Source organism: Pseudomonas sp. JAI111, from assembly GCF_024809425.1.
Classification (GTDB): domain Bacteria; phylum Pseudomonadota; class Gammaproteobacteria; order Pseudomonadales; family Pseudomonadaceae; genus Aquipseudomonas.
This window is the reverse complement of the sequence record NZ_JANUCB010000001.1, coordinates 230,202-286,989: the sequence shown is the minus strand read 5'-3', so window position 1 is coordinate 286,989 and position 56,788 is coordinate 230,202. Positions and strand designations below refer to the sequence as shown.

The following is a 56,788-nucleotide window of genomic DNA, read 5'->3' as shown; positions in this document are numbered from 1 at the left end:
CGTCACGAGCGATACCCTCGAGGCACAGTTGCGCAGTAAGCGCCGGATCTTGTCCGTGGCTGGCAATGGCACTTTGTACCCGCTCAGCAACCTCTGCCGGCAGTTGCGCCGCGCCACCATATTGTTCCTGGCGGTTGGCGCGGCTGTTCCAGATCTGGGTATTGACCAGTCCAGGGCAAAAGATCGATACGCCTACGCCAGTCTCCTTCAGATCGCGCCGCAGCCCATCGGCCATGCCCAGCAAGGCATGCTTGGTGGCGGTATAGGCGGTCATCTCAGCAGTATCGGGCAGGCCTACCGAGTTCTCCGAACCGGTGAATACAAACCGGGCCAGATCTTGCCTGGCCGCCTGCTCAAGCAATGCCGGTGTAAAGGCGGTGATCGTGTTGAAAGAACCACGCACGTTGACATCGAACAGCCATTGAAAATCGCTGGCAGTGATCTGTGTGAGCTTGCCACCGACGGCAACCCCTGCGTTCACGAACACCTGATTGATGACGCCAAAATCATTCTGTATCTGTGTGGCCAACGCTTGCATTTTGGCCAGATCTGACACGTCACAACTATAAGATCGGGCGCTATCGCCAATGGTCTGGGCGACGGCCTGGGCTCTTTCCAGAGAAATATCCACTAGCGCGACACGACTGCCGCGCGCGGCGAGCGCCAGGGCAAGCGCTTCGCCAATTCCACCTGCAGCGCCGGTGACGACGCTGACCTTTCCCTTCAGTAACTCCATGGGCACTCCCTCCTGAAAATGGCGGCCAGGATTGATGTTGAGCTCGGAAGGGCCGATTGCATATTAGCCACCGGCGAACTGCTGGTGGCCAGGGCCCAACCGAACTTTGTATTAAGCGGCGGCCGCCCGAAGCACGTCGTCGAATACGATCACTGTGCGCGCTTCTTCGCCCGCAATCAGCGCCTTGTAGCCAAGGTTGATGTCCTGGAGCGATATGCGCCGGGAGATCAGTTCATCGAGCTGAAGGCGCCCGGCGAGATACTCATTCGCCAGTTTTGGAATGGCTAGCGAAAAAGGCACAGAGCCCATTAGGGAGCCTGTGACTCGTACCTCTTTCTGCATGAATGGCAAGGCAGGGAAATCGAGGCTGGCGTCAAAGCGTGGCACGCCGATTAGCGTAAGTTGCCCGCCTTTTCTCAGCATCAGGAATCCTTGGCGGATGGTGCCAGGAAGCCCGATCACCTCAAAGACGTGATCCACGCCACCTTTGGTCAGCTCAATGATCGTTGCGACAACATCATCATTGCTGTGGATCGCATCTGTTGCGCCAAAACGGCGTGCCAGGTCGAGCTTGGTAGCGGCAATGTCGACGGCAATAATCCTTGCTGCGCCTGCTGCGCGGGCCCCTTGAATTACATTCAAACCTACGCCGCCACAACCAATGACGACTACTGTTTCTCCCGGCCGCACCTGGGCCTTGTAAACGGCAGCGCCATAGCCCGTCAAAACGGCGCAGCCGAGGGTAGCTGCCCGATCCAGCGGCATTTCCCTAGGTACCCGGGTAACGGCATTGACGTTCACTACCATTTCCTCGGCGAAACCGCCGAGTTGACCGAATGGATAGACAGGCTGGTTTCCCAGTCGCAAGGCTGACCGCTCGGGCATCCCGCTGCGGGCGGGCTTGCTGTCGCAGCGATAGTTGTGACCGCCCATGCACTGCGGACAACCTCCGCAGAAGGCACTCATGCAACTGACTACATGGTCGCCAGGCTTCAGGGTGCACACGGCGGAACCGACAGCCTCAACGATCCCGGCAGCTTCATGGCCTAGGACCACAGGCAATGGGTGGGGCAGGTCACCTGACATGAAGTGATAGTCGCTGTGGCAAAGACCACTGGCTGCAACCCTTATTCGCACTTCATCGGGGCCTGGATCACCCAGTGAGAGGTCCTCGATTACAAGTGGCGTTCCGGTCTGATACAAAACTGCTGCTTTCATGGTTTCGTGTCCAGTCTGGAGTGGTGATTTCAGCCAAGGACCACATAGACGTTCTTGGTTCTCAGGTATTCCTCGATACCGGCCTTGCCACCTTCGCGACCGTAGCCGCTTTGCTTGAAACCGCCAAAGGGGGCATTGGTTGGCATGGGCGGGAAGCCATTGATGCCGATATAGCCTGCATCTAAACCAGCAGCCACCCGATGTGCACGCCCGATGTCCCGAGTGTGTACATAGCCGGCCAGTCCGTAGACCGTATCGTTGGCCAGGGCTACGGCTTCCTCTTCGGTGTTGAAACGGATGATGGAGAGCACTGGGCCAAAGATTTCCTGCTGGGCGAGTGTGCTCTTGTTGTCCACTTCGCCGAAGACCGTTGGGCTAATGAAGTACCCTCCTGCTAATTCACCACCTAGTCGCGAGCCCCCACATAACAGCTCGCCATGTTGTTCCTGGCGTGCATTCTCGATTGTTGAGAGGATGCGCTCGCAGGAGCGTTCGTTGATGACCGGGCCCATCTGTACACCAGGCTCGAACGGTAGGCCGACTTTGATTTTCGCTACATAGGCTAGAACTTTCTCGACCACTCGTTCGTACACGCTGTCCTGAACGAGCAGTCGGGTAGGGAACAGGCAGCCCTGGCCTGCGTTCTGCACGCAGCCCATGTGCGCAGCCATTGTGGTGGCCCGATCCAGGTCAGCATCTTCGAAGATGATGTTGGCGGACTTGCCACCCAGTTCCATGACCACCGGTGTCATGTTTTCCGCGGCGGAACGGCAGATCTGTCGGCCGACCTGAATGCTGCCGGTGAACGATATCTTGCCGACGCGTGTGTCGGCCACGAGCGCCTCGCCTAAGGCTGGGCCGCCGGTGACGATATTGAGCACGCCGGGTGGGAGCCCGGCTTCACTCAATATACGACCGAGCAGCAACGGCCCAAACGGGCCGAACTCCGGGGCTTTGAGCACCACGCAGTTGCCTGCAGCAAGTGCTGGGGCAACCTTCATTACTGCACTGGTGGTAGGTCCGTTCCATGAACTGATAGCCAGTACGACTCCATAAGGTTCGTGGTGGGTATAGTTCAGCGCGTCACCAGGCACTGGGATCGTTGATCCTTCCAGCTTTTCGGTCCAGCCGGCGTAATACCGGAAATAATCCACGAATCGCTGGACGTTTGCGGGGTTGTAGGGGTGTCCACTCTCGGTCGCGGCGATTGCGGCGAACTCGTTTGCCGAGGAGCTAAGTAGGTCGGCTGCCTTGAGCAGGATGTCTCGACGCTGGCTGGCGCCGAGCTTGCGCCATGCCGGAAAGGCTGCGCAGGCGGCATCGATAGCGGCCTTGGCCTCGGCTGGGCCGCCCAGCGCGATAGAGCCGCAGGGCAGGCCGGTTGAGGGGTCAAGGTGAGTGTGGCGTTCAAGTGAGTCGTGGCGGACCCATTCTCCGCCAATCAACATGGCTGGCTCGGCAAATACCGAGGATATGGGGCTATTGTTGGGCATAAAACACTACTCTTCTATTAACTTATCGTTAGGGCAGGCGGGTGGCCCGCGTTATCGCAGGCTGGCGCGTTTCAAGCCTTCTGGGCCCCATTCAGGTGCCGGCGATTTCGTCATTGCCTTGAAGTTGGAGTTCTGTTCGCCCATGTGAATCGAGACGAGGTAGACGTTTGAAGAGAAGTCATGGGCCCAGAAAGGCATGGTGTATGGGGCTTTTTGATCCTTGGTGGATATCTGTTCGGTGATTGCGAAAACGCTACGGTAGAGCTTGCCGCTATGGTCAAAGTTGTCCGAGATGCCGCCGCCGAAAGTGTCTTCATCGAAATAGAAGACGCGCTTGGCATAGGAGTGGCGTTGTCCGGCCTTCAGCGTGCCTTCTACCACGAACACTCGATGCAGCTCCCAGCGGGTAACGTCCGGGTTGACGTGAGCCGCTTGCAATAGATCCTTGGCAGGAGTGTTGTGCCACATCTTGTAAGTATTGTAAGGGATCAACATCTCTTTCTTGCCGACGAGCTTGAAGTCGAAGCGCGAGGGGGTTCCGTAGAAAAGCCCCACATCGTCGTAGAAGATCGCGCCACCCTGAGAGGCCGCTGGCGTATCGAAGTCGGCATCGGGGGTAGCGCGAACGCGTCGCTGGCCGGGGATGTAGGCCCACGCACGCCGGCTTGAGCCGCCGGATGCATCTGCTGTGTCATACCACGCAATACCCTGGCCGGCTTGACGGATAGGCTCCTTAATGAACATGAAGCCTTTGGTCAGTACGTTGTCCATGGGGGCGTTGGGGTCCTGCCAGGGGAAGTAGTACATAAGGTCGCCACCGGAAGCCAGGACCGGCTTGCCGCCTGACACATACCAGGTATTTACATTCGCCCTCCAGCCAATCGGCACGGGCTGCGCGAGGTGGTTCCACATCACCTCCAGGCCGGTTTTGGGGATAGGGAATGGTACGCCACCCTTGGCATTGACGATTTTCATGCCATCGGCTTCAAGTTTCGCTTCACGCGCATTCTTAAGGCATGCATCCTGGTTGTATTGCGAAAGGGCTACGGTGCGACGAGTCTGGTAGACATCCATTCTCCAGCTCGGATTGCGCTTGAACAGTTCCTTGGAGCCTTCCGAGAGCTTATCGGCGTAATCCATGTAGTTCTGAGCCGTAATGGAATACAGCGGCTTGTCGTTCGGAAATGGGTCTGGCACCTTGCCGACCGTTTCGTCGTAGCCCGGCAGGGAGGTCAAGCCGCCAGTATAGGCAGGGATCGTACCGTCCTTATTTCCAGCGATTTCGGCGCCACAGGGCGTCAGCGTCTTACCCAGCGCACTCGCTTCCTCAGTGCTCACTGCAGCCAGAAGCGACCCTGAACACAGGGTTGCAACCATTGCTGTCATTACCATCGGCATTCTCATTCTTGTTTTCTCCAAGGTGTGGTTCGCGTTGGTGAAGCGTCGCGCAGCGCAGCCATAGATTTATCCTGTGCGCAGATCTACGTCAACTAAGATAACTATTTTATCTATTTTCTTTCCGTGCTAGCGGGTCACCCCTTCTCGTTGGTAGGGAGGGTGAGATGAATGGGTTAACTTAGTGATATACGTTTGACACGTTATTTACGTGGTGCAATGATGTGATCGTCGCGCTGGCAATGCCGCTCCGATGCCTCGCGCATCGAGTGGCACAACACTTCAGAAAAAAGTGATTAAAAACAATAAGAAGGTACGACAGGAGACTGCTGCAATGACTCAGAAGTGCAAAGACGTGGCCCCCCGGGTTTCCCGGCTAGCCATAGCGGTGGCAGCATTGGGAGCGGGGTCGCTGGCAGGGCATGTGGCGGCGTTTCAGGTGGAGACCGGAAGCCAGGATTGGTCAGTGCGATTCGATAACACGCTCCGGGCGACCGCGGGTGTTCGAATGGGCGATCGGAAGGCTAATATCTCCGAAAACTCGTCCTTCGATGAAAGCGATTACAAATTCGATAGGGGCGATTTCGTTACCAAGCGTGTTGATCTCCTCACCGAGCTGGATGTTACGTTCCAGGATCGGTATGGCTTCCGGGTGAGTGCAGCGTCCTGGTATGACGACGCGTACAGTGACACTGATGTGGAGAAAAGCCCTAATTCGGCGGGCACCAGCTACCAGAACAACAAATATTCCGGTTACACGAAGCGTTACTACCGTGGTCCGTCTGGCGAGATTCTGGATGCGTTCGTATTCGGGCGTTTCGATCTAGGGGGGCATTACACTTCGGTGAAAGTAGGTAGCCTGACAGAAATTTGGGGTGAGTCACTGTTCACTGCTACCCAGGGTATCTCTTATGGCCAGTCACCGACCGACGGGCTAAAAGCAGCCACCAACCCGGGTATTGAAGCTAAGGAAACTTTCCTGCCTCTGACCCAGATTGCAAGCTCGATGCAATTGACTGACGACCTTTCCGTTGGGTTGCAGTACTTCCTTGAGTGGAAACCGGGCCGGCTTCCGGAGGGCGGGACTTATCTCGGAGCTTCCGACATCATCCAGTTCGGTCCCAATGTCGGGCGTCAGGATTACCTGGGGCCAGATGACCGTATTGGTAAAAACGATAATAACTATGGGCTGGCGCTGCGCTGGGCGCCCGAGTGGCTGGACGGCACACTCGGGCTGTATGCAAGGCGATTTGACGACAAGAACTCCTGGCAAATGCTGGCTTCGCCTACCTCCACACGGCCAGTCTACGCTGAGGACGTGAAGCTCTATGGCATCAGCCTAAGTAAGAACATCGGTGGTGCCAGTGTGGGGGTTGATCTTTCTTATCGTAAGGACACGCCGCTCAACAGCAACGCCAATGGCAATCCGTTCACGGGGCCGGTCCTTTCTCCGGATGGGGAGGGCGCCCGGGGTGACACCTTGCATGTGGTCACCAATGCGCAGTATGTGTTGTCCCAAACTAAATTCTTCGACTCGATGTCGCTCGCGGGCGAGCTTGTCTACTCGCATCTGGATAAGGTCACCCACAACCCGAGTTTCTACAAGGCTAAGGGGTACTCCGCCAACTGTCCGGGAACAGACGAGATTCTCTCGGGATGCGCGACCACTGACTACTACTCAATTCAGTTTAGTGCATCGCCAGCCTTCAATCAGGTCTTCCCGGGTTGGAACTTGAGCACACCGGTGTCTGTGGGTTATGGCCTCAAAGGTAACCCTCAGACGCTTGCCGGCGGTAACCCCGAAGGAGCGGGCAACTATCGCGTGGGTCTGAACTTCACCATCAATGAGCAACATCAGCTCGAATTGGCCTGGACAGACTACCTCGTAAAAAGTCGTCGCTCCACGGGCGCTGCTGGTACTTCGACCTATTCGCTCGTCAACGGCGCGGCGTATGAGGATCGTGGTTGGCTCAGCCTCATGTTCAAGACGGCTTTCTGATGCATATCGACGGATTCGTCCGCCCGTTGTGATGAAGCACCTCGCACTACATTGCATTAGATAGCGCGGCCGCTTGCAGATGGCTCGGCAAGTGGCTGCGCGAGCTTTGAGATCAGGGCTCAACTTGGAGTTGGAGTGATATGTATAAATTCGTAGCAATGGCGCTGGTTGGACTCTGTATGGTTGGTAGCGTCGCGGCCGGGCAGGCTTTTCAGGATCCGATGCGCACCCCTTCTACACCGAGTCGGCTAGCTGCCTCTCAGCCATTGCAAGTTGTGCTCAAGGCAGGAGCTCGTTTGATCGCTGCCGGAGAACGTGGGCAGGTAGTAGTGTCGGATGACGGCGGAACGAGCTGGCGTCAGATTCAGATGCCCGTCAGTTCTGATTTGCTGGCAGGTACTTTTGTCACGCCCAGAACCGGTTGGCTGGTCGGGCATGATGGTGTGGTTTTGAAGACCACCGATGGTGGGGAGAGTTGGGCCCTCCAGCTTGATGGCCGCCAGGCGGCCGAACAAGCCCTGACTTACTACCAGAAGATGGCCGCAACCAATCCAGACGCGCAGGCGATGCTTGGCGATATGGAGCGTTTCGTGGCAGAGGGTCCGGATAAGCCATTCCTCAGTGTCTGGTTCCAGGATGAAAACTCCGGGTATCTCGTCGGTGCTTTTAACCTGATCTTTCACACGGATGACGGCGGCAAGTCCTGGGTGCCGTGGATGGATCGTGTCGACAATCCCGAAGGTTTGCATCTGCGGGCGATCGATGGTGTAGGGGATCACGTTTATATAGCGGGCGAGCGTGGCTTGCTACTCAAGCTGGATCCCGAAAGACAGCGTTTTGTAGAAATGAAAAGCCCTTACGCAGGCACCTTTTTTTCATTACTGGCCAGAAACGAAAAACTGCTTGTGGGCGGACTGCGTGGCAATCTGTTCCGCAGTCAGGATGCCGGTGTGACCTGGCAGAAAGTTGAAACGGGCTCAACCGCTTCAGTTATGTGGATGGCTGAGCTGAATGCCGGTGACGCGGTGGTCGTTAATCTTGCCGGCGATGTTTGGCACTTGCATGCAGACGGGAACCTGGAACCTGCCAAGGTCGACCGGGCTTTTTCGTTCTATGGCGCCACAGCAGCCGGTAATGGGCATGTTGCCTTTGTCGGGTCGCAAGGTGTTCAAGTCCAATCGGTGCGTTGAGATCGGGAGTTAGCGTAATGGCAGTTTCTGCGGAAAGAGAGCGCCAAATGCCTGTTGTCCGAAAGCTGGAAGATTTCGACTTTCAGTCCGGCAATCGGCTTGAGGGTATCATCTTCAATCATCGACGTTGGGTTGTTCTGCTCTGTGTCTTTACATCGCTGATGTTGGGTTGGTTTGCCAGCAAACTGGAGATCAACGCGAGCTTCGAGAGGATGATCCCGCAGTCTCACCCGTATATTCGTAATTATTTCGACAATAAGGATGATCTTCGCGGGCTGGGTAACATGCTTAGGGTCGTGGTCGAGAACAAGAACGGCACGATCTATGACCCGGAGTTCGTTGAAGCTCTGAAAAAGGTCAACGATACCTTATACCTGATTCCCGGTGTGGATCGGGCGTGGATGAAGTCGGTTGTGATGCCTGTTGTACGATGGACTGAGGTCACCGAAGAAGGCTATGCGAACGGGCCTGTACTTCCCTCTGACTACGATGGCTCCGCGCGCGCGCTGAACGACTTCAAGCGCAACGTCGAGCGCGCGCATGTGCGCGGGAGTTTGGTATCGAATGATAACCGCTCGACAATGATTCTTGTCCCGTTACTTCAGGAGGATCCGCAAACGCGAGCGCCCCTGGACTACAATCAGTTATCGAAGATTTTGGATAAGGACATTCGCGGTCAGTTCGGTGGAGAAGCGAGCAACGTACGTATCCACATCACCGGATTCGCCAAGTTGGTTGGCGATCTGATGCAAGGCATGCTGCAAGTCTTCGTCTATTTTGGTCTTGCCGCTTTGGTAACTACAGTAATCTTGCTGGTGTATACGCGAGACTGGCGTAGTACATCGCTAGTAATCCTGTCCTCCGTACTTGCTGTTGTATGGCAACTGGGTTTGATTCAGATCCTTGGTTATCAGCTGGACCCATACTCAATTCTGGTTCCGTTCTTAGTGTTTGCCATAGGCGTGAGCCATGGTACACAGAAAATGAACGGGATTATGCAGGACGTTGCTCGTGGGACTCACAAGTATGTCGCCGCCCGCTATACGTTCCGCCGCTTGTTCCTTGCCGGTCTCACGGCTCTGGTCACCAATGTAATCGGGTTTGCCGTATTGATGGTCATCGATATTCCGGTCATCAAGAATCTGGCCCTGACGGCCAGCCTTGGGGTGGGCACACTGGTGTTCACTAAGCTTATTCTAGTTCCGGTATTGCTATCGTACGTAGGGGTGAGCGAAGAGGCGGCCAGACGCAGTCTGCAAGGAGAGTCCAACGACCAAGCGGGCCGAGGTTTTGCCGGACATTTCAGCCGCTTTGTAGTCAGTTTTACCCAGCCACGCCGAGCCACAGCGGCAGTTTTGGTCGCGGCCGTATTGGGAGGGGGGGGCTTCATCGTGAGCCTTGGGGTAAGCGTCGGCGACCTGGATCCTGGTGCGCCGGAGTTACGCGAAAACTCGATCTACAACCAAGACGTTGCATTCATTAACAAAAGCTTTGGTGTGTCTAGCGATCAATTTGCAGTGATCGTGAAAACCAAAAATGGATTCTGCGATCGTTACGAATCGCTGATCGAGGGTGAGCGCCTCACTGCACGCCTTCGACAGATACCCGGTGTGCAGTTGACCAGCTCGCTGGCTGAGACCGTACGTTCGGCAATCGGAGCCGGCTATGAGGGCGACCCAAAATGGCAGACTATCAGCCGAAATCAGGGCCTCATCGACATGGCAGTGGTGCGAGCGGTCGCTTCAAGCCCGGAGCTTGCGAATATCGAATGTACGGTAACACCGATCATCGCTTACCTCTCCGATCACAAAGCTCAGACGCTCGCAGAGGTTGTTTCGGTGGTAGAAGCGTTTGCCCGCGAGCATGACACAGAAGACCGTAAATTCTTGCTGGCGGCAGGTTCGGCCGGTATTGATGCAGTCACCAACATTGTGGTTCACGATGCCAATCGGACAGTGCTGTGGCTGGTATATGCCTCGGTCGTATTGTGTTGCTTCCTAACGTTCCGGGATTGGCGTGCAGTTGTGGTCGCATTGATCCCGCTGGTTATCACCTCGTTTCTTTGCGAAGCAATCATGGTGTTCCTCGGAATAGGCATCAAGGTAGCCACCTTACCGGTGATCGCCCTGGGAGTGGGTGTGGGGGTCGACTACGCCCTTTATTTGCTGAGCGTTCAATTGAAGCTGCAAAGTCGGGGCCATTCGCTGGCAGAAGCCTACACGGTGGCCGTGAACTTTACCGGAAGGGTCGTCTGCCTTATTGGGTTCACCATGGCGGCCGGAGTCATTACCTGGGTGTGGTCGCCCATTAAGTTCCAGGCCGACATGGGGCTGCTGCTCGCGTTCATGTTCCTCTGGAACATGATCGGCGCGTTGCTGCTCATCCCTGCACTGTCTTATTTCCTTTTGCGAAACAAACATCCCATAACCGATGAAGCCCTTGATGAAACCAGGGTTCACTCCAATCTGGATCCTGAACCAGCAGTCGATAGCGCCCCATCGAAGTTTGCCACGGCGATGCACACTTGAACGCGTGCCCTATCGATAGCGCAAAGCTATTTCCATAGACTGGAGAGCCAGTACCATGAATTTTGCACCTCAGGCAGACGATACCGAGTTTCGGGACCGCATGCGTGCCATCGCTGAAGACTATGACTGGTCCGCGATGCGCAGGATGCGTGAAGAAATGCAGGTTCGAGGCATCGAGAAGTACTCGATCGAGTTTTATCAGCGCATTGCCCAGGAAGGCCTTGTTGGCTTGAGCTGGCCACAGCCCTACGGTAAGGGCGCTCCGTTCATTCGTGCGTTTCTGTTTGCCGAAGAGTTGGAAACCCAAGGTTTTGGTGGTTACGGCCTGACCACTAACCAGCGCGGTGGCGGGATGTTGATCCGGAGTGGTACCCCAGAACAGATCGCCGAGCATGTGCCACGAATTGTTCATGGTGAGTGGCGCTTCTGTCAGGGGCTTTCCGAGCCGGGGGCGGGCAGCGATCTTTTGGCATTGAAAACCCGAGCCGTGCGAGACGGAGATGAGTACATCATCAACGGAGCTAAATTGTGGACCTCTAACGCCCACGTTTCCGATTGGACTGGTTTGTTGGTGCGTACCAATCCCGATGAGACCCGGCACCGTGGCCTATCGATGTTCCTGGTCGACCTTAAGTCGCCCGGTGTGGAGATCCAGCCTATCTGGGTGATGGGGGGGTGGCGTGTAAATGCCGTATTTTATGACAACGTTCGTGTGCCGGCCAGTAACATGATCGGAGACGAAGGCACTGGCTGGGAGGTCGTCACCGGTAATCTGGACGAAGAGCGCGCGATGAGCTTCGGTGGTACCGAGACCCGTCTGCTCGCCGCCCGCTTGATCCACCGCCTTGAAGGCAAAGCTGAAGAACTGTCGGATTCCGACCTGGAGCAGCTAGGTCGTTTCATCATGGAGCTTGAAGTTGACCGGCTCCTTTACCTGCGCGTCGGTCTTGCCGCTGGCAGGGGAGATGACACCAGTGGCGTTGGTCCGATGAGCAAGGTATTTGGTTCCGAACTGGCCCAGCGCTTCGTTCAATGGGCGGCCGACGTATTGGGTGATGAAGTGCTCTTCGCCGAGGCTGGCGAGGAAGGAGACGTTCTTGCAGGTGATATCGAAGAGCAGCTGCGCTCCGCCACCGTCCTGACGAATATTGGCGGTACCAGCGAAGTACAACGCAACACCATTAGCAACCGCTTCCTCAAACTGCCGAGGGCCTACTGAGATGCTGGACGAACGTTGGAGCAGCGATGCGGAGGACATCGGCCTCGCCTTGCGCAAGATGCTGGCTACTGAAAGCTCGATTGAGCGTGTGCGTCAGGCCGAAGCACGTGCAGATGGGCGTGACTTACAGTTGGAGTCCAGCCTGGCAGAGTTCGGTATCACCGAGATGCAGGTGGAAGCCGATGTCACGGCGCGAATCGCCTACGAGCTCGGGCGCGCATTGGCGTCAGTCGCTTTGGTCGAAAGCTTGCCGGCACTAGCGGTACTAAATCTTGGCAATGTCGCGTTCGGTTTCGAGGGCCCAGTGCCGGCGACGCTGCCAGAAGTGGCAGTGCGCCGTGACGATGGTTTGTACATCGAGACATTGCACGGGGTTGCCCGCCGATCGGCGGCAGGTGATTTCCTGGTCGAGCATCAACCAGGTTTAAGTGGCAGGCGAGTTGCAGACATGGCGACCGCAGATCGCATGGAGCGTCTGATGGACCTGGTAGATGCGGCTCGGATGGTTGGTGCGGGTCAGGCGCTGTTGCAGTACGGTATCGAGTACGCCAACGAGCGCGAGCAGTTCGGCCGCAAGATTGGCGGCTTTCAGGCAGTGGCACACAAGCTGGTCGATGCCAGTATTGCGCTGGAAGGGGCAGAGCTGTTGGTGCGCAAAGCCGCCTTCACCGCGCTGGAAAGTGCCGGGGGAGATGGTGCACCGTCGCCGATTTTTGCCCGTATGGTATTCGCTAAGGCGGTTGAAGCTTCTCGGCTGGTCGCCACCAGCGTTCATCAGGTATTTGGTGGCAATGGCTTTGCGATGGAATACAACGTGCAATTGTTCAGTCGACGGCTACGCAGCTGGACGATGCGACGCCATCGGCCCGGAACCAAACTCGCCGACTTGGCACGTTCGATGTTGCGAAGCGAAACCCGGGACACCGTGCGTCATCTGTGGAACAACGACGTCGGATTGCCACTTCCGCGCTGGGCACGTGAAGTGGACAGTAAGGCCCGCTCATAGCGGGCAGGACTATTAGATGACTTGCCACCTTCTCTCACATCGCTGACCTGGAATCTATCGTGTCAAATCCGGAAGTTACGAAAATTGCGGTATTGGGCGCAGGAGTCATGGGCGCTCAGATTGCCGCGTTTTGCGCCAACGCGAACATTCCGGTGGTTCTGTTAGATATGGCGGTGCTGAATATCCCGGTCAGATCGTCGATAACGCCCTCGAACGATTGCACAAACTCAACCCGGCGGCGCCTGCGACAAGCGTCTCGATCAAGTCGAAGATGCATGCGTTAGGCATCGCGGCCATTGAAGGACTACGCAAGGCAGTCTAGCTGGCTGAAACGGATGGGTGGCCTAGTCATCTGGAGCGATGCGCCGTTTGCAGTGGGCGCCCAGTCTGCAGGAGGTTTCACGGTTTATCGAGGGTGAAGATTTCGAGGGCCTTCATCAGTTTGTGAAGAACCTCCAGTGCATGACCAATGCAGTCATATATTCACGTGTGCCAATGGTCGCTGCCGTCTCCGGCATGGCACTCGGCGCGTTGTAGCTTTCGAATCACGACTTGGTCTGGTAGAACCCAGCATGGGTTTGATTCCTGCAGGGGGCGGCGTTTTTCAAGGTAGTTGTCGCATCACCGCCTAACTATGCTGCTCTTTTCTCGCCCTGCTGCTCCCGATCCGGATTCAGCAGCACGGTGCCTATTGGCGCCCAGTTCCGTCGGCGTCCAGACTGGCGAAGCCATCCACCGGCCATTGCGGGCAGTACTCTAACGTTCTGAACAGTGATTCCAAGTACGGATTGTCATTGCTCACCCGCGGTCGGCCACGTGACGGCGTGATGCCCAGATCCTGCATCTTGCTCAACAACGTCAGTGATTTCATCGGCGCCCTATTGTCCGTGTGCAGCACCAGCGGCTCGCGCCAACACTGTTCGCCGATCACGCTGCATTGCAGCAGCGCAGCCGCCTTTTCGCCGTTTTCCTGTTCATAAACCTCCCAGCCCACGGCCTTGCGGCTGTAAATGTCCTCGATCAGGTACAGGTAGTAATACTTGCCACGCACTGGCGAGGGCAAATACGTGATGTCCCACGACCACACCTGGTTCGACCCTTTGGTCGTGTGAGTTGTCGGTGCCGCGTGTCGTCTGGGACGCTGGCTGCGGCCTTGATGCTGTTGTTGGCCTGCTGCACGCAGCACCCGATAAAACGTGGCCTCCGAGGCCAGGTAGCGCTGTTGATCGGCCAGTCTCGGCACGATCTGGCTCGGCGGCAGGTCGGCGTACTCCGGGCTATTGCACAGTGTCAGGATCGCCTGGCGTTCGATCTCGCTCAACGCATTGCGTGGTGTAGGCCGCACCATGGTCGTTCGGGCGTCAGCCTGAACAGCCTCGGTTTCAGTCCAACGCTGCAAGGTTCTGAGTGAGAGGCCGACCTCCTGGCAGGCCCTGATTTTCCGGGCTCCGGCCACTTGGGCTTCATTCAACCAGGTCACGAGTAACTGCCGCTCTGGCAAGGCGGTCAGTTGTCCTCGATCCCCCAGTAGTCGTTGAGCTTTTTTCGAAGCACCAACAACGCGGCGGTTTCAGCCGGCGCCTTGTCTTTGCGGCGCAGCTCGCGATCATCTTTGCTCTGAGCTTTTTCCGTCTTTTGACCGCTGATGAAAGCCTGGCGCCACGCCTTGATTTGCTCGGGGTACAAGCCCTTGCGACGGCAGTACTCGCCTAATTTAATCTCGGACAAGTTGGCGGCTTCAAGGACGACGGCAAACTTGGTTTCGGCTGTCTAGTTCTGGGCCGATGGGGTGTTTTCGGGCACTGCGTTTCCTTCAGAACCGACCTGCTTGCGCCCGTTCGACAAAGACATTTCGCTGACCCCTTCGCGCCGGGAAACCTCGGCCATCGAAGGTTGAGCGGGGGAAGCAACATCTTGAGCAATGCGGCTTTGCGTTCAGGTGAATAGTACGGCCCGAACAGTCTCTTTTCGCCCCGGATCTATTTTTTTCGGAAAAAATCGGAGAGGCGACAACTATCCTGGCACCGGGGGGCAAGGAGTTCGCATTGCGAGCTGCAGTGCTCGCTCGAGAGGCTGCTGATAGAAACACTCTTGCCGGGTATCCAGTCGGCTTTTGCCATGCTGGCCAGTGCTCAGGCAGTGGCCAATGCGGGTCAAGGTAGCGCACTGGGGTTCTTGTGCGGGGCTGGTGTCACGCTAATCAACGAGCGGGAACGCCTTTATGTTGCGCTGTGCTGTGCTCGCGAACTCGCCAATGCCGGATATAACACCCCCGAGCCGTCAACAACGGTTCGAGTTGTCGGCACGGAGGGTATTGCCGTCCTGGAAGCAAAGTTATCCGAACAGATGGAGGCTGGTATGATCTCCACGTATGACTTTGCCGTGGGGCGAGCGCTGGCAGTCGCGCTGTGTGGAGGTAGAAGCTGGCAGCACGGTCGATAAGCTACAGTTGTTCAACCTCGAACGTGAGTTGTTTGTAGAGCTAGCAAAGACAAAGCAGACTCGGGAGAGGATTGCCTACATGCTGGAGTTCGGGCGGCCGCTGGAAAACTGAGTAGCCCCGGGGTGGCGCCTCAGTGTCTTGTGACGCTGAGGCGCAGTATTCATTGGGGCATGCCGTTCTTAATTTACATCTACGCTCAACTTGTTCGGGTTTTCCAAAAGCGCTTTGAATGCAGCAAAGACCTTTGCTGCAACGGCGCCATCAATTGAACGGTGGTCGACTGAAACGGTCACTGTCATCAGGTTGGCGATCTCCATCTGGCCATTGTTGGCAATGACGCGTTCCTCACCTGCGCCGATCGCAAAGATCATGGACTGTGGCGGGTTGATAATTGCGCTGAATTCTTCCACACCAAACATGCCAAGGTTGGATACTGTCACAGTGCCGCCCTGGTACTCGTGAGGTTTGAGCTTGCCGCCGCGAGCGCGTTCTGCCAGTGCTTGAATTTCGGTGGCGATATCTTGCGGCAGTTTTTGCTCCGCGTTTCGCACGATAGGGGTGATCAAACCTCGCGAAGTCATGACCGCCACGGCGACATCCACCTGCCGATGCTGTTCCATGGCCTTCTCACCCCAGGAAATATTAGCCTCTGGAACTTGCTGCAGGGCCAAGGCTACTGCGCGGACGATCAGATCGTTGAGCGAAGTTCGTACCTTTGCACCCGCGTTCAAGCGTTGGCGCCAGGCCAGTAATGCATCGATTCGGCAAGTTCCCTTAACATAGAAGTGCGGAACCTGTTGCTTGGATTCGGTCAGCCGGCGGGCGATGGTAAGGCGGGTCATGCTATGCGGGATGCTGACCGGTTCAGATGCTGGCAAGACTGAGGAGCTGATGTTTTCCTGGTTCATTGTGTGATCCCTGTAAGGGTTGAAGAAGGCCAATGGCCATACGCTGCGGGGATGAAGGCATCCTTTCCCGTGAAAGTCGCCGCTTACCGAGCAAGAAGTTTCTCGGCCTGTGCTGCGAAGGCCGGGTCGGTAATGAAACCAATCTGGTATTCCAAGGCTGCCGCCAGGTGCTCGTCAATGTCCTCGATAACTGCGAGCCGGGTAATAGCTTTCAGAGCTCTGCGTGGCAGAGTCGCTAGTGTTTCAGCCATGTCCAGTGCTGCGGTGCGTGCGCTGTCGCAAGCAATACCAAGGCCTAACCGATTGGCGGTCGCGGCATCGATCCGGTCTGCGCACAAGAGCTGCCACAACGCGTGCTGACCGGCCCTGTGGGTCACATAGAGGGTGCCGCCGGTGGCCGGAATGAGTCCAGCCTTGGTCCAGCCTTGAGCCAACCATCCATTGCTCCCGATGAACGTAACGTTGCAAGCCAGGGCCAGATCGCAACCAAACCCTATCGCTGCTCCATCCACTGCAGCGATTACTGGTACCGGACACTCACGGATGGCGCGAAAGACACCCTGGAACTCGCCATAAATAGTGGTTTTGACCGCCTCGGCACCCTGTTGAGCCAGGCGTACGATCTCCGGCAGGTTGCCGCCTGCGCAGAACGCTTTGCCGTTCGCAGTAAGTACCACCGCCGCGCATTTCTCATCGGTCGCAACAGCTTCAAGGACCTTGCGCAGCTTCCGCCCTTCGGCCGGACCCAGTGCGTTGCGCACTTCGGGCCAGTCCAGCGTGATCTCCATCACGTCTCCGTGTTTGTGAACCTGTACGGGCATGCTTCACCTCGGTGTCTTATGTGCTGTTAGCCGGGCGTCTCCATAGCTGGTCTGGACTGCTAGGCCAGAAGACTGGAAATACCCAACATAGTTTACTAAGTTATAATTTATTGCGCGGGAGACGTAGGTGCAACAGAAATTTACAGCGGAGTGTCAGATCACCAAAATGAATGGCTAAGTTAGCTATTAGGCGGAATGATCCGCTCATGGTTTTCAGAAGGGTTTACGGCAAAAAAGACACGCAGCACGGGTACCGAGAATGCGCTGGTGCATCGCTCGGACAGGACCTTCGCCTTCCAAAACTTTCCCACATGGTGGCGGGCAGGCTGCGTGAACAGATCGCTTCAGACAATCTCAAGGGGGCTCGCTGTTGCAGCCGGAGAACAAATTGCTCGAGCTGTTCAGTGTCTCGCGACCAGCGCTGCGCATTCTCGAGGCCGAGGGGCTTATCAGTATCGGTCGTGGAATGCGGTCGGGTGCGACGATTCTGGGACCAAGTGCGCAGAAGGTCGCGCAGTACGCGAATTTCATGCTGGCCGCTGATGGAGTCACTACGCGTGACCTTCACCAAGCCCGGATGTTTTTCGAACCGGCAATCATCAGTTCGCTGATTGAGCACAGTCAGGAGTTGAAAGACACCACCGATGACCTACGTCAATGCGTGGTCAACCTACAGCAGTCGCTCGATGCGCAGCAGTATGTCGAAGTACTTAAGGGCACCAACCGGTTCCACAACTACTAACCCAAGCATCAGGCAACAAGACGATCGTTATGCTGCTGAGCCTGCTGCAGACCATATCTCACGGTATTTACTCTATCGAGCTGCTTGAGTCTCGGAACTCAAGCGACCAGTTGCACAAGAACATGACCAAGACCATGTCCGGTTATGACGCACTGTGCAATCTGCTTGAAAAAGGGTAAGGAGGACCAGGCAACTGCTTTCTGGAAGCGCTACATGGAGCGCTCGCTCGACTTCCTCGATCGCACGAAGCTCTGAGAACGCAAGTTGGTGTCTAGCTCGGTGACTTCTGGTCCAGTATGAGTTGGCAGGCGGCAGCCTGAGCGGGCTGCCGCAATAGGCGTGGCTCAAATAGCGCCTACTTGGATTAACGTTTCAATGTCCTTTTCGTTGTAGCCCAGTATCTGGTCAAGTACCTCTCGGGTGTGCTGGCCAATTGTCGGTGGCGCCCTGTAGACGTCGACTGGCGTTTTGGACAGACGCATCGGGCTTGCCACTAGCGGTACTTTACCTGTGGTAGGGTGGGGGACTTCAAAAAACAGCTCTCGATGTTGAACTTGAGGGTCTTGTACCACTTCGTTGGCGCGATAGATCGGCGCTACCACGACCCCTCTGGCGACAAGGTCGTTGAACAGGTCTTGGGTTGAGCGTTGGCTAATTTTCTCTTCAAGCAGAGAAACCAGCAGGTTCTGGTTATCCACCCGGTTCTGGCGAGTGACGAATCGTGGGTCTTCTTTCAAGTCTTGCAGGTCAAGTGCGTCGCACAATTTTCGATAGTGGATTTCCGATCCGGCCTGGATATTCAAGTAGCCATCAGCACATTCGAACACTTGGGCTGGGGCTGAGCCGGGCGATTTGGTTCCCAGTCGTTCGGGGATCTTTCCTTCCAGCGTCCACTCTACGGTACGCGGCGCCATCGCTGCGACGCCTACGTCCAACAGAGCCAGATCGATGTACTGCCCGCCGCCACCGGCATCGCGATGGCGCAGGGCTGCCATGATCGCTACGCTTGCGTAGAGCCCTGTCATCTCATCAATGATGAATACTCCTACGCGTTGCGGACCACCGTCTGGATCTCCCGTCACAGCCATCATACCGCTCATACCCTGAAATGCTGCATCGTAGCCGGGTCGTTTGGCGTAAGGACCGCTCTGACCGAACCCTGTGATCGAGCAATACACAAGATGTGGGTTGATGGAAGACAGGCTGTCATAGTCAAGGCCGTAACGCACCAAGTCGCCCACCTTGTAATTCTCGATCAACACATCCGCATCCGCGACGAGTTTGCGGATGATTTCCTGGCCCTCGGGTTTGGTGATATCAACCGTAATGGAGCGTTTATTGCGATTGGAGCACAGGTAGTGACCGGACTCCGGAGTACGCTTGCCATCTGCGTCCACAGCAAAGGAGGGGCCGTAGGTTCGAATATCGTCTCCGCTGCCGGGTCTCTCGATTTTGATAACGTCGGCGCCAAGGTCGCCCAGTGTCTGGCCGCACCATGGCGCGGACACGATGCGCCCCAATTCAAGTACACGTAGACCGGCAAGCGACTTCGACATCGATTCGATTCCTGGAAATTTGAGTTATGGGCAGAGAATTCACTGCTTGTCATTAATGGTTAACTTGTATACCTATCTTTGTCAATGTGCTTGGATGGCGGTTTTCCGTCATGCGAGTCAATCTATTGCCAATGATATGTGAGCAATGTCATCAATCCGGTCCCAGCCGCCGTTTGGTGTCAGTCTGCGCAAGACGGTCGCATCTTTGCCTTTCAGCGCGCGGTGGTCGTGCTCACCTAGGCCCAGGTAGGTACCAGGTGTCCCCATGCTGCTTGGAAGCATGCGCACCCGTTCCAAGCCTTTGCGTACGCCTTGCCTGGTCATGATTGGCGCCAGCGCCAAGCCTTCGAACAGAACGCGGAATGCATCATGGCAGGACAACTGGAAATCCGTGCGGATTAGCGGGCCATGACGTTGCTCGTATTCATCCAGATAGCGCTGGCCAATAATGTTCCGCTCGTCATATACCGAGGTTCCGACCCAGCCATCCATCGCGCCTTGTGTTCTGGGGTCGCGTCCCGCACCCAAGCTGTTATTGCACACTACTGGAATCTGCCAGCCGGTCCGGCGGAGTGCGTGGCCGACCATGGCGGTTGTAATGGTCGTTGCAACTGCCAGGCTGTCAGGCTGGGAAGAGCGCAAGTTAGCGATCGCTTCGCACGTTCTGCCCAATGCGTCATGCCGAGGTCCGTCCTTGCGTAGCGGCATTGCAATTCGTTCTTCGGCAGTTATCCGAAGGCCCGCTTGCCTGCCCGCAATGCGCAGAAACTCGACGAATTCACCAGAGTGCCACATATCATCCCGCACGATGGCCATGCTGGATGCGCCCTGAGAGCGTAGCCAGTCAACCATGCGGTAGGCATCTTCGGGGCTGCTGCCCCAAGAAACACTGAAGCACCATTCGTTGGGGAAATAGGAGGTTGCAGTGGTGCTGAGCGTTGCAATGCCTTGGGTGTCGGCAAGCTCCCGAATCGCCATGGCGTTATCTGCAGCGGCAGGGCCAACGATGGCAACCACGCCCTCTCTTTCAAGGCGCTTCCAGGCGTCTATTACTGCTTGGGTTGAGCCGAAGGGCAGGCCGTCGGCTTCAACCTCAACAAACTCGATGTCGTGATCGAGCAGTTCGCAGCGCTGCGCCTGTTCCAGCGCGATTTGTCCACTGTTGCGCCAAACTTCAGGTGACAGCTGGGGTTCTGCTATGAGAATGCCGATCTTGAGCGTCATCAGTTGAGCCTCACGTAATTTGGTGTTGACAGCAATAGGCGACCGCGACCGCCTATTGCTGCAGGTGTAGCGACAGAAGGCCAGTGCGGGGCTAAGACAAGTCTTAGAAAGTGAATTGACCGCCGATTTCTGCAATGCTAAGTTAGTTATCTAGGTTATACAACACAACTGATTGTGCTACTTGGAGATGAGGCAATGACAAAGCATTCGGCTGCAAAGCGCACGGGGTCGCGTCTCGATATCCGCCATACCGCCGGCTTCCTCGGCGCAGAGGTTCGTGGGATTCAGCTTCGTGATGGGTTGGACAACGAGACGCTTGCTCACCTGAAAAGTCTGCTGTCTGAGCGCCTGGTCCTCTTCTTCCCTGAGCAACATTTGTCTATTCCTGAGCTCAAGGCCTTTGGCGGGCAGTGGGGAACGCTTGAGGTCGACGACTCCGCCGCCCATGTGCGTAGCGCCGAAGATCCAGAGGTTGTGGAGTTGAAGGCGTCTGTCGGTTACGTCGCGGATGTTTGGCACACCGATCTCACTCCAATGGCAAACCCGCCCTTTGGCTCGATTCTGAGTATGAAAGTACTTCCGGAGGCGGGCGGCGATACGATGTGGTCCAGCCAGTACGCGGCGTACGAGACCCTTTCGGCGCCCATTCGTGACCTTATCGATAACCTGACCGCCATTCACGAACACCCGCGGATGAGCGAAAGAAGTGAGCACCCGGTGGTGCTGGTTCACCCAGATACCGGTCGCCGTTGCCTGTTCGTCAATGCTCAGTACACCAAGCGGATTCCACAGCTTTCGCAAGCCGAAAGTGATGCGCTGTTGCGGGTGCTGTTCGAGCATTCCGTGCAACCGCCTTTCACCACTCGCCGGCGCTGGTCGGTCGGTGATATAGCCATTTGGGACAATCTCGCTTCGCAGCACTATGTGGTAAGCGATTTTACCGGTGAGCGAGTCATCCAGCGGGTCACGGTTAAGGGTGAGCGAGTCGCGCCATTGGCCAGTCGATACGCTGACTACAAACCCCAATGGAGTACGCTTTCCTCACGTAAGGACGCAGAAGCGATCGGGAAGAAGTAATTCACTTTTGTGTTGACTGAATGACTGCTCGCATCGTCAGTGCCTCTCAGGCTTTTGAGAGTGCGATTGTGCGGTGTCTTTGAATCTGGAATAAAGAGGTTTCCCCCGCATGACGCTCAAGATCGGCATCCTGGTATCCGAACCCCAACTTCCCTCTGAGGTATGGCGCAATTGCGCGATGATCGCTCTGGAGGATGCGCAACGGCGCGAAATACTCGATTACGACATCGAGTTCGTGGAGGCCGAGGCGGAAGGGCTGCCAACCGGCGACACCCAGTCGGTAACCGATGCATGGAAGCGCCTTGCCGATCAGGGCGTAGTGGCTATCGTCGGCCCTGCCGCGGCAGACAATGCCATGGCTGTGAAAGAAATGGCGGACGAATATAAAGTTCCGACCATCAGCATCACGGCTACCTCCTATGTCACCAGTGAATGGTGTTTTAGCGTGTCCTGGGGCAGTGGGCCGGAAGACGCGTTCCGCATGGTCGACTGGCTCAAGTCGCAGGGCGTGACCAGCATGGGAATTATCTGGGACACCATGTGGCACTCAGGAGAATTCGTCGAGTTTCTGCGTATCGCCGGTAAGCGCGCGGGCATTCGCATCACCTGCGAAGAACGTATCTCCATGCGCATTCGAGAAATGGGTACGCCGAGCGACTTGCAGATGCGTCAGGCGCGTGAAGCGATCTCCAACATCAGGGCAAGTGGTCCGCAAGCGTTGGCGGTGGCGACTGCCCTTGCAACTTCTGCGGTGGGGCGGGTGCTTAACGAAACCGACTGGGATGTACCTGTAGTCTGCAACACTAGCCTCGGCATCGGGCGCGGTCCGAAGGCGCAAGGGTCAATGGACGGATGGGTCGGTACCTCCGTCTATGACGAGCGCAATGTTGTGGGCGAGCGCTTCCTTAAAGAGTATGAGAAGCGCCATGGGGCGGTTTACCACACTGACTTCCAGTTGTCGTGCCACGATGCATTCCGTGTGCTGTTCGAGGGGCTGTCGCTGGCGCCCATCATGACCAGGCGCGGACTATGCGAAGGACTCGAAAAAATCCGAATGCTGCCCAGTGGCATGGGTGGGCCAGGTACCTACCTCGGCTTCGGCACATATGATCACCGAGCATTGAAAGGGAAGGATGCGATAGTGCTGCGCAAAATAATCCCAGGCGGGAAGTGGGAGCGTGTCGAAGGTATTGCACATGCCTCGCTTGCTACCGACTGACAATGCAATTAATTGGCAGTGTAGAAAGCAGTGGCGTCCCTGAGGTGCCACTGCTGTTTTGGTGACAAGTCGAATGAGCGAATAGCTAGTGGGGTGAAACGGTCTGGAACAATGCGATGAACGTTTCGAGTCGGGCAATCACCGCGCGAGCAGAATCCGCATATGTTTTACCTTCCAGCATTGCAGTTTTGTTGATGAACTGCATGAGGGAGAAGATGTAGTGGCTCCATATAGGAATCATATGTTTATCGATTTCTGGAAAACATTCGGCCAGGGTCGTCGAGATAGTGTTTTGCCAGATTACACCACGCAGCAACATTGCTGAACTCAGGCTTTCCGACTGCATCAACAGTTTATAAAGCAGTGGGCCGAGTTCTGAATACTCTTCCGCCCAGCGAGTGATGATGAACTCGGTCGCCGGCCTAATCCCATTGCCTTGCGGGGCTAATCTAACGAACTCAAGCAGGCGTGCATTCATTCCGTCGTAGATATCCGTGACGACTATTTCTTTGCTCGGAAAATGTCGAAAGAAAGTGCGAGAGGTCACGCCGATGGTTTCGACAATATCATTGACCGTGACGGCATCGTAACCACGCTCGATAAATAGCGAAATAGCCGCTTCACGCAACTGATCGGCAGCATTCTTCCGCGTGCGCAATTGTGCGCCCCGGCGAGCTTCTTCGATGGTTAGGCTGAGCCGGTTAGCTGATTTTGTCGGGGTCAAGTGGTGTGTCCGTAATAAACTGCGGTGTTCCGCTGGGTGGCACAGCCCGCAAGGCGGGCGTGATCGTAGGAGAACGGGCAGCATACAAGCATTTTTCTGGCAATACACAGATGCCTGAAGCTGTTCATGGGCTGACTTTAGCATGAAGGCTTGACTGATGTCAGCGTGTGACATATAAAGTCATTGCATGACATTTTCTGTGAGGCGATTCCAGCCTGAGGTCGTTCTTTGTTCCCGAAGGTGTTTGGATTGGTCGTGCAATAGCGACATTACAGATATAAGCAAGACATGTTCATCTAACAATAAGTATAAAGAGTAAGGTCGTCATGAACGCAAAGCGGCAGATCGATTTCAACCATCGAAGTCCTGGTTACGCGAAGAACTGGCGTGAAATGGCGCTAGATTTTCACGGTCAGCATGCACCGATTGCCTGGACCGATGCCTATGAGGGTTTCTGGGTTGTGGGTTCGCACAGCGCCTGCATTGAAATCCTTTCCGATTGGGAAACATTCACTTCTTTCAATGACCTGGAAGGCACCGGCAACGGCGGCCGTGGTCAAATTATTCCGCAGATGCCTTACCGCTTGGAGCTGGGCGAATCTGACCCTCCGCTGCATTCCCAGCGAAGAAACCTTGAAGCGCCATTCTTCACTCCAAAGCTGATTAGGCGTTGGGCTGCATTAGCTCAGCAGCATGTCGATGAGCAGATAGACAATGTCCTGGAAGCGGGACGCGCAGATATTGTTCGGGACGTGATTATGCCGACGGCGGCACGCACGACCCTGAAAATTGTCGGTTACGAAGGCAGCTGGGAGGAGGCCGGTGATGCGGCTCACAAAATGTCCTTCATCCCGCCGAATCATCCGGATTATCCCGCGGAAGCGCTCAAGCGGATGCGTGCCAACTTCCGCGAACAGTTTGTTGCCCGACGTAGTGAGCCTAGGGAAGACGTTATTTCGGCACTGGGTAAGGGGGCGGTTGACGGGCGAGGGCTGACCGAGGCCGAAGGTGAGAGCATGTTGAACGCGCTCGTGCTCGGTGGCTTCGACACGACCACCTCGATTGTTGCCAATGCGCTCACTTGGCTGCTTGAACATCCGGATGATCTGGCGCGTTTCCGTGATGACCCGACCATTCGCCGCAATGCCATCGAAGAGCTGTTGCGCTATTTCCCGCCGACTTCCGGTATGACCCGAACCGCAACACGCGACACCGTCGTGCTGGGTCAGCCCATTGCCAAGGGCGAGCGCCTGTATTGCTGGTTTGCTGCGGCAAATAACGACCCAGCTGTTTTCGAAAACAGCCAGGTTGTTGATTTTGAGCGAAAGAATGCGAGCCAGCACATTTCATTCAGCAGTGGTTCTCATCGCTGTCTTGGCGCTCCGCTGGCAAAGGCGGAGGCCGAAATTATGCTCGAAACGATCATCCGGCGCCTGATAGGTTTGCAAATCGTTGATAAGGAAGTGGTGCGCTATGCATCGGTAGGTTCGATCCTTGGCTTCGCCGATTTTCCCGTGACATTCGAAGCGCGCCATCCCAGCAGTGAGAACAGTGGTGCCGATTCGGTCCAAAGTGAGGTATGAAATGGTGAAGGTTGAATTTACTTCGTTTGACGGAAATACCGTGGTGGCGGAGGGGCGGCCCGGCCAGTCCGTTCTACAGGTCGCCATTCAGAACGGCGTGATGGGTATTTCGGGCGAATGCGGTGGCGTTCTTTCCTGCGCAACCTGTCACGTTTTTGTCAGCGACGACGACCTGAGCAAGGTCGAGCCGATGAGTGATGCCGAGGATGCCATGCTCGATGGAACAGCGATCGACAGGACTGCGAACTCTCGGTTGGCGTGCCAATTAAAGTTCATTAATGGACTGGATAGTCTTCGGGTCTCTACTCCTGAGTATCAAGAGTAGAGGTGCTCGTGGAGTACGGAATGAAGTGGACTATCAAGGACCGGTTTATTGCATACGTGGCCCGGTGTGCCGACGGTCGCTGCTCTGTTACCGATGGTGCACAGCGTCTAGATAGCGGCGAATTCCATTTCGCCTCATCCGCTAATGCCCCTGCTACAGGCTTGCCCGACGCATTGGAATTGCATTTTCAGGGCGATGTCCGCTTTGCCGCACACGGCGGAATGATGTTCGTGCGTGTTGCCGATCCCCACGTCTCAACCAACAAGTGTCGCGGCGTACTGTCCATCATTGCTGATCCACGCGCTGATGATACCCGGGTTGAGATAGCGAAATTCGATGTATCGGTCAGTCGTGTGGCCGGCGCGGCGGGTGTGACGGTTTTGGGTAGAAATGTGCGGTTGACCGCCAAGGGTGCACTAATCTTTGGCGGCGTTTACACGGAGGGTGAGCCCTTGAATGACTTCGCCGCACACGTCTGTCTTTCATCTTGAGTATGAGGAGCGAAGTTTTGTCTATACAGGAACCTGCTGTGTCGGAATCAATGCAAAGGCTTGCGGCGCTCGAAGAGGCTCGTCAGAGGGCCATAGGTTGGTTCAGTGCCCATGTTTCGGAGGATGGCATGCCGGCCGGCGCGGACAAGGGCAATGCCTGGTGGCGTGCACCCTGGGCGTTGTGTGTTGCGGGTGCTCCTCAACTGGCGTCTTCCATGCTTGGGTGGATTGAGCGTAACGCCCTGACCCCTGAGGGTGATCTGCGTGATGGGTGTTTTGGAGGCGGTGGTGCCGACTCTCCCGTATACCTTCTGTCGCCAATCGCAATCGCCGCTCAGTTATTGGCGCGATACGATATTGCCGACAAAGTGATGCGCAGAACTAAAGATTTCTGGGATCCTCAGACAGGTGGCGTTTTCGAGTTCAGGGACCCAGGCGCCGATCCTATTCAGGATATGCTCAAGACTTGCCAGTTGGGTGTATCAGCTTTGGCAGTGGGTGACGTATCCGTGCTGGAAGGAATCTACAATTGGCTGCGCACCCATCTGGATGCACAAGCCGAGTTACCCGAACGGCTTTATACCACCAGCCGCAATGGCCATCCGGTGTCCGAACTAAACGACAGGGAACGCTTCGCCCGCTGCGTCGAATTTAACAAGCCCCGGCAAGCCTATTTCTATCCTGGAATCGCGGCTGCATTCCTGGCTGGTTACTACCAGAAAACCGGTAATCATGAAGCGCTGAAACTGGCTGATCGTTATCTCGCGCTGAATGAAAACGGTACCTTCGAGCAGTTCACAGACACTGGTTCAGTGCAGATTTGCAAGTTCGGTTGGGGCGTAGCGGCGATGTACAGTGCTCAGCCTACCGAGTATCGCCTTCGCTGGTTGAATGAAATGGCTGATTGGTTCATCTCGCGACAGGAACCGGACGGCTCGTGGGCACCATCTTCTTTCATGACTCCAGCCCCAGGCTTGAATGATTATTTTTGGAAAACGGCTGAGCACCTGATGGAACTTTCCTATATCGAGTGTGCTCTGCGGCAATCCAGAGTTCAGGGTTGAATGTAAGTAATCACTGAATATGATCAAAAAAAGTCCCCACGGGACTTTTTTTTTTGACGCGCGTTAAGAAGGTCAGTGCTTCTCTCAAGACTACTGCTTATAAAAATAAAAGGTCATAGTGATGAAGGTTCTTATAGTTCCTGCGGTTGAGGTGATGGGGCGGCTGAGCTTCCCTATGAAGTTTCTACTCATGGTGGCGCTTTTTCTCGGACCCATGACACTGGCCGGTGGGTATCTAATAATGGGCTCTTATGAGCATTATCAGGCTAATCTGATTGAGCTCAACAGCTTGGATACACTTCGAAACGCACTGACATTGCGACAGAACATGGAGCGCTACGACAGCCTGCTGTCGATTCTTGAAAAAACCGGGCTCTCGCAACAGGATCCTGAACTGAACCGACAATGCGAGGAAGCAGGCAAAGCCCTTATTGCAATGCTGGGTCAATGGCACAGCCCTGGCTTTAATGCAAAGCAGGATGCGGAGCTGAACGGGCTACGCGAACAAATACTTACCGAATTGCAAAGCGCGCAGAGCGAATCTGTACCTGGCAAGCGTCTGGCGGCGGTGAAGCGGCAGTTGGTCAATTCGCAACTCCTGATCAATGGGCTGGTGTCAGCCTCTGGACTGGAAATTGATTCCGACCGCGATACTCGAAAACTTGTTGACCTGTTGGCGCAGTTTACCGGAAATGTCACGAGCACCCTGAATCAGGGAAGGGTGATAGGGGGATACACTTTCGCTCGATCAAGCTTCAGCTCGTCGGACGCAGCTGGGCTTCAGGGACTAATGCAAGAGCTGGATAAGTCTTATACTGCTTATGGTTTGAAAATCGAAGATGCTATCAGTGATGCTGCAGTCCAGAGTGAAGTGCGTCAACAAGCTCTGGCTAGCCGCGATGCGGTGAAGGAGTCTGCTGAGTTGTTGGAGGAGAAGTTACTGTTCTCCACTGACTACAGCGCGCCGTGGCGCATCTTCTATCTAGAATTTTCGGAAAAGATAGACAAGACTTATGAGTTTTCTGACACAGCTATCAATTTTCTGGGAAAACAGTTGAGTGGCGACTTGCAGGCGGCCAAGTCCAATATGATTGCGCTCGTGAGCGCGCTGCTGATTGAATTGCTGCTGGTTGTTTACCTGTATATCGGATTCTACGCGTCGATAAAAAAAGCAATCACCGATCTCAATTCTGCCATGGCCAAAGTGTCTACGGGCAATATGACGGTGGTCGTGGATAAGGCAGGTCGGGACGAACTGAGTGAATTGGCAGGTCGCTTCAATGAGATGGTTGGTCGAGTGCGTACACTCATCCAGCATGTGGACCAGACCATTACGGATGTCGCCACCCAGGCTGTCCAGGTTGAGTCTATCTCGGGGCAAAGCAGCCAGGCCGTTTCGGCGCAGCGAAGTCAGATCGAGCAGGTATCTACCGCCATGACCCAGATGTCAGCCACAGTGCGAGAGGTCGCACTTAGCGCACGAACAGCAGTGGGAAGTGCTAATGACGTTAACCGGGAGACATTATCGGGGCAGGCACTTATCGAAGCTCAGGTGCAGAGCATCAATGGTTTGGCTGAAGAAATTGCGCAGTCCGCTCATGCTATCGACAGGCTGGCGAGCGACAGTGCGGCCATCGGGACGGTGCTGGACGAAATCAAGAGTATTGCCGAGCAAACCAACCTCTTGGCGCTTAACGCGGCTATCGAAGCGGCGCGCGCCGGAGAGCAAGGGCGCGGCTTCGCGGTGGTAGCTGACGAGGTCCGGCACCTTGCTCGAAGGACGCAACAGTCAACTGAAGAAATTGAGAAAATGATTGAGCGGGTGCAGCCTGCTGTCGAGGAAGCGGTCAAGACAATGAGCACTAGTCGCCAAATGGTCGATAGGACGGTGAGCCATAGCGCTCAGGTCAAATGCTCGTTGCAGAGCATTCTTGGGGCGGTGGGCATTATTGTCGACCAGAATCAGCAAATCGCGGCAGCGTCTGGACAGCAGGCGGTGGTGGCACAGAGTATCGATCAAAACATCGTGGAGATTCGTTTGGCGAGTGACCGCACATTTGGTGGTGCAAGTCGCGCCGAAGAGTCCAGTCGCGAGCTTTCTACTCTGGTTACTCAACTCCGGAAGCTGGTGGCTGCCTTTAAGGTATGAAGCTTTGCTGTCTCATGGAGTACCTGGAAGTAATTCAACGCGTGCAGGCTTTTGTGGAGGTAACCGTAGCCGTTTCAGCGGGCGAGTACTTCGTCGATGAATCGTGTCATGTAGGCGATCACCTTGGCGCAGGCAGGTGATCGCCCAATGAGCTGCGCAAAACCGTGCGTTTCTACAGGGAATGCTTGAAGGTAACGTCAATCCCAGCCTCTACCAGGCGTGCGGCATACGCCTGACCTTGATCGCGCTGGGTGTCAAAGCCGGCGGTGGCGATGAAGGTGGCAGGGAGATTTGCAAAAGTTTCTGCCCTCAATGGCGAGACATCCGGGTGGGACCGAAGCGAATCTTGGGGCAGGTATTGGTTCCAATACCTTTTCATCGGATCGTGTTACGCAGGCTGGTCGATTCTCCTATTTCTCTTGGAAATCAGCGTAGGTCAGCGGATACAAAAGAATTTGCGTTGCGCCGGAGGCGGTGTTGCTGTCGCGTCGGCGTCGTGCTACGACGGCCGCAGTGTTTGCACCTGTACCATCTCCTGCAAGCAGGATAGGCCAATTCGACTCGCTCACCTTGAAACCTGAAACTCTTCCACCCTGTTCGGCGGCCCAAGCGAGAGCTGCTTCGACGTCGTCGATTGGAGCAGGGAAGAGGTGATGGGGGGCCTGCCGGTAATTGATCATCAGCACTGCGCATTCGACATAATCAGCTATCGCCCATCTGCTAGGTAAATGCTTCTGTCGGTATATGTTGCACGATCAGACAAAGCGCAAGGACTGAGATAGACGATTCGCTTGGCACGGAGTCAGGGTGAGTCCTCGAACTCTTATCGCACCTGCACCCGAATCCAATCGGGCTACTTTAGCGTCTCCTCGGTGGGCAGGATCTTCACCGGGATACGTGCGGGATTTTCGGCTCTGCGCAGCTTTACCTCGGTGATTTAGTTAGCCGGCCTACCGGCAACTGAGTTGTCTATCTGCATGCTCGATGCCCTCGCTTCGACTTGGCCTTTGGGCTTTAACGGCCCGTGAATGAAGGTTTCTGTCTACTCAGAAAGGCGCGGATTCCAGTGCTGAAGTCCTGGGACTGAGTGCAAGCACAGAAACTTTCCCGTTCGGCATCCAACTGCTGTTTGAGCGTTGCCTGCGACGACTCCCGTACCAGGCGTTTGGTCTGCCCCAGAGCAAATGTTGGGGCAACGGCGAGCTTCTGTGCCATGGCTTCACAGGCATCTTGGAGTTGCTCGGCAGGATGCACGCGGTTGATTACGCGCAGCTGAAGCGCCTCGGCTGCATCGAACGGCTCGCTAAGCAATAGCAGTTCTAGGCTCTTGTTTATGCCCACCAGGCGCGGCAGATGCCAGGATGCCGAAGCGTCGGGACTGGTGCCGATACCGGTGTAGGCCAGGTTGAAACGGGTGCCTTCGGCGGCTAGGATAAAGTCACTGGCAAGTGCCAGGCTGACCCCGGCTCCGGCGACCATGCCATGTACGCCAGCCACTACCGGCAACGGCAATTGCGTCATCAGTTCGATGGCTTCATGCAACGGATCAATCAGTGCGCGGGCCTTGTCGGCAGTAGCGCCATCCAGATAGCTCAGATCACCACCGGCGCAGAAAGCACGGCCAAGCCCGTTGATCAGCACCACCCGAATATCGGTATTGATGGCGATTTCCTGCATTGCTTGCAAAAAACCTTGTGCCAGATCGACGGTCAAGGCGTTAAGTGCCTCAGGCCGGTTCAAACTGACGCGGGCAATAGCGCCGTCGATAGCCAGTAGCACGCTGCGATTTTCTGCGGTCATGGAGGTGTCCTGTTCTTGGGATGTGATACGTGGCTAGTGCCCTTGGGATGGAAAAGGGCGGTTGTATGAAGTATCAAGATGGGGAAAGACCTTGGATTGCAGGGCGCCGTATAGGACCCCCGTCGCCATGTCGATTAGCAACGTGCTGCGGGGGAGAGCGGTTGAGCCACTCTGTTCCAGCCAGGCTGGCAGATTGTTCAGCAACGCGACCAGGACCGTAGGAATGGTGGTTTGTAGCGCGGCGTTCTCGGTGTCGAGCAATTGGCCCAGCAGCGTGGAAAGGTGTTCCTCGTATTGCCGTCGCAGCAGCAGGATTTCTTCCCGATGCTGTTTGCTCAAACAGTTGAATTCGTGCTCGGCGAGCCGGAAGTGCAGGCGTTTGTCTTCATGCAGTTGAAGATGGGCCTGCATGATCCGCAGCATCGCCCTTTCCGGTCGGTCGCTGTCGACTCGAAACTCCACCACTAGGTCGAGCAGATCTAGATAGACCGACTCGATCAGCTCGAAGAGCAGCAGCTCCTTGCTTTCGATATGGTTGTAGATAGAGCCCGGGCTGATGCCAAGGTCGTTGGCCAGGTCGCGCATGCTGACATGGCTGAAGCCTTGGCTGGCAAACAACTCGAGGGCGATACGGCGAGTCTGATCGTAGCGTGAGTCGCGCCGCTGAGGCGGCAGAGCAGAACAGATCTCTGTGTTCGATGAGGTCAGTGCATTAGGCATGCTGTCTCCTGACACGCGAAGGTGTCGTACAGGCTGCTGAAGTGAACCGCCGAAATGGATCAGGCTCGCGCCTCAGCGATGAGGGTCTTGAAGGGCACTTTTTCGTTCGTCAGAGCTTGCGGGTTCAACCGAGCCCTTTCGGCCACCAGCTTCTTGGAAAGGATAAATTCCTGGGGTTTGTTGACGGCGTCGACGGAGAGCAAATGCCCATCTTTGAAGTAGAAAACGGCAAAAGAGCGGGTGTTTGGGTCGCTCAGATCGCCGCGTACCACGAACTCATCAAACCCTTCCGAGAGCCCGACCATCTGTAGTTTCAAGTCGTACTGGTCCGACCAGAACCAGGGCACCGAGTGGTAAGGCACCTTGTTGCCCAGCAAGGTGTTTGCCGCAACCTTTCCCTGCTCCATCGCATTGGGAACAGACTCAAGGCGCACCCGTCTGCCCAGATATTGACTCGGATGGTTGGTGCAGTCGCCAGCGGCGACGATATCGGGATCGGATGTGCAGGCGTATTCGTCGACGATCACACCATTGTTCACCACCAGGCCGGCGGATTCGGCGAGCTCGGTATTGGCGATCAAACCGATGCCGACCACCACCAGGTCTGCCTCGATTCGGCTGCCATCCGTCAGGTGCACGTGGGTGATTCGTTCGCCGCCTTCGAGTCCGGCGACCTGTGCGCCGGTGCGTAGGTCCACGCCGGCTTCACGGTGCACTCGCTCGAAAAATGCAGAAACTTCCGGGATGGTCACGCGTGCCAGTACTCGTGGCAAGCCTTCCAATACAGTGACCTGAAGGCCGAGCTTGAGCGCGACGGAGGCAGTTTCCAAGCCAATAAAACCACCACCGATAATTACCATGCGGGCGCCAGGCTTGGAGCTGGCGCGAATACGCTCGATATCGTCGATAGTGCGCAACAGGAAGACATTGGGGCGATCAGCACCCTCCAGCGGCAACGGGCGCGCCCGGCCGCCGGTGGCGATCACCAATTTGTGGTAGGGAATGGAGCGGCCGTCTTCCAGGTTGACCTGCTTGTGTTCGCGGTCTATATGGGTAGCTGGTACGCCCCCGACAAATTCGATCTTAGCCTTTTCCAGGCTGGCAAGAGGTACCACGTACAGCTCTTCGGCGCTCACCAGGCCCGCGTAGTAGGCCTTGGATAGCGGCGGGCGGCGATAGGGAACATGAGGCTCGTCGCCAATCATGGTCACGCGCCCGGTGTATCCGAGTTTGCGGAGTTCGCTTGCCACCTCGCCACCGGCCTGACCGGCGCCTAGTATGACGATACCTGCTGCTTCGCTCATGTTGCCTCCAGGCAATCCTGACTACTGACGGAGTTCTTGTTGTCGTGGCCACCCCGGGATGACGCCAAGGTGGCTGGGGGGTCAGTCGATACGACCGACCAGATGGCCGATGGGGAAGATCTCGCCGGCACTTACCAGGATGGTAAGGGTGCCGCTGGCCGGGGATTCCACATCCAGTACGGACTTATCGCTTTCGATCGAGTAGATGACTTCCCCTTCGGCGACTTGCGCGCCGTTCTCGGCGATCCATTCGACCAGTTGCACTTCGGATACGGCATCACCGGCGGCTGGGATTCTGAGTTCAGTCATTTCATGATTTCCTGAGTAGCTTTAACGATGGCGTCAGCGCCTTTGTAATGAAGGCCGAGCAGGCCCCCATGTTTCGGAACGGGCGCGTAGGCACCAGCGATCCGTTGTATGGGAGCTTTGAGCTTGCCGAACAGCTCCTGATAGAGCAGGGCGGATATTTCGGCGGCTGGGCCCATGAAGTCGGTGGCGCGATGGGCGATCACGGCACGCCCGGTTTTGGCAACTGACTCGAGAATTGTCTGACCATCCATTGGTACCAGGCTGCGCAGGTCAATGACTTCGGCACTGATACCCTGGCCCGCCAGGGCTTCAGCAGCCTTGAGGGCATCGCCTACCGCAGGGCCGTAGGAAATGATCGAAACATCACTGCCTTCGCGGCGGATGGCCGCGAGGCCCAGGGGAATGCGGTACTCACCTTCCGGCATTTCCGAGCTACCGAACAAGTTCAGCATGGAGTGGATCAGTACCACTGGGTCCGGATCGAAGATCGCCGACAGGAGCAGGCCTTTGGCGTCGGTCGGGTTGTTCGGATAGCACACTTTCAGGCCAGGGGTGTGCATCAGCCAGGCTTCGGTTGATTGCGAGTGCTGGGCGCCATTGCCGGCTCCGACCAAGGTCATCATGGTCATCGGCACGGACATCTGTCCGCCCGTCATGTAGCGGGCTTTGGCGGCGTGGTTGACCATCTGGTCCATGGCCACGGGCAGGAAGTCCATCATCAGCAGTTCGCCCACTGGTTTCAGGCCTGCCAGGCCTGCGCCAACACAGGCCCCGAAGATGCCTTGCTCGGCAATCGGGGTAGAACGCACACGGTCACCAAAACGGGTGGACAGGCCTCGGCTGATACCGACCACGCCACTGGCTGGGTCGGCAATGTCTTCGCCCAGCATGATCACGCGATCGTCTTGTTCCATGGCGATGGCGAGCGCTTCGTTGAAGGCATCTCGCATTGTGGCCTTGCGCATCGGACCGGCCGGCACAGCGGACGATTGCGGACGAGTGCGGCTGATCGGTTGGAAGCCAGGGTCCTGATAGACATCACTGACCACGTCGGCTTCGGTGAAGGGGGCCGCAGGGGTTTCCAGTACAGTGGTCATATCACGCGCCACTTCACTCGCTACACCCGCTTCCAGTGCCTGGAGTTCTGCCTCGTTGGCATGACCTTCGGCTAGCAGTTGTGCACGCAGTGCCTCGATAGGGTCGCGGGCGCGCTCGGCGGTCAACTCTTCTTGGTTCATATAGGCGCCGGCGTCGGCAAAGTAGTGCCCGCACAGACGGTAGGTCATGGACTCGACGAAGGTCGGACCGTTGCCGCTACGGGCGCGCTCGATGGCCTCACTGAAGACGGCGGCCAGGGCCTGCGGATCGCGGCCACTGACGGTGACACCAGGCATGCGGTAGCCATCGGCCCGTTCGGCCAGCTTTTCCAGCACAGAGTAATCGGAGAGCGGCGTGGACTCAGCCCAGCCGTTGTTGTGGCAGACGAAGATGATCGGCAGCTTCCACAGCGAAGCGAAGAGCATCGCCTCGTGAACAGCGCCAATGCTGGTGGCGCCATCGCCGAAGCTGACCGTGACCACCTTGCCGCTGCTCTGCAATTGCGAGGCCAGGGCCAGGCCGACGCCGACCGGAGCGCTGGAGCCGACGATACCTGTGGTCATCATCAGACCAAGGTCAGCGCGTGCCACGCCCATGCCGCCGCCCTTGCCGCCGCATACGCCCGCAGAATGACCAATGCATTCCGCCAGCAGCTCACGCAGAGGCAGGCCACGGGCCAGGGTGTCTGCCAGTCCGCGGTAGATGGTCACCATCTGGTCGTCCCTGCCCAGGCATTGAGCCAGGACGGAAGGAGCGAGCTCTTGACCGGTGACGGGGTAGAAGCTGAAGGAGATCTTGCCGGCACGCAGTTGCTTGGATATGGCCTGTTCGGCGGCACGGATCAGTGCGACACGTCGGTAGATGGCCTTCATTTCGGCGGAGGCGAGAGGGGTCGGGTCTTTATCGGGGGGCATCGACACGCGTACATCTCCTATGAATATGGTTCAGGTTGTTGTGATTCTCGAGTACCTGTACTGAGGCAGGTCTGAATCCTGTGGAAATAAAATAACCGCAGAGATTTAACTTGTATACCTAATTTACCTATATAGTTTTTTGGGGATTGAATTGGGATTGGGATTGGGCGATGGTGCTGGTGAGTAAAATGGGCTTGTGATGTGTAACTTGGTTAACTATATTTTCGATGTCGTTCATCGGAGCACGTTAACCGTGTCTGTCCAAGCGTACGAAAGGAATTGAGGAGGGGGGCATGTCCGGCAAAGAACAAGCAAAACATCCCACGCTCGGCATCCGCATGGCGGAAGACGCACAGCGCCCCATAGAAGGGGCTTTTGCTACCCGTTCCACATTCGATATGGGGACTGCAGACCTGCCCGTGGAGCGCTACATCTCGCGGTCATTCCATGAGCGCGAAATGCTAGCAATGTGGCCGCATGTTTGGCAGATGGCCTGCCATGAAGGCGATATCCCGGAGGTCGGTGATTACATCACTTACGAGATCGGCAATCGCTCGTTCATCGTGGTTAGGGTCGCAGAGGGCGAGATTAAGTCCTACCCGAACGCCTGCCTGCACCGGGCCATGCGTCTGGTCAAGGGGCAGGGTAAGGCAGGAGCATTTACCTGCCCGTTCCATGGCTGGTCCTGGGGGCTCGATGGTTGTAATCGCCGCATTACCGAGGACTGGGATTTTCCGCAAACCTGCGAACGCAACATGAACCTTCCGGAGGCGCGGGTGGGAACCTGGGGCGGATTTGTCTTCATCAATCCCGACGCGGACGGTAAAGAGTCCTTCGAGGATTGGTTGGGCGTTCTTCCGGCGCACTTTAAGCGCTTGCCGTTGGAAGACTTCCGGGTTGCTGTGCATGTCGCGCGCATAGTGCCCGGCAACTGGAAGGTGGCCATGGAAGCGTTTATCGAGTCCTACCACGTGATGCCGACGCACCCGCAGTCGGTGCCAGTGTCCGAGTACGCTGAGACCCAGTACGACATCTTCGACCGCAACGTCAGCCGTCTGGCCACCGTGTCGGTAGCACAGGCTTCCGGTATCACTCGCAAGATGTCGCAGCAGGAGTTCGCGGACTATGCCGCCAAGGGCACCGGGCGCGAGCCGATTCAGGTTCCGGATGGTATGACCTACCGCAGCGCTTTGGCGGATCAACGCCGTCAAGCGGCCGCCGCTGCGATGGGCAAGTCGCTGGACCATCTCAACGATGTCGAGTTGCTCGATGCGATCGAGTACTTCCTATTCCCTAACTTCATGCCCTGGTATGGCATGGGGCTTCCGATCGTCTATCGCTTCCGCCCCAATAAGGACAATCACGACAGCTGCATCATGGAAGTGTACGTGATGACGCCGCGTAACCTTGCCGAAGCGATGCCTAGGGCTCCTGCAGTGGAGTGGTTGCCCGAAGACAAGCCATTTGTAGAGTGCGCCGCCCTTGGGCGTTTGGGTCCGATCTTCGATCAGGACTACGACAACATTGAAGGCGTGTGGATGGGGTTGCAATCCACCGTCATGAAGGGGCTGGTTCTGGCCAGCTACCAAGAAGCGCGTATTCGCCACTATCACAGTCGCATCGACGACTTCATCAACGCCCAAGAGAAATAGCGCCATGAACAGTATTCCCGATAGCGTCGAAGAAGATCTCTCCCAGAGCGTTCTGTATGAAATCATCGACGGCCATATTGCCCGTATCACGCTGAATCGGCCGCACCGCAAGAATGCGATCCTGACGCCGGACATGAACGACATGCTGGCCCAGGCGTTCGCCAAGGCGCAGGACGACGACGAGATCAAGGTGATCATCCTGGCGGGTAACGGCAGTGATTTCTGCTCCGGAGAAGACACCAAGAAAATGCCGGTCGAGGCGTTCGGCCTGAAAAAGGGTGGTCGGCTTGGCCAGTCCAAGCGCATGCGTGGTATCCGAAAGCTGCTCGACAGCACCCTGACCGGCACCATTTGGGGCGACAAGGTGGTGATCCTGGCAGCGCAAGGCGCTGTGCTGGGGCAGGGGTTCTCCTTTGCCATGACGGCTGACATTCTGATCCTCTCCGAAGATGCGTATGTAGCTCGTCGTCAGAGCCGCATTGGTTTTGCCGGCTTCGAAACCCAACTGCCGATGACCATGCTGCGCCTGGGCTTGAACCGGGGGATGGAGATTCTTCTGACCGGTCGCAAGATGAGCGCCCAGGAGCTCAAAGAGTGGGGGGTCGCCAACTCGGTGGTGCCGCGTGAAAAACTGGAAGACGAAGCGCTGCGCTATGCCCGAGCGGTTGCAGCGCACAGCACCGACAACCTGATGCTGGGCAAGCGCGCCTTGCAACAGTACTTCCATGGCCTGGGCGTCAGCGCCTTCCTGAATTTCGCCAGCGTTGGTCACCCGCTGTTCTCTAATGTCGTCTGGCGGGAAGACGAAATCAACTTCTTGCGTGAGCGTGATCGTGTGGGTGGTCGGCAGGCGATGCAAAACATCAATCAGGTCTGGCAAGACCTGGGCTTTGAGTGAGGCGGGCCGGCACCATGGAACTTAACTACGGACCAGAGCACGACGAATATCGGGAGCAGGTGCGGTCTTTCCTTCGCCGAGAATGGCGCGGAGGAAGCGATGTTGCCGCCTTTCGTCAGCAGGTCATTGAGGCCGGTTACATTACCGGCACCATTCTCGATTGCGATGGCGGCATGAAGTTGGGTGATGCCAGCGGTGACTTCATCATCCCGCCACAATGTTAAGGACCCGACCAAGACCGAGTTCGTTCAATTTGAAGTGGGTGGCGATCATGTCGCCACCATTACACTCAACCGTGCCGAGAAGATGAACGCTATCAACGCCGAGATGATGGTGGGAATCAGACGCCTGTGGAAGGTCGTGCGCGATGAAGATCATATCCATGCGGTGGTATTTCGCGCCGATGGCAACCGCGCGTTTTCCACTGGCCTGGATCGTGTTCAGGGCTTTCAGTACCCTGACAAGATCTGGAACAAACCCGACCCGAGCGAGAGCCTGGATCCCAAACATCACGAGGTATAGAAACCTTGTCACTGCTGTCGGCGGCATGTGCGCTGGCGGCGCCTTCTACATTGTGGGCGGTTCCGATGTGGTGATCGCATCCGACGACGCGACCTTCTTCGAACCCCATGTCGACTTTGGCTTGGTCGCCGCCCTGGAGCCAATCAGCATAACCCGACGCATGCTACTGGGCGAAATCCTGCGTGTCTCGCTCATGGGCGTGGAAGAGCGAATGAGCGCTCAGCATGCCCATCAGATAGGCCTGGTTAGTGAGCTGTTACCCCACGACAGTTGTGGGCTCGTGCACACAAAGTGGCGGCCATCATTGCATCCAAACCGTCCGTTTCCACTCAGGGCACCGTCAGGGCTATTTGGAAGTCTCTGGATACCGGCCGTTCACAAGCCATGGCGCGTGGGTTGAGTACCGCGGCGTTGGTCAGCATCGGGATGGCCGATTTGCTGGTGCAATACGCCGATGCGCGCTTATCGGGTTTGCAGGCCGCCGTGGAAGCAGTTGGGACGATTCTGCCGCCGTGGCTCTTTATGATCATCGACTGAGGGGGCGCCTGGATACAGAACAGGTTGCCGCGAATATTGATGCCCATTAAGCGTCCCAGTCCTCACCTGTTAGTTCCAGAATCGGTTTCATCACCTTGGACCGGCCGGCGTTATTTATAAAGATATCAAGCTTGCCGAGCCGCGCGACGGTTTGCGCTACTGCAGCATCTAGCGAGACCCGATAAGTTACGTCCCGGAGAGGGTGGGCCACCGGCAACTCATGCGCCGCGAGCTCCGCGTAGTGGTTTCCACTCGCTCAGTAATGTCCATGAGCACACCCTGGCGCCGCGTTTGAGCAACATCTAAGTTAACGCGCGTCCCAGGCCATAGCTCATGCCAGTGACCAGGGCTACCTGGCCTAACAGTTCCGATGCATTTACGCTACTTCCTAGCTTGCCTGGACGACCTAGTTATCTATGTTTGCGATGTGGAGCTAAATTAAGAGAGATGCAACAGAAGCGAAAGTAGGCCACTCGGAGAGGATGAGCTGCACTCAGAGGTGTTGGAGCAACAGAAAAACCCCGCAACCCCAAACCAATAGCGGGGTAAAGATAGATAAACAAGTGGCTAAGTTAACTATGATGTGACATATTCCGACCAGCACTTCAGGAGATTACAATGGCAAAAAAAATAAGTGAGAGTAGTGGGCAGGCCGCGTTGATGGGCTCGATTGGCGACGACCTGCGTCTCCCCAAGCTTTCTCACATGGTGGCAGGGCGGCTGCGCGATCAAATCGCATCGGGCAATCTGAAGGCAGGTTCAATGCTGCAGCCCGAAAGCAAATTGCTGGAAATTTTTAGTGTGTCGCGCCCAACGTTACGCGAGGCGCTGCGAATTCTTGAAGCGGAAGGGCTGATCAGCATCGGCCGAGGGATGCGTTCGGGAGCTACTATTCTGGGGCCAAGCATCCAGAAGGTGGCTCAATACGCCAACTTTATGCTGGCAGCGGATGGCGTGACCATGCGCGATCTGCATCAGGCGCGGATGTTCTTCGAACCGGGCGTTATTCGTTCTTTGAAAGGGCGTAGCGTCGAATTGAAAGATGCAAGCGAGGAGTTGCGCGCTTGCGTCAGCGAACTCCAAGGCGCGCTGCAAGAACGGAAATATATCGATGTCGTCACCGGCACCAACCGTTTCCACGAACTGTTAGCGCAGGCTTCGGGCAACAAGACCATTGCAATGCTGTTGAGTGTGCTGCAAACCATTTCCGACGGTATCTACTCGATCAACCTTACAGAGCAACGTGAGTCGGCCGAGGCGCTGCACAAGAACATGACCAAGACCGTTGCCGGTTATGACGCGCTGTGCAATCTGCTGGAAAAAGGCAAGGTGGATGAAGCTGCGGCGTTCTGGCAGCGCTATATGGAGCGCGCCCTGGATTTCCTCAATCGTACAAAGATGGGTGAGCGCAAGCTGATCTCCAGCTCCGTGAAGGCCGGCCCGGCCTGATCAATCTCTGCCGATGCCAAGGGAACCGAATCGCCGGTTCGATTCGTTCCCCTAGGCAAACCTTTTTTGCCTACTAAATAGAGCAGCCGTGCAATGCGTCTGCCGTCTTGCGTAACGTCTTAGATCCCCCATCATCCGTTTGCCCGGTATAGAGCTCCTTGTGGAACGCCTGGCTATAAGCATGTCCCTTGATTCGCTTGCCGGTCCCCTTATGGAAGGGTGATCGCGCCGTTCACTCGCGAATGTCTGTATCTAAAAAGCGCGATGCCGTTGCGTGCTTGATTTGTTGACTCAATACGCTATAACCTAGATAACTAATTTATCTAACAGTGACGGTGCATCGGATGTGGAACTGGAGAAGCTGTTTCGGCCACGCTCTGTCGCGATCATTGGGGCGTCTTACAAAAATGCCTGGCCTGCATTGGTGGCGCGAAGTCTTAAAGTCTTGAACTTCAGTGCTCCGGTGCACCTTGTCAACCGTAGTGTGAACGCCGGGGGCGACATTATTGTGGTCCAGGGCAGCCAGGCCGGCGGCCACTGCGGCGAGGTGTCGATTCAGGTGCTGGTGCCAGAGGTGATCCGCGCGATTAAGCTCATTCGAGAGGTGCCCGTGCTGGCTACTGGCGAGATAATGACCGGCCAACAGATGGCGGGCTGCATGGCCTGGAGGCGCAGGGAACCTGGACCGGATCGATCTTGGCCACCAGCGAAGCGGAAACCAGCGAAACCTTCCGCGAGAAAATGGTCCAGGCCACTTCCTGCGACATCACCCGCTCCGCAGTCCGCATTAGCAAGTCGAGCCGGTAACTGCGTTTCGCCCGGCATGATGTCTGGGGCGCCCCGGACAGCCCGGGTGCGCTGCCCATGCCATTGATGTCCATGCTCAGTAACCAACCCTGGCAGCAGTCGGTCGTGCTGCCGATGCGGGTAACCCATTGGTGCGAGTACTGGTCACCTATTTTGTTGGTCAAGGTGTTGGCCTGGTCGACAACATCCATTCCTTTCGTGAGGTCGTGGAAACATTCAAGCTCGAATTCGCCGAAGCCTTTTGTGAGCTATGCGCGGCCTTTGAAAAGTAAGGAGAGGGTATGCAGTTATTGAATCTCGCTACGCTGGAAAGCTTTTATGTCGGTGGAAGGTTACGCCAGGTGCAGCACGAGATCTTCGGTCTGGAAACACAAGTGACGGGGGCCATGTATGTTCAGCGTATGGTTCCCCAGAAACGATGTTTTCCATTCCCGATTGTGTTCTTGCATGGCGGCATGCATTCCGGTGTGACTTGGGAGACAACACCTGATGGTCGTGAAGGCTGGCAAACCTTGTTCGTGCGAGCCGGCTTCGAAACGCTGGTGATCGACCAAGCGTGGCGTGGCCGTTCCTCACCAGATCTGACAGGGCTGAACCCCTTGGCCAATGGAGCAGAAGCCGTGGGGCCGGCCTTTACCTGCGGCCTGGAAATCGGCGAGCGCTTTGCTCGCGGTGGTGGGCGCTTTCCATTGGCGAAGTCACTGTGTTATGGCGCGCAGCTCTGGCCAGATTTTGGTGTGCCGGGCGCCATCGCCGCCGGCACGCCCGGTCGCAGCGATCCACGTGCCCTCGAGCCGCTACTGCAGCTCATCGATTTGCTTGGTGAGGTGGTGTTGATCACCCATTCCCAAGGCGGGCATCTGGGGTGGATGGCCACCCTCAATCGCCCGCACCAGGTCAAGGCGATTGCTTCGATTGAGCCTGCCCAGACCTGTCCGGGACTGGACGATCCTCTTTTTCCGAATATCCCAGTACGGCTGATGTGGGGAGATAACCTGCCTTCCCAGGGCAGCACGCTGTCGTTGCGGGATGTTGAGCAGGCCAGGGTGTTGTCGCAGCGTTTCACCAATATTTCCCTGGACTATCTGCCCGAGTCTGGTATTCACGGCAATGGCCACATGCTGATGATGGAGGATAACAACGATGTCCTGGCCGCACGGGTTGCAGACTGGTTACTGAGTACGCCGGTCAACTAAATGAGGCGGTCGCGAATGATCGCGGCTTTTTAAGGGGGCCGTTTGGAGGTGACGGGATGCATGAGGAGCTCTTTACGAAAGCGGCTGGAGCAGCGCTTGCAGCCATTTAGGGAATAAAAAGACCCTGTAACGACTGGCGATACAGAGTTTCCTGCGTATTACACGGCGCTCAGAGTTTCAGGGTGTTCTATCAGGCGCTTGAAGGTCGCGAACAGTTGTGCAAAGACGGCGCAATCAACGGCGCGGTGATCGACCAAGATGGTGACGTTTATCAACGTATCGACTTCAATCTTCCCTTCGCTGGCAATCACCTGTTCTTGGCCAGCGCCTATGGCAAGGATCATTGATTGTGGAGGGTTGATGATGGCGCTGAACGTCTTCGACGTCGAAGATGCCCAGATTGCATGCGGTGCGGTGCCCCTTGATGCTCGTAGGGTGAGTCGGCACGGTTCTAGCTCGACCCGCCAGCCCCTGGATCTCGTTGCCGATTTCTTGCGGTTGCTTCTGCTCAGCGTTGCAGACGATAGGCTTGACTATGCAGGGAGGTGTAGCGACGGCTATTGCAACGCCAATCTGCTGGTGCTGAGCATCACTTTCTCGCTACAAGACGTACGTCCTCCGGGACTTCGCGCAGGGCGAGAGCCACTGCGCGGACGATAATGTCATTTATCGATGACTTGACCTGCGACGCAGCATTTAGTTGTTTACGCAGAGAGAGCAGGGTATCGATCCAGCAAGCGCCCTTCACATAGAAATGCAGAACCTGCTGCTGAGATTCGGTTTGCCGACGGGCAATGGTGGGGTGCGTCACGCTGTCGGGCTCGTTCTACGATGCAGCAAATGTTCGTAGGTCTACTGCTGCGAAGGAGGAACAGGCGTCTGGGCCAGATTGTTCATTCCGTATCCGCGTGAGCTAACAATGCATCCTTATCCCATAACCCGTTTCGGCGTCAAAACCCAAGGCAGGAGCCGTATGCGGTAATTCTGCAAGTACGGATCTGTGCGGGGGGTGGCAGGCAACTGCCACTCCTACCGCGACCGGAGCATTCATCGTCGCCGTCTGCTAGAAGTGACGGTCTTTGGTTATTATTGGGCGACTTGGGTAAAAAGTCGCTTGGTGCAGCGTCGGATTGTCGGTTTCATATCAACCCCTGGTCACTGGGGCCGATGTGCTCGAAATGGCCTGGGGAGCCGCCAATGATCTCTAAGGCTAGGTTTTGCGCTGTACCACGACCAACCCCATGACGGCTGCCGCCGCCAACATTCCAGCGGTCATGAAGATATAGGCTGCCCCTGGATTGCCCGTCAGGCCAATCAGATAACCGACAATCCACGAACCGAGAAATGCCCCCAACGCACCGCAGGCATTGATCAACCCGATGGCACCGCCGAATACGTTGGCCGGTATGAGTTCGGGAATCAAAGCGAAGAACGGTCCGTAGGGGGCATACATCGCTGCCGCTGCGATGGTGAGCAGGCTGAATGACAACCAGAAGTGAGTAGAACCCAATAGGAAAGAGCCGAGAAACGCCAGGGCGCCCAACGCCAGTAGCGGCCAGACGAATAGTTTGCGTTGGCCGGTTTTGTCCGAGGCCCAGGATACCACCAACATCGTCACCACTGCTGTCACATAGGGCACGGCACTCAGCCAGCCAGTGGTGACGATGTCGGAGGCCGACGCCTGCTTGATGATCGATGGCAGCCACATAATGAAACCGTACACGCCGATGCTCCACAGCGCGTGCACCAGGCACAGCATGATCACCAAGGGCGAGGTGAAGGCCTGGCGGTAATTGCGGACTACCGTCATGCCTTTTTGTTCGTTGGCCAGGGTGGTCGCCAGTTGGTCCTTTTCTTCGCGACTCAGCCAGTTGGCTTCCTCGGGTTTATCTCGTGCCAGACGCCACCAGACAAACGCCCAGAGCACCGCCGGCGCGCCTTCGATAATGAACATTTCCCTCCAGCCCCAGGCATGAATGAGGTAACCGGAGACCACCGACATCCACAGTACCGTGATCGGGTTGCCGAGGATCAGAAAGGTGTTGGCCCGCGAGCGTTCCTTGCGAGTGAACCAGTTGCTGATGAAGATCAGCATCGCAGGCATCACTGCGGCTTCGACCACGCCGAGCGAGAAACGAATGATCATCAGCATCGGGATGTTGGTCACCAAGCCCGTGGCCATGGCGCAGAAACCCCACAGTATCAGGCTGCAAAATACCAGTTTGCGCACGCTGTAACGTTGGGCGTAGATGGCGCCGGGGACCTGGAAGAAGAAGTAGCCGAGAAAGAACAGAGAACCGATCAGCGAGGAGGTGCCCTTGCTGATGTTCAAGTCTTGCTCGATGCCGGAGGCGGCTGCAAAACCGTAGTTAGCGCGGTCGAGGTAGGCCAGGCTGTAGGTGATGAAGATCAGCGGGATCAGATAAAACCAGCGTTTTGCCGCGAAGCTCTCAGACTTCGACTGGCGCGTGACGTCGGTATTTGCTGCAGAGAGAGCAGTTTCTTTAGTGATACTCATGAATGGCCCTTCATTGTTGTTGTGTTCGAGGGTGTTGCATTCAGGTGACGCGGATCAGAGCGGGGCCGTCGCGGGCAAGCCAGGGCAGGGCGGTTTATCGGCGACGGCGTCAGTTCATTCAGGGGCGGGCTGCCGTGCCGTCTGGCAATCGAGCATTGGTCCAGCTCGGTATGCCGCCCTGGCACGGATAGAGTTTGGCTTTCTCTTCGTCGATGTCTACGCCGATGCCCGGGCGATCACTGAGGTAGGCGTAGCCGCGGTCGATTTCCGGACAACCGGGGAAAACGTCCAGCAGGTTGTCGTTGAGCGGTGTCCATTCCTGGATGCCGAAGTTGGTGGTGCTCAGGTCTAGGTGCAGGTTGGCGGCGACACCAATCGGCGAGATGTCACCCGGTCCGTGCCAGGCCGTGCGTACGCCATGGAACTCGGCGAAAGTGGCGATTTTTTTCGCCGGGGTGATACCGCCGACCGTGCTGACATGGCAGCGTATGAAGTCAATCAAATTGTTCTGGATCAGCGGTTTGAATTCGTTGACGTTGGTGAACAACTCCCCCATTGATATCGGCGTCGAGCTCTGCGTGCGCAGGGTTTTCAGCCATTCGATGTTTTCCGGTGCGACCGGGTCTTCGAGGAAAAACAGCTGATGTTGTTCGAGGTTCTTTGCCAGTTGTACAGCGGCGATTGGCGAGACGCGTTCATGGACATCGTGGATGAATTCGACACCGAAACCGAGCTTCTCCCGCAGGTGGTCGAACAGCTTCGGTACGGCGCGCAGGTAAGCGTCTGGATCGAAATAGATACCGTGGGTCTTGTTACGCGGGGAAATTTTCGGCTGAATATTTTTCGCTCTGGCCAGCTTGCCAGCGATCAGTTTGAGATCCTCGGTGCCCGAGCCACCGTACATCCCCATCTGGCAGCGCACGTGCTGATAGCCTTCTTCCATCGCTGCGCGGACGCTGTCTTCCACCGCAACTTCATCCTCACCATCGCAGTGCCGGTACAACGGCACGCCGTCGCGGCAGCGGCCGCCGAGCATCTGGTAAACCGGCAGCCCGGCGACTTTACCCTTGATGTCCCACAGTGCCATGTCCACGCCGGACAGTGCGTTGTTCATGATCGGCCCGGAGCGCCAGTAACCGCTAACCGCCGCTGATTGCCAGATATCTTCGGTGCGTAGCGCGTCCTTCCCGATCAGGAAAGGCTTCATGTACTGCTCGATGGCTGCTTCCACCGCAAAGATCCGTTGAGTGAATGTCGCACAGCCCAGGCCGTAGAGCCCTGGCTGGTTGGTTTCCACTTTCACGACGACCAGATCAATGCCGCCCGGAGCGGTGAGAATCGTTTTTACATTTGTGATTGTTACAGACTCCATCTCGGTCTCCCGTTGAACCGTCGTTTGCTTAAGTCCTGAATCCGTCGCCAGTGGTGGCTTATGACTCAATAAGTCTTGCCTCGTTGATCGCGTCCACGTTGTTGGCCATCGCCTCGTTGAGGGTCTCGGCGGCGGCCGCGGCGTCATGGTTTTTTATGGCCATGTAGACCTTGATGTGCGCGTTGACACTTTCCAGGGTCACGCCCAGTACGCGATTGAGTTCTTCGAGGTAATACAGATAGATGTGCCGGATCGAATCCATGGCATGGATGAAAATCTTGTTGTGCGAGGCCTTGACGATGGCGTAGTGGAAATCGAAGTCGGCCTGTGAATAGCGTTTGTAATCATCCTTGTTCACCAGCATCCGGTTCAGGGCCGCTTCCAGCAGGGCGATGTCGTCGCTGGTGGCGTTCACCACGGCTAACTCCATGCAGCGAAACTCCACGGCCTCACGAAAGACCCGCATGTCTTCGAATTCTTCCTGGGACAGATGCATGATCGGGTGGTTGTCATTGAGCAGGCTGTGCTGCTCGAGGTCGTTGATGACGAAGGTGCCCTTACCCTGATGCGTAACCACGATGCCCAGGCCGCGCAGTCGCTGGACGGCGCTGCGCACGCTGACCCGGCTCACATTGAAAGTGGCGATGAGCTCGGATTCGGAAGGCAGCTTGCTGCCGGGCGGCCAGAGCCCTTGCAGAATGTTGCGCTTCATCTGCTCGTAAACAAGGTTAACGGTGTTTTGCGTTTTGACGCCTTCACGATTCATTTTGTGGTTTCTAACTCGTCACATAAGTTGAAGTCCTTGTAGCACCTTCCGCCAATAAATCGAAGAAGTAAATACCTTTCAGGATGAAAAATTGATTTTTTTCTTGATTGTTGCCCAGTTTCAGGGTCAGGATGGTCTCGGGTTGTCCCATGAGTTAGGGTTTATACGATCAACCTATTAGTTAAGTTGTAGGTTGGAAGGTATCGTCGCCAGGCGCATCGGGGCATTGTTACGAGAATAAAAACGCTGAAAACCGAGGAAAGCATGTCATCACTTTTTGATTTGAGCGGACGCACCGCACTGGTAACCGGCTCCACTCGCGGCTTGGGTTTTTCCTATGCGCTGGGTCTTGCAGAGGCGGGCGCCACGGTGATTCTCAACGGCACCGATGCGGCGCGGATGGAAGACGCCATCGGCCAACTCTCCGCCCAGGGGCACCATGCCACGGGCCATCTCTTCAATGTTGCGGATGAAGCGGCGGTGGAAGCCGTGTTCCGCGAGCTCGATAGCCAAGGCGTGCTGGTCGATATCGTCATCAACAACGCTGGGATCCAGCACCGGCAACCGATGCTCGAACTGGCGCTGGCCGATTGGCAGCGGGTGCTGGACGTCAACCTGACCAGTGCCTTCATCGTCGGGCGGGCTGTGGCCAAGCGCCTAGTGTCCGCCGGGCGTGGTGGCAAGATCATCAACATCGGTTCACTGACCAGCGAAGCGGCGCGCGCCACGGTCGCCCCCTACACGGCGGCCAAAGGCGGTATCAAGATGCTGACCAAAGCGATGGCGGCTGAATGGGCGCAGTTTGATATTCAATGCAACGCCATCGGGCCGGGGTACATCCTCACCGAAATGAATTCGGCGCTGGTGGACAATCCGGACTTTGATCGCTGGGTCAAAAGCAGCAACCCGACACAACGTTGGGGCCGTGCCGACGAGTTGATCGGCACGGCTGTTTACCTCTCATCTCAGGCCTCCAACTACGTCAGCGGCCAGATCATCTACGTCGATGGAGGCTGGCTGGCCACGCTGTGATCTGACCCGACAGGCATGACGGGCAGTGCTCGGTCGCCATGTTCGCGGACGCAAAACTTACCTGATAAATACAAATAAATAGGTAGTGCGATGAAACCCACACGCGCAAGACTGTCGGTCTTGGCCATGCTGTTTGTGGTCACGGCAATCAACTATATGGACCGTGCCAACCTGTCGGTGGCTGGTTCGGCAATTCAAGGCGAGTTGTCCCTGTCGCCGACCCAGTTGGGCCTGCTGTTCTCGATGTTCACCTGGTTCTATGCCATGAGCCAGGTTCCGGTCGGCTATGTACTCGACCGCGTGGGACCACGACGTTTGTACGGCAGCGCGATCATCCTGTGGAGTGTCTTCACTTTCCTCATGGGCTTCGCCTCTCACCATATCTTCGCAACCGCCTCGGCGTCGTTTGTGATGCTGCTGGTCTGTCGTGCCTTGATCGGTGTCGCTGAAGCGCCGTCGTTTCCCTCTAATACCAAGATCATCGCCAACTGGTTCCCCGACCATGAACGGGCGCGGGCCACGGCGACTTATTCGAGTGCGCAATACATCGGCCTGGCGGTGCTGACGCCGGTGCTGTCCTACATCGTCGCTACCTGGGGCTGGGAAGCTTCGTTCTATATTTCAGGCGCTGTGGGTATCGTGTTTGGCGTCTACTGGTTGATCGCTTATCGCGATCCGCAGGACAGCACCAAGGCTAACCAGGCAGAACTGGACATGATCCGCGACGGTGGCGGCTATGGTTCGGCAAACCAGCGTGGCAACAGCACCAAAGTCAACTGGCCGGATGTGCGTCACGTATTGCGTCAGCCGACGGTCTGGGGATTGTTTATCGCGCAATTCGCAGCGTCCTCGACCCTGTATTTCTTTCTCACCTGGTTCATCGTCTATCTGGAAAAGGGCCTGGGCCTGTCGATTGCCAAAGCCGGGGTCGGCGCCATGTTCCCGTACTTGATGGCCATGTGTGGCGTGCTGTGCGGCGGCCTACTCAGCGACATGCTGCTCAAACGCGGCCACTCGCGGACCAAGGCACGCAAGATTCCGGTGATGGTTGGACTGGCAATGACCACCAGTATTTGCCTGGTGAATTTTTTCGAAGACCAGCCTGTCATTGCCATTGCGATTCTGTCAGTCGCGTTCTTTGCCAACGCCTTCTCCAATCTCGGCTGGGTGGTGTGCAGCGACGTGATTCCACGTCACCTGATAGGCACCCTCGGTGGCTTCCTGAATATCTTTGGCAACCTGTCGGGAATCATCAGCCCGATCGTCATCGGGGTGATTCTTGAGCGCACCCACAGCTTTCAGTACGCCATGTTCTACATCGCCGCCGTCGCGCTAATGGGCCTGCTCGCCTACACCTTTCTGGTGGGCAAGATCGAGGTCGTCGAGCTACCAAGCGCCGAATCTAAATTCAAATCCAAAGCTGAATCCGATCGCCCGTTGGGCAAACATTCCGAGGCATGAGGTAAATCGTAATGGCCATTCAAACAATCGAAAACCACGCCTGTGTCGCCTATGGAATCAAAGACGTACGCCACACATCACTGCCACTTGCGTATTCTGCCGAGGAGCAAGTGCTGGTCAAAGTCAGTCGGGGCGGTATCTGCGGCTCCGACATCCATTACTTCCAGCATGCCAGAGCCGGTATGTCGATCCTCAAGAGCCCGTTGGTGTTGGGGCATGAGTTCATCGGGGTGATCGCGGCAGTGCCGGCCGGCAGCGCGCTCAAGGTGGGGCAGCGAATCGCGGTCAATCCGTCGCAACCATGCAACAAATGCACGCTGTGCCTGGAGGGCAAACAGAATGTCTGCCGCAGTATGAAGTTCATGGGCAGCGCGCAGTTCAACCCTCATGTGAATGGTGGTTTTTCCGAATACGTCGCGGTCACGGAACAGCAGTGCGTGCCTTATGCCGATACCTCCAAAGACAGCGTGATGGTTTTCGCCGAACCTTTGGCGGTGGCAATTCATGCGGTGCATCAGGCGGGTGATCTGGTCGGCAAAAAAGTGCTGGTCACCGGTTCCGGCCCGATCGGTTGTCTGGTGATGGCGGCGGCGCTCAAGGCCGGTGCTGCAGAAGTGGTCGCCACCGATATGAGCGGACGCTGTCGCGAACTGGCAGAGCAGATGGGCGCTACCCTCGCTGTGGATCCGACCGATTCCGCGCAGACGGCACAATGGACCGAGGAGGGTGGTTACTTCGATGTTTGCTTCGAAGCATCCGGCTCGCCAGCTGCGATCGCTTCCACGGCCTCCTTCACTCGCCCGAAAGGCACGGTGGTGCAGTTGGGTATGGGCCACAACACAGTCGAGATGCCGTTGGGGCTGTTGCTGGTCAAGGAGATCAAGCTGGTCGGCTCGTTCCGCTTTATCGACGAGTTCACCACCTCCGTGCGCTGGCTGGAGAGCGGTCGTATCGATCCGCTACCGCTGTTGTCTGCTGAGTTCGATCAGGAGCAGGTAGTCGAGGCGCTGGAGTTGGCCGGTGACAAAAGCAAAGCCGCGAAGGTGCAGTTGATCTTCGCCTGAATGCCGCATTAGTACGCAAGGCCCCCCCCTCGCGACAGGGGGGATGAACCTCATTCGAAGACTGATCTCCATGACATTACTTACGCCTACCGGCGCACCTGTGTGTATCGCCCTGATCGGCGAATGCATGATCGAACTGCAACAGCACCCCGACGGCCAACTACGGCAGAGCTTCGGCGGCGACACGTTGAACACTGCCGTTTATTTGCGGCGCCTCGTCGCCGCGAGTTGGCAGGTGTCTTATGTCACTGCTTTGGGGGATGATAGTTTTAGCGACGCCATGTGCGCCTCCTGGGCGGATGAAGGGATCGACCTGTCGCTGGTACAGCGTTTGTCGGGACGCCTGCCAGGGTTGTATTGCATCCAGACTGACGCCCAGGGTGAGCGACGCTTTTTGTATTGGCGCAACGAAGCTGCCGTGCGCGAATGCTTTACCAACGCTAGGGCGCAGCAGGCACTGGTGGCGCTGGACGACTTCTCAGTGTTTTATCTGAGCGGCATCACCCTGGCGGTACTTGGTGAGGCGGGCCTGGATCGCCTGTTGCCGCGGCTGATCGCGGCGCGTGCGCGGGGTGCCAAATTGGTGTTCGATAATAACTACCGGCCTCGCCTGTGGCACGACCGTCAGCAGGCGGCAGACACTTATCAACGGCTGCTGCCGCATCTGGATCTGGCCTTGCTGACTCTGGACGACGAACAAGCGCTGTTCGAAGAGATCGAGCTCGAATCGATATTGAATCGCTATCAGCAATTGGGGGTGAATGAGGTGGTCATCAAGCGCGGCGCCCAGAGCTGTCTGGTTCACCACGAAGGCGCATTGTATGAAGTCGCTGCAACCAACGTCCCTAGGGTCGTCGATACCACCGCGGCTGGCGATTCGTTCAGTGCGGGTTACCTGTCCTCCCGCCTACAAGGAGGCACTCCACAACAAGCGGCTGCTGAAGGCCATAGGCTGGCCGGGCGAGTGATTCAACATCCGGGGGCGTTGATCGTGCGAGAGTTAATGCCAGGCTGATGAACCACTCTACCTTGGATACCTCCTTCTCGGCGAGCACCCCGTGGACTACTGAATGAATATCTTGTGTGGGCACGCAGCCGACTGAGAAAACAGCACAGCCCTGTTCCATGTCTTTTGCGACGTTGGTTGCAATAGCATTGAGAAAGCGATTTCGTTCGCGACAGGGTTTCGTGTCAGACGGCGCCCCAAACAGATGCCATCAGCGGCAGCTCTTGGTCGATTTCTGTTGATTACGGTGGAGCGGAGTTGACCCGAAGCAGGTGCTCAGCAATGCCCATGAAACAATGAGTCTGGCCTATGGAGGCGACGCTGATTCAGCGGCGGCGTAAGCTGGAAAAGACATCATCGACTCCGTCGGCGGGTGCGCGTAGGTTGAGGACAACACGGCGCTGAGTCGATCGCCCAACAGGTTCCAGGCGCGTTTCTTCTCTTCGGCATAATCGTGATGCAGGTAGTGGCGCCTCACCCGAGAGCCAGCCAGCACATGGTTTTGGCAGCGATCGATGACGTCCAAACTAACGCCTAAGGCTTGCATCATGGTCGCGCCCGTGCGGCGCAGATCATGCGGCGTCCAGTCACCGTTTTGGCCGTTGGCAAGGACCAGGGTGTCGTCATGACGCCGTCTGGAGAGAGCCTTACGGTTTTTGAACCGAGCCTGACGATCGCCCACCTGCTTACTCACCACCTTCACATCAACATGGTGATCATCCTGCTTGTTCGGAAAGCACCACTGAGAGTCTCCCGTGAGGCTCTTGAGTTCCTGAAAAAAATGCAGGGCGAATGGGGAGAGGAAGACATGGTGGTCCTGTTTCTTGCCGCGAGTGCCTTTGACGTTTTCGCTCGGAATGAACCAGGTCTGCCGGTCCAGATCGACATTCTTCCATTCGGCCTGGAGCAATTCACCAATTCGGCACAGCGTGCCCAGACTGATCCAGAGCGCGAGCTGCGTTTCCTTCTTTAGCGGTCGAATGCCGTCGTATTTTTGGCCCGCGGGGAAGGCGTCGTAATCGGCAGTCATTTGCTGGAAGCGGTTGTGTAGTTCCAACAGCTCCGCCGGTGAGAGGATGCGGCTTCTTTCCGCTTCGTAGTCGGCCGGGATCAAGGGGGAGATGTCGACCAACTCAGTTGGATCACCCTCGACTAATAATGCCCGCCAGGGTTGGCGCTTTCTGGCCCAACTGAACATCTGAGTGAGGTCGGCGAAGAAACTGATGGCTTGCCGGTGAGCGCCGCGGTTGACCACGTTGCGGATCAGCGCCCGAACATCGTGTTCTGAAACATTATTCACCGCTGTCTTGCCAAGCGCTGGTAAAAGGTCCTTGTTAAAGCGTCGTTGCAACTCGGCATTGCCGTCTTTACGCGCCACGCCATCCAACAGCCAAGCCTTGGCCAGATCCTGGACGGTCAGCGTTTGCACCTTCGTCGTTTTTACTTGTTCGGCCTCTACGTTAGCCACGGCGTATGCCTGTGCCTTGGCGGTTTTCTTTTGCTCGTTGGGATTGATCTGCTCATCAATGAGCGCCCTGGCCTGGTTACGGGCCTTGCGGATGTCCGTCAGGGATTTGCGCGGCCAGGTTCCGCAGGCGTACTCTTTGTTCTGGTCGCCCCAGCGATAACGATAGAAGAAGCTGACCGATACACCGTCCTTGCGGACTGAGATTCGACCGGTCAGATTGCCATCCTCCCTGAGGATGCGGCCGGCATCATCGGCGGTCAGCGACTCGAGTTCTTTGATGGTGATTTTGGCCATAAAACGTGTTCCCCCTACTTTTCCCCCTACAAAAACGTCGGCTCTTGATGGACGTTACTGGACTCTCGTAGAGCAGAACACCGCTGGAGCTCAAGTAAATACTAGCTTAGAAAAATCCAGAGTAAAATTTTGGAGTCTTTCAAGAAGTATGAAAAAGGAGATGGGGTGCTAGGGGTCGAGTGTTCGAGTCACTCCGTCCCGACCATATAATTCAAGGGGTTGCGAGATTTTATCTCGCGACCCCTTTTTATTTTTGGTCGTTTTTACCCCTACAAAACGACTGGCTCTCGGTGGAATCTCCCCCGGTGACCGTAGTGTCTCCTTCAACTTCATAAAAGTATTTGTGGCCGATTGTTCTCAGCACGACGATAAGTTTCATCTTCACCCCAGAAACGAGCGGCTCCGCTAAACCTAGGCAGCACTTGGGACTTTGTCCGCTTGATGTCGCGAGGTAGCACGTGCGCTGCACTTTTGATCGCTTGGCTCTGATCTCGATTACTCCACGTAAAACCCTTCGTAATTGCTACCGGATTTCGTCCGGACTTAGAATTTTTGAAGGGGCTGGATTGCCCAGGAACTAAATATTGGGCTCAGCGTATTGGAATTGAGGTAACGTAAATCTGCACCTATCCAAAAAATTCAAAGCCCCGAAGGTTCGCGGCTTCGGGGCTTCTATTTTCGCCTCTATCCCTTAATGTCTGGCGAACGTGGCTGCGAGAATACCAGCGACGTGTCAATAATTCCTTACTGCGATAGGCGGATGGTATTTATGCGGCAGAAAGTCGAGAGGGGCGAATGGTCGGTTTTTTCTCAAAAACGGCTCGGAAAACCTAATCTTTATAAAGGTGAATGAAGTACGTCCGGCTATCAGAGGCGCTAATCATGATTTCCGTTCTTGAATTACGCCCCATCATTGAGTGTGGCCTCCTGCCATTTGCGTGTACCTGTTCGGTGAATCCTGATGGCTCGCTGATGATCAAGGTATGTAAGCCTTACTCAGATCGCGGCGAGCTGTTGGTTACCGGCGTATCTACGGAAAACCTGACATCGAGTCATGCGATCGCAAGCTTGATCGGAGAACTTCAGAACGAAATGAGTTCAAGGAAAACGGCTTTTCATTGAGTTAGATTTTGCAAACGGGGTCGCCTGGCTGTAGAAGCGAGGTTGCCGCAATCACCAAGTCGTCCAGAGACCAAGGTTTGTGAAGGTAAATGGTGGAGAGCGGCATAGCCGCTGGATCAAGCAAGTATTCAGACGTAAGAATCGCCGAGATGGAGGGCCATTTCCTGTCACCATTTCGATGAACTCTGTGCCCTGGATCTGTCCAGGAACAGCATGATCAACGATTAAAAGTCTGCATTGATTATGGGTCGGCAAAGGTAGCCAAGGCATCGTCAGTGCTTTAGAACGCTATGGATTCAGCACCTACCTCAGCCAAGATATCTTCCATCACCGCGCGCAGAGGGGGGGCATCTTCTATAACGATGATTTCTCCTTGAATCGGCAAGATCCCTTCCCAATTTACGGTCACTCATCAATCCTCAAGCGGAAAAACCGCCACGCGACCAGACTCTGATCCTGAGTGTATTCTCAGTCTCAAGCTCTGCCGCTCCGAAAGCGTTTGGCCTATCAGGAAACCCCAGCAGCCAGAGCAATGAGATATGCGAAGGCCGCCTTAGGCCGATAGGTACCAACTTTTTGGATTACCGTGGTTTTAAATATGGATTTTCGGAAAGTAGACAGTGAACGTCGTACCTTCCTCGGCGCCTGAGCTGACCGAAACATCTCCGCCATGTGACCTGGCGATTTCCCTCACGATAAACAACCCAAGTCCTACGCTACGCGTGTCGCTATCGGTCTCCGTGCCACGGGACATAGGCTCGAACAAAGTGGCCATCAGCGACTCTGGGATAACCTCACCCTGGTTACGCACCGACACTACGGCTTGATCTTCTTCGAGTCGTGAAGTGATCAAAATCGGCTGTTTCAAATCACCATAAGCCACGCTGTTGGCCACCAGATTTCCAATAATCTGCTGCGCCCGATCCGCATCAAGATAAGCGCCACCTGATCCACTGTACTGATGCAGCAACGTGACGTTAGGAAACGCAATGCGCAGTTCATCGACGCTCAGGCTGACGAATGCGTGCAGGTCCACCGGTGCGGGCGTGATCGCAATGCCGCGTCCGACTCTGACCAAGGCGAAGTCCAGCAGGTCGGCAATCATCCGTTCGGCGCGGTTCGCCGACTGGCTGATATGGCCTAGCATTTTGACTTCCTTGGCGGTGTGTTTGCCTCGGGCGAGGATGTCTGAGGCCATTTTGATCGCGGTCAGCGGGGTTTTCAGGTCGTGGCTGACGATGGCGACCATTTGTTCGGCGAACGAGGCGCGACGTTTGGCTTTTTCATAGGCATTGTTCAGTTCGTTTTGGGCATGCTGGAGCGAGGTTTCGGCGGTGGTTTTCTCTCGCAACAAGTCTTCGGCGATTTTTCGGGCACTGAGCAGTTCGCGCTCGTACTTGTCGCGGTCGGTGGTGCCGAACAGTGCCAGCTCATAAAAGGCGCCACTGGCGTGCTCGCGCCTTACACCGTTAAGCAGCATGGTGACGGAGTGTTTGTCTTGGTGAACCAGATCAAGTTTCACCTCTGCCACTGAGCCTTGCATTCGCATCAGCGGCGCCCAGTGGGTTTGATGAAAAATGCGCCCGCCCATGGTCAGCAGGTCCTGAAAGCGCCGGCCGATCAACGCCTGGGAATCGAAGCCGATCCAGTTGCTGAAAGTCAGGTTGGCGCGCAGGATTGTGCCGTCCTCTTTTGTCACTACCAGGCCGCACGGTGCACCTTCAAATAGCATCTGCGGGTCGGGCAGTGGCGGTTCATCAGTAGACATGAGCGCCCCCCCACGGCGCCAGGAAGCTGTCCATGGCTTTGGAACAGGCACTCGGGGCGCTCATGTGCGGGCAATGACCGACGTTGGTCACCAGGCAGAGCGTGCTGTTGGGGAGTACGGTGTGCAGGTATTCACCCACGGCGACGGGCGCGATGAGGTCGTCGGTGGATTGCAGGATCAAGGTCGGCGTGTCCAGCCCGACGACGTCATTGCGGTTGTCCGACATGAACGTTACCCGCGCGAATTGCTTAGCGATCTCGGGTTCGGTGCGGCAGAAACTGTTAGTCAGTTCTTCGCCCAGCGCCGGTTGACCGGGCGCTCCCATGATCACGGGCGCCATCGTGCTGGACCAGCCGAGGTAGTTTCTGTCGAGGGTGTCGAGCAGGGAGTGTATGTCTTCGAGTCTGAATCCGCCCACGTAGTCGTCGGAGTCGATGTAGCAGGGCGAGGGACCAATCATCACGTGAGCGGCGATTCTTCCGGGGGACTGGCTGTCTGCCAAAGCACCGATCATGGCGCTGACGGAATGGCCGACCAGAATCACCGGGCCAGTGGCGAACTGATCGATGATCTCATTCAGGTCTTGGGCGTACCCGGCCAG

53 protein-coding genes and 4 pseudogenes (2 of these 57 only partly in view) are annotated in these 56,788 nt (G+C 56.4%); 29 read left to right on the top strand and 28 right to left on the bottom strand.

What is annotated here, in order from left to right; translation table 11 throughout:
• From HNR03_RS01340 to HNR03_RS01325, 4 genes are all read right to left on the bottom strand, one after another.
• Positions 1–736, bottom strand: partial view of an SDR family oxidoreductase gene (locus HNR03_RS01340; RefSeq protein ID WP_259150238.1) — the 5' portion only. It extends 137 nt beyond the left edge of the window; the window shows 736 of its 873 coding nt (coding positions 1–736); it begins with the start codon at positions 734–736; its stop codon lies beyond the left edge, outside the window.
• A 111-nt stretch (positions 737–847) separates the two neighbouring features.
• Complete coding sequence (locus HNR03_RS01335; RefSeq protein WP_259150237.1) at positions 848–1,954, bottom strand: Zn-dependent alcohol dehydrogenase; 1,107 nt, start codon at positions 1,952–1,954, stop codon at positions 848–850.
• A gap of 29 nt (positions 1,955–1,983) precedes the next feature.
• Positions 1,984–3,447 carry an aldehyde dehydrogenase gene (locus HNR03_RS01330; RefSeq protein WP_259150236.1) on the bottom strand — a complete coding sequence of 488 codons (1,464 nt, stop codon included), beginning with the start codon at positions 3,445–3,447 and terminating at the stop codon, positions 1,984–1,986.
• 51 nt (positions 3,448–3,498) lie between these two features.
• Entirely contained in the window at positions 3,499–4,845 is a 1,347-nt protein-coding gene (locus HNR03_RS01325) for a DUF1329 domain-containing protein (RefSeq protein ID WP_259150235.1), read from the bottom strand.
• A 331-nt stretch (positions 4,846–5,176) separates the two neighbouring features.
• Between HNR03_RS01325 and HNR03_RS01320 the strand changes: the two genes are divergently transcribed.
• The 6 genes from HNR03_RS01320 to HNR03_RS31855 all read left to right on the top strand — a co-directional run bounded on the left by HNR03_RS01320 (position 5,177) and on the right by HNR03_RS31855 (position 13,068).
• Positions 5,177–6,841: a DUF1302 domain-containing protein gene (locus tag HNR03_RS01320; protein WP_259150234.1), complete on the top strand. Its 1,665-nt coding sequence runs from the start codon at positions 5,177–5,179 to the stop codon at positions 6,839–6,841.
• A gap of 140 nt (positions 6,842–6,981) precedes the next feature.
• Positions 6,982–8,031: a YCF48-related protein gene (locus HNR03_RS01315; protein ID WP_259150233.1), complete on the top strand. Its 1,050-nt coding sequence runs from the start codon at positions 6,982–6,984 to the stop codon at positions 8,029–8,031.
• 17 nt (positions 8,032–8,048) lie between these two features.
• Positions 8,049–10,559: an RND family transporter gene (locus HNR03_RS01310; RefSeq protein WP_259150232.1), complete on the top strand. Its 2,511-nt coding sequence runs from the start codon at positions 8,049–8,051 to the stop codon at positions 10,557–10,559.
• Between the two features lie 55 nt (positions 10,560–10,614).
• A complete protein-coding gene (locus HNR03_RS01305; RefSeq protein ID WP_259150231.1) occupies positions 10,615–11,778 on the top strand; it encodes an acyl-CoA dehydrogenase family protein in 1,164 nt (387 codons plus the stop codon).
• A gap of 1 nt (position 11,779) precedes the next feature.
• Positions 11,780–12,784, top strand: coding sequence for an acyl-CoA dehydrogenase family protein (locus tag HNR03_RS01300; protein WP_259150230.1), 1,005 nt, complete (start codon positions 11,780–11,782; stop codon positions 12,782–12,784).
• A 59-nt stretch (positions 12,785–12,843) separates the two neighbouring features.
• A complete protein-coding gene (locus HNR03_RS31855; protein WP_405046032.1) occupies positions 12,844–13,068 on the top strand; it encodes a 3-hydroxyacyl-CoA dehydrogenase NAD-binding domain-containing protein in 225 nt (74 codons plus the stop codon).
• Between the two features lie 348 nt (positions 13,069–13,416).
• Here the strand turns inward: HNR03_RS31855 and HNR03_RS01295 are convergent.
• A pseudogene (locus HNR03_RS01295) lies at positions 13,417–14,697 on the bottom strand (IS3 family transposase).
• A 458-nt stretch (positions 14,698–15,155) separates the two neighbouring features.
• On the opposite strand from HNR03_RS01295, the gene HNR03_RS01290 reads away from it, so the two are divergent.
• Positions 15,156–15,338, top strand: coding sequence for a hypothetical protein (locus HNR03_RS01290; protein WP_259150229.1), 183 nt, complete (start codon positions 15,156–15,158; stop codon positions 15,336–15,338).
• 68 nt (positions 15,339–15,406) lie between these two features.
• Here the strand turns inward: HNR03_RS01290 and HNR03_RS01285 are convergent, their stop codons facing one another.
• Positions 15,407–16,135, bottom strand: coding sequence for a 2-oxo acid dehydrogenase subunit E2 (locus tag HNR03_RS01285; protein ID WP_259150228.1), 729 nt, complete (start codon positions 16,133–16,135; stop codon positions 15,407–15,409).
• A gap of 83 nt (positions 16,136–16,218) precedes the next feature.
• Positions 16,219–16,923, bottom strand: a complete 705-nt coding sequence (locus tag HNR03_RS01280) for an enoyl-CoA hydratase/isomerase family protein (RefSeq protein WP_259150227.1) — start codon at positions 16,921–16,923, stop codon at positions 16,219–16,221.
• A 421-nt stretch (positions 16,924–17,344) separates the two neighbouring features.
• Here HNR03_RS01280 and HNR03_RS01275 point away from each other — a divergent pair, with 421 nt between their 5' ends.
• Complete coding sequence (locus HNR03_RS01275) at positions 17,345–17,698, top strand: hypothetical protein (RefSeq protein WP_259150226.1); 354 nt, start codon at positions 17,345–17,347, stop codon at positions 17,696–17,698.
• Positions 17,699–18,042: 344 nt separating this feature from the next.
• On the opposite strand, the gene HNR03_RS01270 is transcribed toward HNR03_RS01275, so the two are convergent.
• Together HNR03_RS01270 and HNR03_RS01265 are read right to left on the bottom strand one after the other, a co-directional pair.
• Positions 18,043–19,254, bottom strand: a complete 1,212-nt coding sequence (locus HNR03_RS01270; protein ID WP_259150225.1) for a CaiB/BaiF CoA-transferase family protein — start codon at positions 19,252–19,254, stop codon at positions 18,043–18,045.
• A 117-nt stretch (positions 19,255–19,371) separates the two neighbouring features.
• Positions 19,372–20,478, bottom strand: a complete 1,107-nt coding sequence (locus HNR03_RS01265; protein WP_259150223.1) for an ABC transporter substrate-binding protein — start codon at positions 20,476–20,478, stop codon at positions 19,372–19,374.
• 195 nt (positions 20,479–20,673) lie between these two features.
• On the opposite strand from HNR03_RS01265, the gene HNR03_RS01260 reads away from it, so the two are divergent.
• Positions 20,674–21,555, top strand: a complete 882-nt coding sequence (locus HNR03_RS01260) for a TauD/TfdA family dioxygenase (RefSeq protein WP_259150222.1) — start codon at positions 20,674–20,676, stop codon at positions 21,553–21,555.
• A gap of 109 nt (positions 21,556–21,664) precedes the next feature.
• Positions 21,665–22,774, top strand: coding sequence for an ABC transporter substrate-binding protein (locus HNR03_RS01255; protein ID WP_259150219.1), 1,110 nt, complete (start codon positions 21,665–21,667; stop codon positions 22,772–22,774).
• Positions 22,775–22,859: 85 nt separating this feature from the next.
• Here the strand turns inward: HNR03_RS01255 and HNR03_RS01250 are convergent, their stop codons facing one another.
• Positions 22,860–23,498 (bottom strand): TetR/AcrR family transcriptional regulator, encoded by a 639-nt coding sequence (locus tag HNR03_RS01250; RefSeq protein ID WP_259150218.1) that lies wholly within the window; start codon positions 23,496–23,498, stop codon positions 22,860–22,862.
• 326 nt (positions 23,499–23,824) lie between these two features.
• Here HNR03_RS01250 and HNR03_RS01245 point away from each other — a divergent pair, with 326 nt between their 5' ends.
• The 6 genes and pseudogenes from HNR03_RS01245 (at position 23,825) to HNR03_RS31845 (ending at position 29,110) form a co-directional block, all read left to right on the top strand.
• Entirely contained in the window at positions 23,825–25,081 is a 1,257-nt protein-coding gene (locus HNR03_RS01245; protein ID WP_259150217.1) for a cytochrome P450, read from the top strand.
• A 1-nt stretch (position 25,082) separates the two neighbouring features.
• Positions 25,083–25,406, top strand: coding sequence for a (2Fe-2S)-binding protein (locus HNR03_RS01240; RefSeq protein WP_259150216.1), 324 nt, complete (start codon positions 25,083–25,085; stop codon positions 25,404–25,406).
• Positions 25,407–25,426: 20 nt separating this feature from the next.
• A complete protein-coding gene (locus HNR03_RS01235; protein ID WP_259150214.1) occupies positions 25,427–25,897 on the top strand; it encodes an HtaA domain-containing protein in 471 nt (156 codons plus the stop codon).
• Between the two features lie 17 nt (positions 25,898–25,914).
• Entirely contained in the window at positions 25,915–26,961 is a 1,047-nt protein-coding gene (locus HNR03_RS01230) for a hypothetical protein (RefSeq protein WP_259150213.1), read from the top strand.
• Between the two features lie 121 nt (positions 26,962–27,082).
• A pseudogene (locus HNR03_RS31850) lies at positions 27,083–28,252 on the top strand (HAMP domain-containing protein); the annotation flags it as partial.
• The gene (locus HNR03_RS31845) at positions 28,247–29,110 is read left to right on the top strand and encodes a methyl-accepting chemotaxis protein (protein ID WP_405046044.1); all 864 of its coding nucleotides are present in this window, start codon (positions 28,247–28,249) and stop codon (positions 29,108–29,110) included. The pseudogene HNR03_RS31850 and the gene HNR03_RS31845, both read left to right, overlap by 6 nt.
• A 172-nt stretch (positions 29,111–29,282) precedes the next feature.
• On the opposite strand, the gene HNR03_RS31840 is transcribed toward HNR03_RS31845, so the two are convergent.
• The 7 genes from HNR03_RS31840 to HNR03_RS01195 form a co-directional block, all read right to left on the bottom strand.
• On the bottom strand, positions 29,283–29,489 hold the full coding sequence (locus HNR03_RS31840; protein WP_405046031.1) for an alpha/beta hydrolase fold domain-containing protein: 207 nt from the start codon (positions 29,487–29,489) through the stop codon (positions 29,283–29,285).
• Positions 29,490–29,520: 31 nt separating this feature from the next.
• Positions 29,521–29,820: an alpha/beta hydrolase fold domain-containing protein gene (locus tag HNR03_RS31835; protein WP_405046043.1), complete on the bottom strand. Its 300-nt coding sequence runs from the start codon at positions 29,818–29,820 to the stop codon at positions 29,521–29,523.
• 304 nt (positions 29,821–30,124) lie between these two features.
• Complete coding sequence (locus HNR03_RS01215; RefSeq protein WP_259150211.1) at positions 30,125–30,910, bottom strand: enoyl-CoA hydratase/isomerase family protein; 786 nt, start codon at positions 30,908–30,910, stop codon at positions 30,125–30,127.
• A gap of 33 nt (positions 30,911–30,943) precedes the next feature.
• Positions 30,944–31,630: a TetR/AcrR family transcriptional regulator gene (locus HNR03_RS01210; protein WP_259150209.1), complete on the bottom strand. Its 687-nt coding sequence runs from the start codon at positions 31,628–31,630 to the stop codon at positions 30,944–30,946.
• A 59-nt stretch (positions 31,631–31,689) separates the two neighbouring features.
• Complete coding sequence (locus HNR03_RS01205; protein WP_259150208.1) at positions 31,690–32,934, bottom strand: NAD(P)/FAD-dependent oxidoreductase; 1,245 nt, start codon at positions 32,932–32,934, stop codon at positions 31,690–31,692.
• A gap of 81 nt (positions 32,935–33,015) precedes the next feature.
• Positions 33,016–33,243 carry a lipoyl domain-containing protein gene (locus HNR03_RS01200; RefSeq protein ID WP_259150207.1) on the bottom strand — a complete coding sequence of 76 codons (228 nt, stop codon included), beginning with the start codon at positions 33,241–33,243 and terminating at the stop codon, positions 33,016–33,018.
• Positions 33,240–35,255 (bottom strand): thiamine pyrophosphate-dependent enzyme, encoded by a 2,016-nt coding sequence (locus tag HNR03_RS01195; protein WP_259152062.1) that lies wholly within the window; start codon positions 35,253–35,255, stop codon positions 33,240–33,242. The genes HNR03_RS01200 and HNR03_RS01195 overlap by 4 nt, the downstream gene beginning before the upstream one ends.
• A gap of 293 nt (positions 35,256–35,548) precedes the next feature.
• Between HNR03_RS01195 and HNR03_RS01190 the strand changes: the two genes are divergently transcribed.
• The 5 genes from HNR03_RS01190 to HNR03_RS31830 are packed head-to-tail and all read left to right on the top strand — an operon-like array spanning position 35,549 to position 38,727.
• Positions 35,549–36,907 (top strand): aromatic ring-hydroxylating dioxygenase subunit alpha, encoded by a 1,359-nt coding sequence (locus HNR03_RS01190; RefSeq protein ID WP_259150205.1) that lies wholly within the window; start codon positions 35,549–35,551, stop codon positions 36,905–36,907.
• 4 nt (positions 36,908–36,911) lie between these two features.
• Complete coding sequence (locus tag HNR03_RS01185) at positions 36,912–37,805, top strand: enoyl-CoA hydratase/isomerase family protein (RefSeq protein WP_259150202.1); 894 nt, start codon at positions 36,912–36,914, stop codon at positions 37,803–37,805.
• A gap of 14 nt (positions 37,806–37,819) precedes the next feature.
• Positions 37,820–38,029, top strand: a complete 210-nt coding sequence (locus HNR03_RS01180; protein ID WP_259150201.1) for a hypothetical protein — start codon at positions 37,820–37,822, stop codon at positions 38,027–38,029.
• Complete coding sequence (locus tag HNR03_RS01175) at positions 37,992–38,327, top strand: enoyl-CoA hydratase/isomerase family protein (protein ID WP_259150200.1); 336 nt, start codon at positions 37,992–37,994, stop codon at positions 38,325–38,327. The genes HNR03_RS01180 and HNR03_RS01175 overlap by 38 nt, the downstream gene beginning before the upstream one ends.
• Positions 38,209–38,727, top strand: coding sequence for an enoyl-CoA hydratase/isomerase family protein (locus HNR03_RS31830; protein ID WP_405046030.1), 519 nt, complete (start codon positions 38,209–38,211; stop codon positions 38,725–38,727). Before HNR03_RS01175 ends, HNR03_RS31830 begins: the two co-directional genes overlap by 119 nt.
• Here the strand turns inward: HNR03_RS31830 and HNR03_RS31825 are convergent.
• Positions 38,657–39,075, bottom strand: a pseudogene (locus tag HNR03_RS31825) (SDR family NAD(P)-dependent oxidoreductase). The gene HNR03_RS31830 and the pseudogene HNR03_RS31825 overlap by 71 nt on opposite strands.
• A 407-nt stretch (positions 39,076–39,482) precedes the next feature.
• Here HNR03_RS31825 and HNR03_RS01165 point away from each other — a divergent pair.
• The gene (locus HNR03_RS01165) at positions 39,483–40,313 is read left to right on the top strand and encodes a FadR/GntR family transcriptional regulator (protein ID WP_259150198.1); all 831 of its coding nucleotides are present in this window, start codon (positions 39,483–39,485) and stop codon (positions 40,311–40,313) included.
• A 346-nt stretch (positions 40,314–40,659) separates the two neighbouring features.
• A pseudogene (locus HNR03_RS31820) lies at positions 40,660–40,914 on the top strand (hypothetical protein); the annotation flags it as partial.
• Between the two features lie 16 nt (positions 40,915–40,930).
• Here the strand turns inward: HNR03_RS31820 and HNR03_RS01160 are convergent.
• Positions 40,931–41,311, bottom strand: a complete 381-nt coding sequence (locus HNR03_RS01160; RefSeq protein ID WP_259150197.1) for a hypothetical protein — start codon at positions 41,309–41,311, stop codon at positions 40,931–40,933.
• Positions 41,312–41,401: 90 nt separating this feature from the next.
• Here HNR03_RS01160 and HNR03_RS01155 point away from each other — a divergent pair, with 90 nt between their 5' ends.
• Positions 41,402–42,316 (top strand): alpha/beta fold hydrolase, encoded by a 915-nt coding sequence (locus HNR03_RS01155; RefSeq protein ID WP_259150196.1) that lies wholly within the window; start codon positions 41,402–41,404, stop codon positions 42,314–42,316.
• A 158-nt stretch (positions 42,317–42,474) separates the two neighbouring features.
• Here HNR03_RS01155 and HNR03_RS31815 read toward each other — a convergent pair whose 3' ends face one another.
• The 6 genes from HNR03_RS31815 to HNR03_RS01130 form a co-directional block, all read right to left on the bottom strand.
• Positions 42,475–42,660, bottom strand: a complete 186-nt coding sequence (locus HNR03_RS31815; RefSeq protein WP_405046029.1) for a 2-oxo acid dehydrogenase subunit E2 — start codon at positions 42,658–42,660, stop codon at positions 42,475–42,477.
• Positions 42,602–42,889: a 2-oxo acid dehydrogenase subunit E2 gene (locus HNR03_RS31810; RefSeq protein ID WP_405046042.1), complete on the bottom strand. Its 288-nt coding sequence runs from the start codon at positions 42,887–42,889 to the stop codon at positions 42,602–42,604. The genes HNR03_RS31815 and HNR03_RS31810 overlap by 59 nt, the downstream gene beginning before the upstream one ends.
• 16 nt (positions 42,890–42,905) lie before the next feature.
• Positions 42,906–43,127, bottom strand: coding sequence for a 2-oxo acid dehydrogenase subunit E2 (locus HNR03_RS01145; RefSeq protein ID WP_259150193.1), 222 nt, complete (start codon positions 43,125–43,127; stop codon positions 42,906–42,908).
• A gap of 399 nt (positions 43,128–43,526) precedes the next feature.
• Complete coding sequence (locus HNR03_RS01140) at positions 43,527–44,834, bottom strand: MFS transporter (protein ID WP_259150192.1); 1,308 nt, start codon at positions 44,832–44,834, stop codon at positions 43,527–43,529.
• A gap of 118 nt (positions 44,835–44,952) precedes the next feature.
• The gene (locus HNR03_RS01135) at positions 44,953–46,206 is read right to left on the bottom strand and encodes an enolase C-terminal domain-like protein (RefSeq protein ID WP_259150190.1); all 1,254 of its coding nucleotides are present in this window, start codon (positions 46,204–46,206) and stop codon (positions 44,953–44,955) included.
• 58 nt (positions 46,207–46,264) lie between these two features.
• Entirely contained in the window at positions 46,265–46,972 is a 708-nt protein-coding gene (locus HNR03_RS01130; RefSeq protein WP_259150189.1) for a FadR/GntR family transcriptional regulator, read from the bottom strand.
• A gap of 264 nt (positions 46,973–47,236) precedes the next feature.
• On the opposite strand from HNR03_RS01130, the gene HNR03_RS01125 reads away from it, so the two are divergent.
• The 4 genes from HNR03_RS01125 to HNR03_RS01110 all read left to right on the top strand — a co-directional run bounded on the left by HNR03_RS01125 (position 47,237) and on the right by HNR03_RS01110 (position 51,544).
• Complete coding sequence (locus tag HNR03_RS01125; RefSeq protein WP_259150188.1) at positions 47,237–48,004, top strand: SDR family oxidoreductase; 768 nt, start codon at positions 47,237–47,239, stop codon at positions 48,002–48,004.
• A gap of 90 nt (positions 48,005–48,094) precedes the next feature.
• On the top strand, positions 48,095–49,465 hold the full coding sequence (locus tag HNR03_RS01120) for an MFS transporter (protein WP_259150187.1): 1,371 nt from the start codon (positions 48,095–48,097) through the stop codon (positions 49,463–49,465).
• Between the two features lie 11 nt (positions 49,466–49,476).
• The gene (gene idnD, locus HNR03_RS01115) at positions 49,477–50,529 is read left to right on the top strand and encodes an L-idonate 5-dehydrogenase (RefSeq protein WP_259150186.1); all 1,053 of its coding nucleotides are present in this window, start codon (positions 49,477–49,479) and stop codon (positions 50,527–50,529) included.
• Positions 50,530–50,599: 70 nt separating this feature from the next.
• Positions 50,600–51,544 (top strand): sugar kinase, encoded by a 945-nt coding sequence (locus HNR03_RS01110; RefSeq protein WP_259150185.1) that lies wholly within the window; start codon positions 50,600–50,602, stop codon positions 51,542–51,544.
• Between the two features lie 298 nt (positions 51,545–51,842).
• Here the strand turns inward: HNR03_RS01110 and HNR03_RS01105 are convergent, their stop codons facing one another.
• Entirely contained in the window at positions 51,843–53,297 is a 1,455-nt protein-coding gene (locus HNR03_RS01105) for a site-specific integrase (protein WP_259150184.1), read from the bottom strand.
• Between the two features lie 882 nt (positions 53,298–54,179).
• Here HNR03_RS01105 and HNR03_RS01100 point away from each other — a divergent pair.
• Positions 54,180–54,419, top strand: a complete 240-nt coding sequence (locus tag HNR03_RS01100) for a DUF1652 domain-containing protein (protein WP_259150182.1) — start codon at positions 54,180–54,182, stop codon at positions 54,417–54,419.
• A 592-nt stretch (positions 54,420–55,011) separates the two neighbouring features.
• On the opposite strand, the gene HNR03_RS01095 is transcribed toward HNR03_RS01100, so the two are convergent.
• Positions 55,012–56,187 carry a PAS domain-containing sensor histidine kinase gene (locus tag HNR03_RS01095; RefSeq protein ID WP_259150179.1) on the bottom strand — a complete coding sequence of 392 codons (1,176 nt, stop codon included), beginning with the start codon at positions 56,185–56,187 and terminating at the stop codon, positions 55,012–55,014.
• Positions 56,177–56,788, bottom strand: the 3' portion of a protein-coding gene (locus HNR03_RS01090) for an alpha/beta fold hydrolase (RefSeq protein ID WP_259150177.1). It continues 204 nt past the right edge of the window; 612 of the gene's 816 nt are visible here — the last part of the coding sequence; its start codon lies beyond the right edge, outside the window; the stop codon is at positions 56,177–56,179. Before HNR03_RS01090 ends, HNR03_RS01095 begins: the two co-directional genes overlap by 11 nt.

Bases quoted from the DNA above. Each gene is read 5' to 3' on its own strand.
- HNR03_RS01165 (WP_259150198.1), top strand. From the start codon at position 39,483: ATGGCAAAAAAAATAAGTGAGAGTAGTGGGCAGGCCGCGTTGATGGGC.
- HNR03_RS01095 (WP_259150179.1), bottom strand. From the start codon at position 56,187: ATGTCTACTGATGAACCGCCACTGCCCGACCCGCAGATGCTATTTGAA.
- HNR03_RS01110 (WP_259150185.1), top strand. From the start codon at position 50,600: ATGACATTACTTACGCCTACCGGCGCACCTGTGTGTATCGCCCTGATC.
- HNR03_RS01290 (WP_259150229.1), top strand. From the start codon at position 15,156: ATGACTTTGCCGTGGGGCGAGCGCTGGCAGTCGCGCTGTGTGGAGGTA.
- HNR03_RS01155 (WP_259150196.1), top strand. From the start codon at position 41,402: ATGCAGTTATTGAATCTCGCTACGCTGGAAAGCTTTTATGTCGGTGGA.
- HNR03_RS01205 (WP_259150208.1), bottom strand. From the start codon at position 32,934: ATGAGCGAAGCAGCAGGTATCGTCATACTAGGCGCCGGTCAGGCCGGT.
- HNR03_RS01245 (WP_259150217.1), top strand. From the start codon at position 23,825: ATGAACGCAAAGCGGCAGATCGATTTCAACCATCGAAGTCCTGGTTAC.
- HNR03_RS01305 (WP_259150231.1), top strand. From the start codon at position 10,615: ATGAATTTTGCACCTCAGGCAGACGATACCGAGTTTCGGGACCGCATG.
- HNR03_RS01240 (WP_259150216.1), top strand. From the start codon at position 25,083: ATGGTGAAGGTTGAATTTACTTCGTTTGACGGAAATACCGTGGTGGCG.
- HNR03_RS01280 (WP_259150227.1), bottom strand. From the start codon at position 16,923: ATGGAGATCACGCTGGACTGGCCCGAAGTGCGCAACGCACTGGGTCCG.
- HNR03_RS01255 (WP_259150219.1), top strand. From the start codon at position 21,665: ATGACGCTCAAGATCGGCATCCTGGTATCCGAACCCCAACTTCCCTCT.
- HNR03_RS01190 (WP_259150205.1), top strand. From the start codon at position 35,549: ATGTCCGGCAAAGAACAAGCAAAACATCCCACGCTCGGCATCCGCATG.
- HNR03_RS01125 (WP_259150188.1), top strand. From the start codon at position 47,237: ATGTCATCACTTTTTGATTTGAGCGGACGCACCGCACTGGTAACCGGC.
- HNR03_RS01265 (WP_259150223.1), bottom strand. From the start codon at position 20,478: ATGACGCTCAAGATCGGCATTCTCATAGCAGAACCCCAGCTGTCACCT.
- HNR03_RS01330 (WP_259150236.1), bottom strand. From the start codon at position 3,447: ATGCCCAACAATAGCCCCATATCCTCGGTATTTGCCGAGCCAGCCATG.
- HNR03_RS01135 (WP_259150190.1), bottom strand. From the start codon at position 46,206: ATGGAGTCTGTAACAATCACAAATGTAAAAACGATTCTCACCGCTCCG.
- HNR03_RS01160 (WP_259150197.1), bottom strand. From the start codon at position 41,311: ATGGATGTTGTCGACCAGGCCAACACCTTGACCAACAAAATAGGTGAC.
- HNR03_RS01335 (WP_259150237.1), bottom strand. From the start codon at position 1,954: ATGAAAGCAGCAGTTTTGTATCAGACCGGAACGCCACTTGTAATCGAG.
- HNR03_RS01210 (WP_259150209.1), bottom strand. From the start codon at position 31,630: ATGCCTAATGCACTGACCTCATCGAACACAGAGATCTGTTCTGCTCTG.
- HNR03_RS31830 (WP_405046030.1), top strand. From the start codon at position 38,209: ATGGCAACCGCGCGTTTTCCACTGGCCTGGATCGTGTTCAGGGCTTTC.
- HNR03_RS01105 (WP_259150184.1), bottom strand. From the start codon at position 53,297: ATGGCCAAAATCACCATCAAAGAACTCGAGTCGCTGACCGCCGATGAT.
- HNR03_RS01120 (WP_259150187.1), top strand. From the start codon at position 48,095: ATGAAACCCACACGCGCAAGACTGTCGGTCTTGGCCATGCTGTTTGTG.
- idnD (WP_259150186.1), top strand. From the start codon at position 49,477: ATGGCCATTCAAACAATCGAAAACCACGCCTGTGTCGCCTATGGAATC.
- HNR03_RS01180 (WP_259150201.1), top strand. From the start codon at position 37,820: ATGGAACTTAACTACGGACCAGAGCACGACGAATATCGGGAGCAGGTG.
- HNR03_RS31815 (WP_405046029.1), bottom strand. From the start codon at position 42,660: ATGATCCTTGCCATAGGCGCTGGCCAAGAACAGGTGATTGCCAGCGAA.
- HNR03_RS01325 (WP_259150235.1), bottom strand. From the start codon at position 4,845: ATGCCGATGGTAATGACAGCAATGGTTGCAACCCTGTGTTCAGGGTCG.
- HNR03_RS01300 (WP_259150230.1), top strand. From the start codon at position 11,780: ATGCTGGACGAACGTTGGAGCAGCGATGCGGAGGACATCGGCCTCGCC.
- HNR03_RS01100 (WP_259150182.1), top strand. From the start codon at position 54,180: ATGATTTCCGTTCTTGAATTACGCCCCATCATTGAGTGTGGCCTCCTG.
- HNR03_RS01235 (WP_259150214.1), top strand. From the start codon at position 25,427: ATGAAGTGGACTATCAAGGACCGGTTTATTGCATACGTGGCCCGGTGT.
- HNR03_RS01215 (WP_259150211.1), bottom strand. From the start codon at position 30,910: ATGACCGCAGAAAATCGCAGCGTGCTACTGGCTATCGACGGCGCTATT.
- HNR03_RS01140 (WP_259150192.1), bottom strand. From the start codon at position 44,834: ATGAGTATCACTAAAGAAACTGCTCTCTCTGCAGCAAATACCGACGTC.
- HNR03_RS01175 (WP_259150200.1), top strand. From the start codon at position 37,992: ATGCCAGCGGTGACTTCATCATCCCGCCACAATGTTAAGGACCCGACC.
- HNR03_RS01310 (WP_259150232.1), top strand. From the start codon at position 8,049: ATGGCAGTTTCTGCGGAAAGAGAGCGCCAAATGCCTGTTGTCCGAAAG.
- HNR03_RS01260 (WP_259150222.1), top strand. From the start codon at position 20,674: ATGACAAAGCATTCGGCTGCAAAGCGCACGGGGTCGCGTCTCGATATC.
- HNR03_RS01130 (WP_259150189.1), bottom strand. From the start codon at position 46,972: ATGAATCGTGAAGGCGTCAAAACGCAAAACACCGTTAACCTTGTTTAC.
- HNR03_RS31840 (WP_405046031.1), bottom strand. From the start codon at position 29,489: ATGAAAAGGTATTGGAACCAATACCTGCCCCAAGATTCGCTTCGGTCC.
- HNR03_RS01195 (WP_259152062.1), bottom strand. From the start codon at position 35,255: ATGCCCCCCGATAAAGACCCGACCCCTCTCGCCTCCGCCGAAATGAAG.
- HNR03_RS31845 (WP_405046044.1), top strand. From the start codon at position 28,247: ATGGTTGGTCGAGTGCGTACACTCATCCAGCATGTGGACCAGACCATT.
- HNR03_RS01200 (WP_259150207.1), bottom strand. From the start codon at position 33,243: ATGACTGAACTCAGAATCCCAGCCGCCGGTGATGCCGTATCCGAAGTG.
- HNR03_RS01185 (WP_259150202.1), top strand. From the start codon at position 36,912: ATGAACAGTATTCCCGATAGCGTCGAAGAAGATCTCTCCCAGAGCGTT.
- HNR03_RS01270 (WP_259150225.1), bottom strand. From the start codon at position 19,254: ATGTCGAAGTCGCTTGCCGGTCTACGTGTACTTGAATTGGGGCGCATC.
- HNR03_RS01320 (WP_259150234.1), top strand. From the start codon at position 5,177: ATGACTCAGAAGTGCAAAGACGTGGCCCCCCGGGTTTCCCGGCTAGCC.
- HNR03_RS01285 (WP_259150228.1), bottom strand. From the start codon at position 16,135: ATGAACCAGGAAAACATCAGCTCCTCAGTCTTGCCAGCATCTGAACCG.
- HNR03_RS01315 (WP_259150233.1), top strand. From the start codon at position 6,982: ATGTATAAATTCGTAGCAATGGCGCTGGTTGGACTCTGTATGGTTGGT.